The following is a 57,671-nucleotide window of genomic DNA, read 5'->3' as shown; positions in this document are numbered from 1 at the left end:
TTAAAGTTAGTGCTACTTTTTTAGAGTATCTATCTCAAAAAGAGCGGGTCGCACGGGAATGTAAAAAATCACCAGATTTAACGCATGTTAAGCAAGTAAAAGCTGGTGATCGGTTAGATTTTATGACACACCAAATCTATAAAGACCCGAAGTATATAACGCAAATAGCTAGGGCTAATGGTTTAACAACTTTCAGAAAAATAAAGCCAGGTGTATCCTTGGTTTTTCCTCCTCTTGTAAAAACAGTTGAATAGTATGAAAAATAGAGAAATACCTGTAGAAGCCTCATATAATGTAGCAACGTTTGATATCCTGATTAACGAACAATTAGTTGATCCAGGCTATCAGGTAATTTCAATTTCAATAGTAAAAGAGGTAAATAAAATCCCAACAGCTAAAATTGTTTTAAAAGATGGAGATTCTGCAGATGAGAGTTTTAAAATAAGTGAAGAAGAAGAATTTTTACCAGGTAAGTCAATAGTAATAAAAACAGGTCGAGATGGAGAAAATGACCTGCTATTTAAAGGAATAATAGTTAAACATGGTATTAAAGTTAAAGAAAATGGTGAAACTCAATTGATATTAGATTGTAGAGATGAGGTCGTAAAAATGACATTAGGAAGGCATAATTATTATTATGAAGAGCTGAGAGACAGTGAGATTATGGAGCAGATAATAGACAGATATTCGACTTTAAGTCATGATGTAGAAGTTACTACTATTAGTCATTTAGAAATGGTACAGCATCATTGTACAGATTGGGACTTTTTATTACTAAGAGCTGAAGCCAATGGTAAATTAGTAGTTGTTGATGATGGTGTTATTAATATCAAAGCTCCTGTTACAAATGAAGATCCTTCGCTTTCAGTATTATTTGGATCAACACTTATTGATTTTGAGGCCGAAATGGATTCTAGAAATCAGTGGACATCAGTTGAGGCTAAATCATGGGATTATTCTGGGCAAAATATGTTTGAACATGTAACCGACAGTGTACCAATTAACGAACTAGGAAACGTTAGCGGAGAAGATTTAGCCGAATTAATAAGTCCTGAAAAATTTGAGCTCAGACACACAGGTCAGGCGATTGAAGAAGAGTTGCAAGAATGGACAAAATCTTTGATGCAGATCAGTCGACTTTCAAAAATACAAGGACGGGCTAAATTTATTGGATTTGGAGCTATTAAGCCAAGTCAATTAATAGGTTTGCAAGGGGTTGGTGCAAGGTTTACAGGGAATGCTTTTGTTTCTGGTATTAGGCATGATGTTTATAATGGATCATGGTATACACAGGCGCAATTTGGTTTAAAGGAAGACTGCTTTTCTCATATTCATAAGAATATAACAGATGTGCCTGCAGCAGGATTAGTGCCAGCTATTAATGGTTTGCATATAGGAAAAGTAGTTCAGTTGCAGGATGATCCAGAAGGAGAAAATAGAATACTGGTAAGATTACCAATTATAGATAATTCAGCAAGAGGCGTATGGGCGAGAGTAGCCACATTAGATGCTGGTAAAGGTAATGTCAATGGAGGTAGAGGGTCATTTTTCTTGCCAGAAATAGAAGATGAGGTTATCGTAGGATTTTTAAATGATGATCCTAGAGAAGCTGTTGTTTTGGGAATGCTTAATAGTAGTGCAAAACCAGCACCAATTAATGCACAAGATGATAATCATGAAAAAGGGTTTGTAACCAGATCCAATTTGAGGGTTTATTTTAATGATGATACCAAAACGATAGTGATTGATACACCAGCAGGTAACAGTATCAAATTAGACGAAGATACAACCTCAATAACGATTGAAGATCAGAATGGGAATCTAACAAAAATGGATTCATCGGGTATAGAAATAAATAGCCCAGGAGATATAAAAATTGAAGCCTCGGGTAAAGTAGATATAAAAGCAGGAATGGAAATGAAATTAAGTGCGATGCAAATAGAGGCCAAGGCCAATGCAAATATAGAAATGAAGGGAGCAACTGCTAAGTTTTCATCAGATGGAATTACAGAGATCAAAGGGGCTTTAGTTAATATAAATTAAACAAATACTATGGGAGCAGCAGCAAGATTAGGAGATATGCATGTGTGTCCAATGTTTAATGGACCAGTGCCGCATGTAGGAGGGCCAATTGTTGGACCAGCAAAGCCTAATGTTTTAATTGGAGGGCAACCGGCTGCTGTAGTTGGAGATATGTGCGTTTGCGTAGGCCCTCCAGATACTATATTAAAAGGGTCGTCTACTGTTTTTATTGGAGGTAGTCCTGCAGTAAGAATGGGTGACATGACATCGCATGGAGGAAACATCGTTCAAGGGTTTCCAACAGTAATGATAGGAGGGTAATATGAATAATGACAAAGCATATTTAGGAACAGGTTGGTCATTTCCACCAACTTTTGATAGCGACAGTAAAACCGTGACTATGGTTAGTGCCGAAAAAGACATAGAACAAAGTCTTGAAATTTTACTTTCGACGAGCTTTGGCGAACGTGTTATGCAACCCGATTATGGGTGCAACTTAAGAGATTATCAATTTGAGAGTATCGATAATGCCTTTATCGGTTTTATAAAGGATTTAGTTGAAAGAGCGATACTCTTTTTTGAACCTAGAATTAGTTTAGAAAGAATAGACATAACCCAAGAAGATTCCTTTGATTTAATCGAAGGTTTCCTGAAGATTGATATTCACTATGAAATTGAGGGCACAAATACACGGTATAATTATGTGTATGACTTTTATTTAAGAGAAGCCAATCAAGGGATATAAAAAGATTATTTAAGTAAATGAAAAATCCGTCAAACATAGCACACCCATTAAAAAATAGAACTGGGACTAGCCAAAGAAATAGAGTGATTCAGGCTTTAGGGACAGATGCGGCTCCTATTGATGGAAAAACTCTGGCCGATCGATTGTATTTAATTAATGACTATGCAAGACAGATTAATTTCTATGAGTATAAAAAAACGGAAACAGATGGCGAATCTCAGGAATTAAATACGTGGTCATTATTTTTTGAAGACAGCCTTCCTTTCCAACTCGCAACTTTAAGTAAAACATCAATTGATAAATTAGAGACTCAATTTCTCCTCTTATATCAGGAGTTAGAGGCAAATCCTTCAAAGGAATCTCTAGAATCACTATTCAATTTTATATTTAATAAAATTATTACACCTATAACACTGCTATATAAATCGGTTGAATATAATGAGAATAGTTTTACCGAATCATTAGTAGGAATAATTAAAAGCTCATTCTTAGAACCTATAATATCCTATATATGCTTGTATAATTCTAGTGCTAATTTTTTGTGTATAACAAAAAAGAATTTCATTGATTTTATAAAAACGCCATGGCAGTTAAAAGTAGATGAGATATATGCATTGGACTTATGTATTAAGTATGTGAAAAAAGGGAAGAAAGAAGCTTTTTTAAAAGCTGGCGATGTATTGAATACCATATTTTATCAAGTGTTAACTGGTATGCAAAACATTGTGATTGCAGCTCCAGATTATATTGGAGAAAGTTTAATTCCTTTAAAAGAATCATTACAAAAAAAGCACGAACCACATATTGCATTACTATTTGCTTTTCTAGAGTTATTTAAATATTTTCAAGGTAACATCAATGAGTTAACTAAGAAGCATTTAGATTTCTTTTATGAGGAAGTGTTAAAAATGGTTCCTAAAGAGGCTGTTCCAGACATGGCTCATATTGTGTTTGAAGTTGCAAATCATCAAGACGCCTACTTACTAAAAAAAAACTTGTTATTAAAAGATGGGAAAGACCTTAATAAACAAGATATTCAATTTGGTTTGAATCAGGAAATTGTAATAGATAAGGCGCAAGTTAACGACTTAAGAACATTGTCTTTATGTCCTATTAAAAATAAAAAAGAAGATGAGTACATTGAAGGTGTATATATGGCACCAATAGCAAATAAAGCTGATGGAAAGAAAAAAGATTTTAAGGATAATCAGCCAAAAAACTGGCCTACTTTGGGTTCAAAATATAGTAAGTATATTTTAGAGGGAAAAGAAATACCAGAGCACTATCCCAAAGCGAGATTAGGATTTGCATTAGCATCGCCAGTGCTGTTATTGCAAGAAGGAAAACGAAGCATAAAAATTGTTTTGAATTGTGGTTTAGTATTTCAGAATGATGAAGAAAGGGAATCAATTACATCATGCTTGCCAGAGTTTATAACTGCTTCAAATAGCAATGTAGAACCACTATTTAAAGTTTGGTTTAGTGGTGAAAAGGAATGGGTACAGGCAACACCAACAATCATAGCTAAAAACCCACCTGGTAAGATAGAGTTTGAAATAAATGTGACTTTAAAACCGGAAATTGAACCAGTAACTTTTTTTGACGAATCAGTACTCAACGAAAAAATTAATCTAAAAGAATCACAGCCTGTAGTAAAGATAGAGTTAAATGAAGACGTAGAAATTGAATGTGATATACCTTCTTCAGATATAAATTGCTGTTTGAGAAAAAAAGATATTGAAAGCCCTCAAAACAAAGTTTCACCTTATAATTTTCTGAAATGTTTAAAATTAATTGATGCAGATATTGATGTCAAAGTTTGTGGTGTCAAGAATTTAATTGTTCAAAATGATGAAGGAACTTTAGATATTAAAAGTCAATTATTTCCATTTGGATTACGTCCTGAAGTTCCAGGTTTTGATCCTATGAATCAGTTAGAGCCTCCTGAAGGTACGCCGAAATGTGGAGAAAATCCAGATGATAATAACGCCTCTTGTTTTGGTTCTAGTTTTTATATAGGAAGTAAAGAAGTATTATTTAAAAAGTGGGATTCTATAAGAGTAAATTTAGAATGGAAGGATAAACCCGATAGCTTTAATGATTATTATAAAGCTTATCTCAAAAAAGAAAAAGATCTAGGTGTTCCTACAGATATCAATAAACTTGGCTTAGATGAAGATGATTTTCATTTAAGAATAGGAAAATTAAAAGATGGGACTTGGAATAATCTTTCTAAAATTAACTTATTCGAAAAAACAGTAGCTGCATTTGGAGGCTTAACCTGTGAAATGACTAAATATGGATGGGAGGTTGAAAACAAAGGTGTTAATAGTTTTGTAGACTATAATCAACCTATAGATGTGTTTAAAAATTCACTTAACGGGTTTTTAAGATTTACACTAGCTGATCAAGATTTTTTACATAAAGAATATCCTTTTGTTTTAGCAAGGCAAATGCTTGCCTATGCCAATATTGAAGCTAATGGCGGGAAAAAATTAACTGATGCCATCTATATAGAAGAATCTGGGAAAACAGTGGTGCATCCATTTCTTGATTTTTTAAGTTTAGGGATAGAAGAAGTTTTAACAGGATTAAGTGATGAATTGCAAAAGATTCATGATGCCGTTGAGGCAGCAATCGAATTTCTTCAAGATGATACTGCGCTTTTGGCTTCAGTTGAGAATGTAAAAACACAATTGACTACTATAAGCACTAGTATTGCTACTTTTTTAGGGAATCCATTTGATCTTCCAGCAATTATTACTTTTTTAGGAGACATAGGTACCAGTATTCAAGATCTAACTACAGGTACTGGCGCAGCAAATCAGGCTTTAAGTGATGTTGTAGGTTTTATTGCAAATGCATTACTGGAGCTTCGATTAGATGGATTAGCTCTCGACACATATATCGATAATCTTAAAGGCTCATTTGACGACTTTTACGATGTGCTCGATAATACAAATATTTTGAAATTTTTTAATTCAAATGCTTACCAGGCACTAATCCCAAATGAACCTTGGACACCTATTATTAAAAATTTATATATCGATTATTCGGCAAGTGCTGAAAAACAAAATATGGATATCATTCATCTCTATCCTTATGAAAACACGTCCAAATATGAAGCTATAGAACAAAACCCAACACTTTTTCCATATTTTGATGCTGAAGGCACACTATTTATTGGGATAGAGAATATAACGAAAGGTGGAAACCTATCAATACTTTTTCAGTTAGCAGAAGCAACAGCTAATTCTGAACTGGAAAGAGCTAAAATTGACTGGCATTATCTCAGTGAAAATGAATGGAAACCCTTAGCATATGATTTTGACATTATTTCTGATGAAACAGATGGGTTTACAGTATCAGGTATCGTTACTGTCGCAGTACCAGATGATATAAATAACGATGGAAATACAATAATGCCTGACCCTTTATATTGGATTAGAGCATCATCACCAAAAAATGTAAAAGCAACAGCCGAAATCATAGGAGTACATACACAAGCTGTAAAAACATCGGCTAGATTTAGTGAATTAAGCGACAAAAGCAGATTAGAAAATGAACTTGCCCCTGGCAGTATATCAAAATTAGTTGAAGGCGATTTCAATGTTAAAAAAGTTGCGCAAATATATCCTGCATTTGGAGGTAGAAAGCCAGAGGCAGAAGGGCATTTTTATACACGTGTAAGTGAACATCTAAAACATAAAGGTAGAGCATTAATGCTAAATGACTATGAAAAAATTGTTTTAGAAGGGTTTCCAGAAATTTATAAAGCTAAATGTATTACACATACTATGGGACTTTCGGCTATTAGTTATGAACGTGACCTAGAAATAGCTCCTGGCTATGTAGTGGTAACTGTAATTCCTGATTTAACAAAGCTTAAATCGGGAAATTTACAAGAACCAAAAATACCAATAAGTTTATTAGAAAAAATTGGAGATCATATTAGAAAACGCACGTCTCCTTTTGCCCGATTAAAAGTGATGAACCCAAGGTTTGAATATGTTGACGTGACCATTTCTGTTAGACTGCATCGTGGCAAGTCAGATGATTTCTATAAGCAAAAACTAAAAGATGACATCCACTTATTTTTAGCGCCTTGGTCACTAGGCGATTCTGAAAAATTAGCTTTTGGACAAGCAGTGCTTTTTTCAGATATCGTTGGTTTTGTTGAACAGCTTGAATATATAGACTTTATTTCAGAACTTGAATTAGTTGGCCCATGTGGGCAAACAGGATCTATCATAAAACCATTGACAGCAAGATCTGTTTTAACAGGCGGAACACTATGTGTTGATACCAATAAGGAGATATGTCCAGAAGATAATGAATGTAGAGATATAGAACCTTTAACACTGATTAATCCTATTAATTAATGTAAATATGTCAGAAGTGTCAGAAAATACAATATCTGCTATTAAGCAACTCGACCCAGATTTGCCTCAATATTTAGATTTTAAGAACCTTAGAAAGGAAGGGCTTGAACATATAGGGAATTTGTCAGGTAAAATATGGACCGACCATAACGTACATGATCCAGGAATAACAATTCTAGAGGTTTTAGTATATGCTTTAATAGATTTAGGATATAAAACAAACCTTCCTTTCAAAGATTTAATTGCTCGCGAGAACAATCAGGATAAAGACGATAATTTTTTAACTCCTTTGGAAATACTTACTGTAAACCCAGTAACTATAACCGATTATAGAAAATTACTTTTAGATATAAAAGGTGTTCGAAATGCTTGGTTAGAACCAGCTAATCAGGAAGTAAAGTTATTTATAGATCAAAATGCAAGAGCTTTAAGCTGTTCTTACCCACGAAATTCTAATAATGATAATGATGATTGTGTTTTAGATGCAAAATATGAAGAGCTCTTTTTAAATGGATTATATAAAGTTTATATAGAAAAAGGGAATGATGTTGTGGACGAAGACGAACTTAAAAAAGAGGTCAGAGAACGGCTTTTACAACATCGAAATTTATGTGAAGATTTTAGAGATATAAAGATTTTGGAGCCTATTAATTTTGGTGTCTGTGTCGATGTCGAAATACGTGCAGGATATGATCCCAAAATCACATATTCAGAAATTATTAAAGCGTTAAAAAATGTCATTCAACCCGATATTAGATATTATACGCTTAACCAACTTCTCAACAAAGGAAAACCCATCGATGCTATTTTTGCAGGAAGACCATATAGCGAAAAAAGTTTTGGATTTATTGATACCGATGAGTTAGAAGCTTATGAAAGGCGTAGAGAAATTCGCTTGTCCGATTTATATCATAGTGTGCTTAGCATAGAAGGGGTTCGGAAAATAAAAAAAATACATGTAAATAAAGAACATAAAAATGAAGGCGAAGATTCTCTGTCTTTAAATTGGACTCATGATATTGGACCTTGTGAAGTCCCTGTGTTTTCTCTTGAAAGTACTTGTGTAGATGTATACAGTGAACAAGGGGTGGTAAAAATAGATAAACTTAAAATTCACAAATCATTTTCATTTAGTAAAAAATTCGAACTACCTTCAACTAGTTTGAATAGTGAAATTCCTTTTGGAATGTATCATGAAGATATAAAAGACTACTATTCTATTCAAAATGATTTTCCTGTAGTATATGGTATAGGTGAAGATGGCTTACCGGAAAGTGCAACATTACTTCGCAAAACTCAAGCCTTACAGCTCAAGAGTTATCTTATGTTTTATGACCAAATATTAGCAAACTACACGTCACAATTAACAAACATTCGTTCGTTATTTTCATTGAAATCAGAACAAAATAAAACTCAGGACGAAAAAAAAACATATTTCACGCATATCCCAGAAAGTATCACTGGAATAGAAGACCTATTAAGGTTTTATGATTCAAATCCAACCCAACAACAAAGTTCTGTACTAGCATATCCAGTATTGGAAGATGAAGCATTGGAAAAAGCATTGAAACAACTTGAGAATAATCCTAGAACAGAATTTTCAATTGGAAATACTTGTGACACTAAAAACAGATTAGTTGATATGTTTACGTTTTCTTCGTCAAACACACGTTCTGTTTATATGAATCAGCTCATTGATTCTTTTTATGCTAAAAATTATACCATTCAAATTCTAGAAGATCGTTTCGGTTGCTTTTTTGTATTACGTCCTAGCTTGCCAAATGATGTCTTAATCGTTGGGACAAAAAGATATGAATCGGCTAGCAAAGCGAAGATTGAAGCAAAAAATGTTGCTTTTATTGCTTCTACTAATATGAGCTATAATTTAGTAACTCATAAATCAGAAAATAGTAATCCAGATCAACACTACTTTGGTATTATATACCACCCAATATCATACATAGATTTTATTCAAGGATTAACAGAAAACAAAGAAGAATACTTGTTAAGACGCAAACAATTTTTAGATCATTTATTGGCAAGATTTGGGGAAGAATTTACCGATTATACATTACTTCAATATAAAGGAAAATTAAGCGAATCTAAGCGCAATGAAGAGATGATTAAAGATCAGTCATCATATATAAGCGAATTTCCGGAGCTAAGTCGAAATCGAGGGAAAGCGTTTAACTATTTAGAGACATCTTGGAATTCCGACAATGTTTCTGGATTTGAAAAACGGGTGTCATTATTATCAGGAATAAACAATTACCAAAGAAGAAACCTGTGCAATTTTGAAGTAACAGAATGTTATAGACTATTACTTAACGATCCAAACGGAATTCCTCTTTTTAGAGCTAATAGAAGTTTTGAAACTAAAGAAGAATTACATCATGCAGCAAGTAAGGTTTTATTGCAGATTCGAGATTCTGATTCTTACAACACACTAGAAAAAAGCTTAAATGGTTTTAGTGCTAGTATTATAGGAAGAGTGTTTTCAGAGAAGCCAAAAGATGAGAATATTATAATTACCAAGTACCGCTTTAATCAGCAACTATTAAATAGCGAAGGAAAAGAAATTGGCCTAAGTAATAATATAACCTCAAAAAATAGTGCTGTTAAAAAGAAAGATGATTTTTTAAAAATAGGAATTCCGCAAATTTTACCTAATTCATCGTATTCTGATAAAAACAGAACGTATCGTTTGCTTTCAATAGACAAGGATAATCACTATTTAGACGTTACTCATCTAGATAAATCTTTAGCAATTAATCCTATTGAAACATGGAAGTGGGATATCAATACAAAACACCAAAAAAAAATAGTAAGTGAAATTTCTTTTAGCAGTGAAGAAAAAGCTTGGGAGGATGTAATTAATAATGGTACTATCGATAATTATTTAGTGAAGTATAAGGCAGGATATAAATGGGCACTTAATATCCCTAATCAGCAAATTTCTTTTCAAGGGTTAAATTGTTATCCCGATAAAAACAAAGCAATAGCTGCGTGGCGAAAAGCAAAAGTTTTGGGAAGTACTATTAAAAACTATACCCTGGATAAAGGAGATAAAACACATCGGTTAATATTAAAAAATGAAAAGAAAAAAGTCATAGCCGTATCAGGAAAGCTAGAGAAGAGTAAAACCGATATTATAGAGCAGTGTACAAAAATTTTTAGTAATAGAACAGTAAAACCAAAATATGTTAAGGAAACAGATAAATTAGGGTTTAGAATTCCTATTAATAGTGATTTAACATCACTTGTGAGTTATTGCGTCTACGATTCTAAAAAAGAAGCTTTGCTAGAAATGAACAATGTTTTCAAATTTGGTAAGACCAAAAAAAATTATTTAGAATCGGGTGACGAAGGGAATCCTGAATATAACTTTTTACTTAGAGATGCACATAACTCCTTTTTAGCTTTACCGCCCGAACACTTTGAAATAGCATCAAATAGAAACAATGCTTTAAAATCAATTCTACGCTTTTTTAAAAGCAACGAGGCTCCTGTTCTGATTAAGAAAGAGCCTAATACATATGTCTGGTCTTTGTTTGATAATGAAAATGTATTATTAAAGTCAGAAACTGAATTCTCATCAAAAGTAAGAGCACAATCAAATTTTGATAACGTCATAGCATCTGAATCCCTAAAAAGCTGCCATGAATTATGTAAGGAACACATTTATAAATTTGATATCATATCTACTCCTTCACAATTTAAATTTATTTATGGTAATACGAATATAAGCAATGAATTAAATCCCCTTTTCATAAGTGAAGCCTCTTATGATAATGAGGGAGAAGCCAAAAAAGCATATGCAGAATTTATAAAAAAATTACCTCAATTATCATTAAAAGAGACAAAACAGAATGAACACCCTTTTGAATATGGGTTATACAATAAAACGATTCCTTTAGCCATACAATATAAAAAGGGAGGAGTTAAAGGAGATTTAAGCACTGCAAAACAATTAAAGGACTATCTAAGTAAGATATATAAAGACAGTAATACTCCTAATGAAGAATTTATAAGTTTTCAAATGGCAGAGAGTCAAGAGAAATCTTATGAGTGGCGGTTTTACAAAAAAAATGCTCCGTTAGCTAGGAATCCATATTTATGCCTAAATAAAGAACAAACAGAAGCAATAAAGAGGGTTGTTTGTGAAATCATACCACCAATAAGTCTAGAGAAGTGCCCTTCAAAAGATATTATTATATGTCCAGATAAAGACAAAAAAAGGTATCACTACCAAGTTTGTTTTTATGATCAGGAAGGTCATGAATTTCTATTAACCAGTTATGTAGGTTACAAAACTATTGAAGAAGCTGAAGATGCGTGGCACAAAGAGTGGTTTGAAGTTATTAATCTAGCTAGAGACCCAAAGCAATACATGTCTGGTGGAAAAATAAATCCTGTTGAAGTATATAAGAAACCTGAGGATAAAACATGTGATGACATATCATTCATTGCAGTAATTCCAGACAAAAGGAAAACCGATAAAAAAGAGCAAGAATTAATAGATCACTATATACAACAGGCTAATTTATATCCCTTGTACAAAGTTGAAATTGATGAAGAAGATGAAGAACAAAATGGAGGGATTCAAAAGTGTAAAGACAAATATAAATATCGTGTCGTTGTATCAGATAAAGAATTAATTGATACCAGTTGCACATTAAAAGATGAAAATGAATATCAAGGAGCTTTAGTATGGGACAGTGTAGATTGTTTTGACAGCATAGTTGAGGTGATAGATGCCTATCGTCATTTTTACACGTTAGCAGGTACCTATAATAACTGCAGAATACTTTGTGAAAAAGGTAAGTTTTATGTTGGTTTGGTTGAAGTCCTTGCAGAAAGTTCATGTGATTTTACTTCAAAAGAAGAGGCTTGGGATGATGCATTTCCAGAAGATAAAAACTCATGCGGAGATTGTATCCCGAAAGGAGTTAGAGCATTTATTTATGCGGCAGAAGATGACAGAAATTATATTCCAGTCTGTGATCAAGAGTATTGGAAATTCAAAGTGGTATCACCAAACTATTTTGTAGTAGATCATAATTGCTGGTATAATTCTGAATGTGAGAGAGACCATCAAAAAAATGAATGGATGGACAACTTAAAAGCATTGAATTGGGATAACTATACAACAGGATTACTCTTTGAAAATGATGAGATTATTTTAGATGATCATCGATTGACTCACATCGATTCATCACCACCAAATAAAGGACCATTTAAAATATGTTGTGATATTGTTCATGACATTAGGAAGTGTTTGAAAATGTGCTCTAAAGGCATTGAAAAAGATAAACAGTTAGTTGAAATTAGGAAATGTCTAGTAGACCAATTTAAAGCATATAAATGTTCTGAAGAAGAAATCAAAAAGGAGGTTTGTGATGATGAAAAACTTATGAAACATCATAAAACGATTAAACTGCTTGAGTTGTTTGATTCAGATATTCATAAATTTTATAATTTAATAAATCATTTTCCAATACATAAAACAGATAAAGGTTACTGCTATAAAATCTATTGGGAAGAAAATGATAAGGTGATTACAGAAGATGGATTACAACCTTGTGGATGTGGTGGTGAAGAGGTAATTGAAAGTAAAGATGCATGTGACGAGATATATCCATTTATAAGTAGTAATTGTTATTCTTGTTGTTCTGAAGCATTTGATGCATTTAAAAGATTTCGAGAATTGATAGAGCTAAAGAAAACATTTGATTTTGAGTCTGTTTCAAAAACAAAATACGGTCCATATTCTTTTCAAATAATTGATACGAGCAAAGTACTAGCATACCATCCGCAACAATATAAATGTCTACAGGAAGTAGAGGACGCCATTCAAATAACTAAAGATTGTGTAGATAATGTTGGAATGCACCTTTTAGAGCATATTTTATTACGACCTAAAACTGCAAACGAATGTGGTCTCAGTATTTATAGAGGTGATGATGTTTCTGTAAGTAGTAACGTTGAGAATTGCCTCTTACCAATATGTCAAGATTATTGCTGTGATATAGAATGGCAACCAGATATGGATAAAGAGGATCCATGCTCAAATAACACAGAACAAAACAAAATTTATCATTTACCAGGCACAGATCCCTACTCATTTTGGGCAACTATAGCATTGCCAGGGTGGGTGAAACAATTTAGAACAAATGAATCTAGACAGGTTTTTGAAAAGTTACTTTACAAGGAAGTGCCTGCTCTAGTTGGACTAAATATTTTATGGTTAAGCCCATCTAACATGTGCAAATTTGAAGATGAATATAAAAGATGGTTAGAATGGATAGAGAGTTCTAAAAAACATCTATGCGGACCTCAAAAGTTGCCAATATGCACTTTGACAGATTGTATTAAAACACTAAAATCTGAAGATGCTTGCCCTACAATACCAGGCGAAAAAGGTGATTGTGATTGTGAAGAAAAGGACTGGGTGAATGATGATGAATGCTGTATGCCAAATGACACCAAAGGCACCATTTTTTGGTCATGTTGTGAAGCATCAGATCCTGTGATTTATAGTGAGATTTCAAATTTAGAGTCAGTAAGTGTAAAAGAGAAATCAGTTTCAAAACGTAAAACATCTAAAAAGATGCCCAAATCAAAGGCATCTATAGAAAAAGTTAAAAAATTTGTAAGCGAAGAAAAAGATGTATTGACTCTTGTGAGAAAGAGAAAACCTAAATATCTCTCCAAGATAAAATCATTAACAGAAAATGATATTCAAAAAACTAAAAGCTATGAGCGAACATTATTTTTTCTGCAAAATATACCTACTGTGAAAGCTTATGCTCAGCTAGTAAAATTCTATAAAAGATATAGTTTGCATAAAGACAATAATATAGAAGGCTTCTTTTACCTCTTAAAGATTGCAACATGGCATTTATTAGACAATATGGTACTAAATCAGAAAGGAGAAATTAAAAAAGAAGATTTCGATAGCCTAAAAACGAATCTTCAAATTTTAAAACGCAAAGGTCTTTCTCTTAAAATGCTAGTTAAAGAATGGAACATTGAAGAGGTGAAATCATTAGTAAATCGAAAATCTCTAAAACAATTAAAAAGAATATTGAAATAATAAAATGACCGATAAACATCTCATAGGGAAGCAGATATTAGAATTTCAAGTTAGTTCTTCTGATGAAATATATGCCATGCAACAGCGTATGAGTGATTTGTTATGGAACGATTTATTACCTGAACTAAATAATCTATTTGATAGAGTCGTAAGTGAAAATGAGGTTATATGTATAAATAAAATTGAGTTAGATATAGGTCGCATAGGCTTAAGTGCCGATACTAATATTAGTGAAATAGTAAGCAAAATAATTAGTCTTTTAGAAGAAAAAATAAAAGAGCAAATACATAATTATTCTCTAGAGAAAAAAGATTCGGAACTTAAAAGTAAAGATCATTTTAACGATGAATTGGAATTAAAAAAGTACAGCCACTATAATGAAAAAGAAAAAATTCTAAAAAAGTACCTAAAAGAAAAATCTAATACGAATCATAAAAACCATCACGAAGAACAAAAACTAAACAGAAAGAGTCATCAACTCCTTAGACGCTATTATTTTGAATTATGGCTCCACTGGTTAGAAAAAGGGATTTTACCTTCCTATTCTATTGAACCAGAAGAAAATTGGATGGAACTGGTATTAGAAACACTTGCTTTAGATATAGATGCAGTGGTGCTATTAGAGAATAAAATAAAACAATACCCAGTGGTGCTTCAAAGATTAATTCTTCAACATAGATTGAAAGATTTAAAATCAATAGTAGAATTATACACGGCGATATCTCAAACACAATTATTAGATTTTTTTAGCGAATTAAAACAATTGTTTAAAGAGAAGTCAATCCACTCAAAATTAATGCACTATAGAGCATTTGAAATTAATGCTTGGGAAATAATTTTAAAGAAAGTCATTCTCGAAAGGAAAAAGTTAGATAGTATAGCTTTAGGAATTCAGGTTGTTAAGCATCCATTTGTCAATACATTCAGGAATGAATTAATAAAAAAAAGCAATCAAATTAAAAGTACATATCCCTTTTTGCAGGACGTGTTCAGAATAGATGATTTGAATACTTCAAAAGACGAAACCATTGAACTCAAAGTGGTAAAAACTCATCTTACTTCAAAAGACAATATCAAAGATGTAAAAGAAATACAAGATGATTTGCAAATAGATTCGCCTCAATTTTTTAGAAATGCTGGAGTCGTATTAATACATCCTTTCTTAAGTAGTTTCTTTAAAAACCTTAACCTACTCGAAGAAAATAAGTTCAAAGATTTTAATAGTCAAAGTAAGGCAGTAATACTATTGCATTATCTGGCAACCGGCAAAAATAATCCACTAGAATACGAAATGGTATTGCCAAAGTTTCTTTGTGAAATGCCAGCTAATATACCTATAGATCATACGCTGTCAATAACAGATGAAGAGAAAGAAGAAGCTAATAACTTATTAGTAGCAGTTCTTGAGCATTGGGGAGCTTTGGGAAGTACGACACCAGACGGTTTACGAGAAGGATTTTTAAATAGAGAAGGTAAGCTGGACCATGAAGCAACAGGCTGGAAATTGTATGTAGAGCATAAAACATTAGATATACTCTTAGACCGCTTGCCATGGAATCTAAGCTTGATAAAATTGCCTTGGATGAAAGAGATTTTAAAGGTTGAATGGAGGTAAAAGGATGAGTATAAAATAATAGGTCAAATAAAACGGTTTTCATAATTATAATAGGTGAAAATAGTAGAAGCAAAAACAAGTTCAACTGCTTTAAATCAAATACAAAAGAAGCAGCAGCCCTTTTTTAATAAAGAAGGACAAGACGACTTTTTTTCTAAATCGAATGAAACAACACAACCTTTTTTCAATACATCAGCTATACAGGCAAAGCTAACTATAGGACAGCCCAACGATAAGTATGAAGTAGAGGCAGATGCCATGGCAGATAAAGTGGTGCAACGACTGTGTCAACCTGAAAACAATTCAATTTCTAATACATCTTCAGGAACAGTTCAAAGACAATGTTCAGAATGTGAAGAAGAAGAACTACAAAAAAAAGAAGAGCCTTTAGCAAAAGAGATTAATTCAGTACAATTAAAACCTATTTTTGAAAGTAATGCCGAACATCCTGATGCCGATATCCAAAATAAGCCATTAGCTTCATCAGTAATCCAGGCAAAATGTACGAGTTGTGAGCAAGAAGAGGGCTTACAAAAAAAGGAAGAGGAGGAATTGCCAGACAATGATCAACTACTTCAAAGAAAGGGAATAGATACACCTTCTGAAAATACATCAAACCTTGAAAGCAGGTTAAATTCAAGTAAAGGAGGAGGAAATTCTCTTCCTTCAGATTTGCAAACTTCTATGGGTTCAGAATTTGGAGCCAATTTCAGTACTATAAGAATACATACAGGTACTGAAGCTGTTCATATGAGTCAGGATATCGGTGCCCAAGCATTCACTCATGGGTCAGATATCTATTTTAATGAAGGTAAGTACGATACCAATTCAAATTCTGGAAAACACTTATTGGCACATGAGTTGACGCATACGGTACAACAAGGATCTGCAAAACCAACTATTCAGAAAGAAGATCTCGGTGAGCATAATTATGAAGAATCGGAACTTAGTATTCCTGAAAATTCCGAGTTAGGCGTAGATCCTGATAATCCTATATTGGAAAATGAAGTAGGATCGGACGAACTGACTGATATTATATCGGAATTTGAAAATGAGGATTTTGAGCTCAAGGTTAAGAAAAGCGAACCAAACTTATTTATTGTTCCAGGCGAAATAAGTCGAGAAGGGATATCAAAAAAACTTACTGGAGAATCTGATCATATTCGTGATTTTGATTATGAAGTAACCGATATATTGGAAACTGTAGATGGTGTAAGGCAAAAGGCAATTAAAATGCGCAATTATGCATTACTGGTAGATCAAGCTTATGGCATATTGCGCACTAAAATGGATCAAAAGTTAGAAGACGATCTTAATTGGAGTATAAACAAACTCAAAGAAGCTAGTATAGATGGGCAAGATGAATGGCTATTGGTAGACCGATGCCTACGCTGGTCACAATATTCTAATATTCTTGACACTAATGGAGTCCAGTATTTTGATAAATATCTAAATGGATTGGCCAGCCATAGCTTAACCGAATCAAATTTCTTAACTAGTGATACTACTAAAAATGGGTTGGACTGGTTGCTTACAGAAACTGAAGAAAAAGGAGAACAAGTGCGAAAAGCCATTGAGCTTCGCTCATCAAAATGGACAACCCACTACGACTACGAAGCCACAGATGGTACAGGTGTTCTTGAACGAGGCTCTGTGGTAGGTCGATATTATTGGAGCGATGCAAATTCTGGTATTCAGTTAAGAGTCGTCAATATGATTGCTTATAGCGAGACAATGGACAAAGTGGAAAGACTTGCTAGAAACAACCCTTATCAAGGTCGAAAAGTAGTGATTCCTGGTGGCGATGGGAAATTTTATGCCTATAGTCTATCCATACCACATCTGGATCCATTGGTAGATGAACCGCAAGAAGATCCTGGAGGGCATTTTTACTGGTACTATCCCGACACGATTTATGTTAGGGAGAGAGAGTTCAGAGCCGATGTGCTAGATGAAGATCCAGAGGCACAAGAACATAGAAGAGAAATTTTGTCTGAACTATTGAATAATGCAGATGAAAATCCTGCCATTTTGCTTGGTATAGACTATGCGGTTCTGGCAACCGCTACTTTTGAAGAACGGAAAAAAATATTTGACTACGTACTTAAGACCGAGATCAAGAGTATCCCTTTAGCACCGGATCTTTTGGCCAGGGTAATTTACACCACTCCAAACAATGAGTTTATGCAACTGGAGCGCCATTTAAGTGATCAAGGGTTATTAGCAGCGATGTTAACTACAGGAGATACAAGTCAAATGATACTAGGTCAAGCATTTACTCAAAAATCTATATCTGCAGTACCTATCGGGGCGCAAACACTTTTAAATATGCCTACGTTCACTATTGGTAAAGAGGATGATACGCATCATATGTATGATGTGCCTACTCAGCAAGAAAGCTCAAATATAATAAGTGAAGATGAATGGGTTCCTACGGAGAGACCCACCTTGGGTAGAGAGCCAGCAATGGCTGGAGAAGAATCAGCAGAGATTAATCGTAGTACCATTCGTTTCAGGCCAGTGACTATGGAGTTTCATGCGAGGTATTTTCCAACTACAGAAACAGGCGCTGAAACCCGATCCTTTTTGCCGACAGAATTGATTCAACTCGAAATTCTTGGATCGCAGCCAGAAACGCGCATTGTGAGCGCTATGGAATTAGCATTGATTGCAAGTGTTGATAATATGGATCTACTCTTTGAAGGGATCATGCGAATCGGTGAACTTTGGGCTTTAAGAGGAGCTGGAGTAGGTATTGGAAGAGCCTTGGGACCTGCATTTACTCGTGGATTAGCAGCAGGAGGTTTACGCGCTGCACTAACAGCTGCAGCTACTGAGGCTGGTACCGAAGCAGGTCGTCAAGCAGTAAAGCGATTTTTGATTGAAATATTGATTATTGGCAGCACAGCTGTCGTCAATTCAAATAGAGACGAACTCAAGAAAACACCTCAAGGCAGGGCCTTTGTGGCTGTATTCGACGTGGCCATGTTAGCATTAGCAGCTCGGGATATCTACCGTATTGCAAGATCTGGTGTCCTCACCGAGGTCGTAAATAAAGGTAGGCTTGCAATTGCATCTCTTACAGGTAGAGCAAAAACACGTTTAATTAATTCACTCGATGATCTTGCTGCTGCAGAAATAGCAGCTAAGCGTGCACTTGAAAGAGGATGGGTAGCCGAAACCGCAGGTGGACCTGGACTAAGCCTCATACCAGGAAAAGAAGAAGCCTTGAGCAATGTATTCTATTCGGTAAGAGCCGATTTGGCCAGTTCGCGAGTTTTGACAGGACTATCTGGTAGTGCAAAAACTACAGCACAATCTCTATTTACTCGACTTAAAAATTTGGCTAGTGGTAATTCCGAAATGACCAGGGCCTATAGTGCTATTGCTCGAAAAGCGGATGCCATGTCTGCTACAAATGCCCAGTCGTTTTTACGCGAAGTAGAGCAAGTATTGGCTGCAACTCCTAGAAATAAGGTGAATTTAGCAGGCTTTCTATGGGCTTCAACACGGTCGGCAAATCCAATTGCTTTCTTAGCAGATGTTAAATGGGTTCTTGGTCTGAGTGGTATATCGGATGATGCTATTAGAGTGCTTAGCAAAAAAGCAGCAGCACGAAGTGTAGACTTGACATGGCTAAGGACCACAACTTTGCATATAGACGACTTAAATGTTTTGGCCGCAGACCCTATGACTCCTTGGCGTTTATTTCAAAGAGCTTCCACAGGTAATAGGGGCTATTGGGTTACTCTTTGGGCTCGAGTAAAAATTAGAGGAGTCTCAGGAGAGCTTACAGGTCGTTCGGCTCTTTTAAGACAACTTCCTGGTCATCGTGTTACCAGTGCCCAAAAGAGAATGGGCAATAGCATCATCGATTATGAGGTAATGGCTGGACAAATTCAAAAAGGAATGGAGGTCAAAGGATGGACTGTAGGTGTTTGGGAACGTGCTTTGCTAGCATTTGAAAATAGAGCTAATGGTGTAGCATTGAGCTGGAGACAAACAAGGCAAATTGAAAAAATGGACCATCTAATAAAACAAATTAACGATATTAGAACCTTTACGAGTCAAACTCCTATTTTAGCTGTGTCTGATGTTGTAAGAGGCGGCATTAGATCTAGGTTGACAGCTATATTGAGAACAGAAACAGGAGGTTCGGTCAGGTTAGTCACAATGTCGGAAACAGATATAGTTAATGTTGGTCGTAGGTTGCGAGCAGCTATGGGAATAAGATAATTAAATATTTATACAAATTTATGAACTGGATATTATTAGTAGAAAATAAAAAACAGGACACTTCAGCAAAATTGTCTGAATTTTTCGGTCTAACTCAGGCAGAGTTGAAGGCTAATGACCTTCCTAATGTGGTTTATGGTGAAAAAAAATTCGATGCTATTGTGTGTGATAAAAAAGGAAATGAGGGTTTGGAAATGGAAATTGCTGATTTTTTTAGTCCCAACGATGTTTTTTTTATTCTGCACAATACCGATGATCAAATAGGAGTGTATACATATCAATCAGGTACTATTCGTCAAAGGTTAAAAGAAGAACCAATGTCATTTTTAAGAGAATCAGGTGTTTTTATTCAATACGATTCGTTTGCCCCTAAATATGAAAATCGAATCAATGAAGTAAAAACGGTTTGTATTATTGAAAACTCAACTACCCAAATCGTTAGAGATATATTAAGAGTTGAAAATAAACCTGGGTTGCATATAAAAAGTCTAGATAATGAGCATGTTATGTACTATAGTGAATATGGCAATATTGTGCTTTCCGTATATAATTTAATGGAAAAATTAGATGGACCAATCTATTTTGTGCACAGCGAACCTACAAATAAAAGATTCAGTTGTACTGTATTTGAAGATGGTAATGAGATTGGTATTTATGAATATCCGAATTATGAAACAGACCATATAAAAGAATTAAAATCTATACTGGGTAATGAAAGACCTTTAGAAATTGTCAAGGCGCTTAATATAACACCCGAATTATTAGGATTTTAATCAAACAGTATGATTAATGGTTATTAAACTTTATGGTAGATTGAATTTGAAGGATTGCAAAATTGATATATGAAAATAAAAGTAATTAAAAAACAAAAATCATGGCAACAAAAAAATACAAACCCAGCAAAGCCCATCAATGGAACCGTTTAACCTGTGATGCATTGCACTACGTTGGAGCACCTCCTACTGTAGCGGCAAGAGCCTTGGCTATGGTGCATACAGCAATGTATGATGCTTGGACCAATTATAATGATGGCGGATGCGAAGTAAGTACTATTACTGGAAGTCGTTTAAAACAACCCGATAGTAAATGCACTTCCGAAAACAGAGCAAAGGTATATAGTCATGCGGCTTTTACAGTATTGCAAGCGCTTTTTTGGTTAGACTTACCGCCAGAAAAGAAAAATATGTTTAGGGATTTCATGTGTGAATGTGGTTATGACCCTGATGATACTTGCTTAAAACCTTTCAATGCCGTTGGTATTGGAAATTTATCTGGAAAATTAGTCTTAGAATGTCGGATGGGAGACGGTTCTAATTCGCATGCTACATTACACAAAGGTAGTTTTTCTGATTTTACAGGCTATCGTCCTGTTAATCCACCAGTGCCGCAACCATTAAGGCATATAGACCGATGGCAACCACAATTAAGAGATTTTCAACCACAAAAGTTTTTGACACCACATTGGGGCGTAGTTAAGCCATTTGCTTTGCAATGGAGTGGGCAATTTAGACCACCTTCACCCGCTGCGTGTGACGAAAAAGAGTTTAAAAAACAAATAGAGATTCTTATTGATTATAGTGCGAATTTAACAGATGAGCAAAAGTTAATTGCAGAATTTTGGGCAGGCATGCACGAAGATAAATTTGTAGATACTGCAAATAGTGAAAAAGGACCTTGGGCTTCACCACCTGAACAATGTTGTAGGCAAGCACGCTATTTATCTAGAAAATACAAGTATAAAAATGCGAATGATGTAAAACTGTTTTTCGTGTTATCAAATGCTTTACTCGATGCTGGAATTGCGGCATGGGATAGTAAAGTGTTTTATGATTATGTGCGACCAAAATCGCTTATTAATTTATTTTATAAAGGGGAAACCATTGAAGCTTGGGGAGGTCCCTGTGAAGGTGCTAAAGAAGTAGAAGGTGAAAAATGGATGCCATACATACCAACACCACCATTTGCAGAATATGTATCGGGACATAGCACGTTTAGTGCTGCTGCCGACGAAGTGCTATATAGTTTTTGTAATAGTAGAGATTATGGAGAATCTGTTGTAATACCGAAAGGAGGCTCTAGAATTGAACCTAGCTGTACACCTTGTGAAGACATAATCTTGACTTGGACAACTTTAAAGGATGCTGCTAATCAGGCGGGTATTTCAAGGTTGTATGGCGGTATACATTTTATAGATGGAGACCTAGAAGGACGAAAACTTGGTAGTAAAGTGGGTTGTGAGGTGTGGTATAAAGCCAATGAATATTTTAATGGAGAACTGGGTTAAATTAGCATAAAATGAAAGTAATATCAATAGCAAATTTTAAGTGAGGTGTGGGTAAGACAACTACAGCTATTAACCTAGCCGCTGGATTAAAGAATCTTGGTAAAAAAGTTTTAATCATAGACATTGATCCACAAGCCAACCTAACACAATCTCTAGGTATAGCAGATGAGATCGAAACTTCTGTTTATACTATTTTGCGTAAGGAAGCATTTGGTGAAACAACAAAATTAACCGATGCATTAGTAAGTACTTCTGGTCTTAATGTGATCCCATCTTCTTTAGATCTTGCAAGCGTTGAATTAGAATTAGCGAGCGTCTATGGAAGAGAACAAATACTATCTCAATTAATAAAACAGTTAAAAACGTACGATTATGTATTTATTGATTGTCCGCCATCGATGGGGATGTTGACTATTAATGCTTTAGTGGCTAGTGACTTTGTCTTAATACCATTACTGGCAGAATTTTTACCCTTAAAAGGAGCATTAAGTTTTTTAAAACACTTTGAACTGGTTCATAAATTAAATAATCAATTAAAATTGCTAGGCTTTATTTTAATGAAGTATGATTATAGAAAAAAAATGAACCAAGAGGTTAAAAAAGAACTAGAATTTGAGTTTACAACCGATAAAGTTTTTAAAACTCATATCCGAACCAATATTGCCCTTGCAAATGCTCAAGAAAAAGGCATGGATATTTTTACATATGATAAGAAATCTAATGGAGCAATTGACTACAATGATTTAACCCGAGAGTTTTTGTTAAAAATGTAATTAAAAATTGAAATCATGAAAAATATATTCTCAAGTCGTCGAAATAGAAACAAAAGACCACATAGTAATGAAGAAGCAGAAAAATCTGAAACTCCATTTTTTTCAAAAGAGAGCAAAACCCCTTTTTTTAATAGGGGTGCAACAGTGCAAACAAAACTTACCATAGGGCAACCAAATGACAAATATGAAAAGGAGGCTGATACTATGGCCGATGCTGTTGTCAATAATTCATCTAAACCAGAGATTCAGAATAAAGAGATAAGTAGTATTCAGCGAGAATCGTTAGCTACACCTCAGGAAGATGAGAAGTTAGGGACTGCCGAACAGCGTATTGAGGAAGATAAACTAATACAGGAAAAATTAGAAGTTCAAAGACTGGAAGAACCTGAGGAAGACATGGTGAACAAGTTGGACGAAGAAGAAGAGGGTAAGATTAATAAAATGGAAGGCGAGGAGGAGGAAGGAAAGTTGCAAACCAAGAGTAATACGACTCATAGCCAAATTGCAAGTAATCAGGTGTCGAACAAAATTAAAAGGAAATCAGGACAAGGTAGACTAATGTCTGAAAATACAAAAACTGAAATGGAATCTTCTTTTGGAACAGACTTTAGTGATGTCAATATTCATACAGATGATGATGCCATACAAATGAATAAAGAATTAGGAGCTCAAGCTTTTACCCACGGAAAGGATGTATATTTTAATTCAGGAAAGTATAATCCAGATTCTTCAGAAGGAAAGCATTTATTAGCCCATGAGTTGACACATGTGGTACAACAAAATAGTAAAAAAAAAATTCAAAGAGAGGCCGAAACGGATGCTCTAGGGAATTATACGAATAATTATATTTTTAGAAACAATACTTTCTTTAGAAGAATAAAAAGAGTGGTTTCTGATGGAATACTTTCTGATGACGAAATAAGAGAATTGAAGACTTATGCCATTGGAGTAAATGGAACCGTTAAGCATTCTGAATTATTACTAATGGCGGCTATGAGACAATCTGCAAATGTAACCTTAATGAACTCTTATAGAAGTGGTAATTTAATAATTCCTATGACTGCAATTCCAGCATCAGATCGTGATTACGTTATGAATATTGATAGAGGTGCAATGCCAGCAGATATACAAGCATTAAGATTAAGAAGGTTTCTTGTGCAAATAGGGCTAAATACTGAAAGTATGTCTGATTTGAATAATGAAATAGATGTTTTAGTTTATGAGCAAATTATAGCAGCTGGAGGGAATACATTTAGAGATAAGGCAGAAAAAATTACATTTTTTCTTATGGATTCAAGTATTCCAGCAGATGAAGTATTGTCAGCAATGATAAATGCTGCTGCTGATAGTACATCAGGTGATAAAGTTATGGCAGGGATTACTTATATAATTGCAAAAGAATACAACCATCCTATGGCAACTAGATTATTAAACGGCACCTTAAAGATTGACGCACTTATTCCTAGAGTCTATCGCAGACTAATGGGAGGAGGAGAGGCATCATATCAATATTCTACAGATGGAGATTTAAGAAAGGCAGATACATTGTATTTGCCTACAAGTTTGGATTTGTTGTATATAAGGGATAGAGCACTTATTATGCATGAGCTCACTCATGCATCTGATGATTTTAGCTCTTCAACAGTTAGAAGAGAAAATAGTATTGACTTAGAAATGACAGCATATAGAGCACAAGGTAGATATATTATGGATGGTATAAGGTCAGAGCCTTCAGGAACTGTACCAGGATTAGTAACAGCTGCATCAGAAATGGCTAATGAAGATGATACACATTATTGGGCTTTTATTTCAGCAGCTAAAAGAGCAGTTTCAACTTGTAATATAGTGCTTAATGAAATTTTAACAGCCTCACCTACTTCTAAATCATCAGGAGTTGTGAGTACAGATCTAGGAAATAGTTTAACAACTATTGATGCTAATTTAAGAGCCGCTATAATTAATATGAAAGACAGTCGAGGTAGAAATTTGTACAACCCAAGTTCTAATACAATTCTCAATGGAGCATCAGGGCATTTCTTTCATTAAATAATTTGTACTTATAAAAATAATTACCAAGCTTTATAAAGAGTTGAAAAATGAAATCATTAGAATTAAAATATTTAAAAGAACTAATAGAGTATCGTTTAGATTCCTATTTTGGTAAGGAAAATCTAATGACTAAGCCTAATATGCCAGCATTAAGTCAATGGTCTTTGTCTATACCTAGTATAATTAAAGAGGCAAACCTAAATGATGACGAAAAGCTTGTACTACTATTAATTCTATGCCCACATATTGAAAGTAACTTATTAGATGAAGTCATTAAGAGTAAGCTAGAGTCTACTGGAGATTTCCCACAATTAGGAGGCGTAAGAGGCAAAAACTTCAGAGGGTTTCTACCTACGGGACAGACTGCATTGTTTTTATTAGCAGGAGATAATTCAAAAAAAAGAAAGGAAATCCAAGAAATATTTAATACAGGTCATTTTTTTGAAAAAAACCAAATCCTTTGGTTAGAGGATGTTCCTGAAGGAGAACCCAAAATGAGTGGGAAGATAATTATATCTCAAGAATATGCACACTTATTTATATTTGGTGAGCCAAGTAGACCTAAATTTAGTATGAAATTTCCAGCTCAGATTATAGAGACAGAAATGGAATGGGAAGATTTAGTCTTGGATGAAGATACCAGTAAACAAATACAAGAGATAAAAACTTGGATTACTCATGGAAATACATTGTTGAATGATTGGGGAATGCATAAAAAAATAAAGCCAGGATTTAGAGTATTATTTCATGGACCACCCGGAACAGGAAAAACACTAACAGCTGGTTTACTCGGTAAGCATACAGGTAAAGACGTATTCAAAATTGACCTTTCTATGGTTGTTTCTAAATTTATAGGTGAAACAGAAAAAAACCTTGCGAGTCTCTTATCCAAGGCAGAAAAAACAGATAATATTTTATTTTTTGACGAAGCAGATGCCTTGTTTGGTAAACGTACAAGTGTTAGAGATGCACATGATAAATATGCAAATCAAGAAGTGTCCTATTTACTTCAGAGAATAGAAGGCTATAGGGGTTTAGTTATTTTGGCTTCTAATTTAAAAAATAATATAGACGAGGCTTTTTTAAGGAGATTTCAATCTATTGTACATTTTCCGCTTCCTAAAAGTGCCGAACGTTTGCGATTATGGAAAAAAGCTTTTCCGAGTAAAGTCCGTCTGCATAATGATGTGAATCTATCAAAAAATGCTAGAAATTATGAATTATCTGGTGCCGAAATAATGAATGTAGTACAATATAGTTGTTTAAGAGCCTTGGCTGCTAATAAGAAAACGATCTATCAAGAATATATTCTGAGTGGTATACAGCGCGAATTTCAAAAAAGTGGTAAAATTATGCGTTAACAAACGCCTGTTTAAACTTCAAACTATCATACGAAACGTAACTTCATTAAGGCATATTTTATGATAGTAAGCACAAACCTTGCTACAAAAAAAAGAGGAGTATCAGTGTATTAATAATTTATTGTTAATTCTCTTTGTAAGATTTGTATAAGTTGCTGTAAATCAGTATATTTATAGCTGTATTAGGTTTTTAGCAACTTGTTTTGTGCTCTCGCTTTACAAGATTTTAAATTTCTCTCTCTTTTATTTCTCCTTATAAATCTACAAATTAGATTAGCTAATTTAATAGATGAAAAGTTAAGTTTGTTTTGCTTTATTTATGCAAAATAAAATGATTGATATTAAATTTAATTTTATCTGTTTAATGAGTTTTAAAAGTAGCCATACAAAACTTAATATTTTTGGAAATGAATCAAACCAACTAAGTATTGCAAGTTTAATCAAAACGTGCGATTGTCTTGATAATTTGAACATATCCATATATCTACTTGAAACAGAAAAATTTATTTATAATAATTCTGCACTAAATAGGGTTATCGGAGATTATTCTACTAAAATTTTGAACAAGAACTGGGATTCTTGGTTTGATTTTATTAGAAAAGATGAGTTGTTGTCTGTGAAAAAAAAAATCGAGAATTTTTCTTTAAAGCCTTATGTTAAAACGCCCTATGTATTAAGGTATCATATTATAAATGAAAATGGAGAAAATGTTTTGTTAAGGCATGAACTGTTACTTCATTATTTAGGGGAAAACAGACTGATAATTAGTTATTTTTATGATATTACAGAGAGAGAAAGAATTGAGAATTATTTTAAAGCTGTCAACAGTGATATGCAAGGTTATCATGAGAAATTGAATTTAATCTCACCTAGAGAAAAAGAAGTTTTAAAACTTATCGCCGACGGATTTTCTTCAAAACAAATAGCCGACATACTCTTTATTAGTAATCATACTGCAATAAGCCATCGAAAGAATCTTATAGAAAAATTTAAAGTAAAAAATACAGCCCAACTCATTAAAAGAGCATCAAGAAGTATAGAGTTATGGTGAATTACATGTTCTCTTCTCAATTCGATAAAAAATAAGAGTTTCCAGTTCGCGCAATAGAACTTTGATTTGAATGTGAAAATAGTACCTTAATCATTCTGATTTACTTATCACTTTTCCAGCATAAGCTATGAAATTTCATTCTCAACAGATTGCATAATCAGGCTCACTTCGACTACGCTCAGCGTAAACTCGCTCGCACTTTTTATAAATCTTTATGAGCTTCAAATTTCAGGATTTATCATTTGAAAAAGGTAACAGCGATGGCGCTATGGGAAGTAGATGAATTAGGAAAGCTATAAGCTATTTCTTAGGAGTTCTTTTCTTTAGAAAGATTCTACTAAATAAGAAAAAAGAAAAGGAAAACGCTCAAGATATAATAAGTAAATGGTTTTGTTGATAATGCAATCATAAGCTCAATTAAGTTAAAATAATTCAAGAATTACTTTTTTTGGTTCTTAAATTTTGGTCATCCTAACGATAAATTTGATTACTAAATTATCTTCAATGTAAGTATGGGTTTTTGAAGATGTATCGAAAAAAATGTATAGCAAGAGGGTAACACGCTGCGCGATGTCATTATTCTGCAACTTACTGATTATTAGTTTATTAAAACCCTTTAAGCTTAGTGAGAGAAATGATTTTTTCTGAAAAAAACCTTACAGCCCAATGAAATCAATAAATTTTTTCTGAAAAAATGGATAAAGGATATGAAAAAGAGGGATTTGAGAAGCTGGGAATTAAGATTTCTGTAGCAGTTAAATTTTGAAATTTTTGTAAGAAAACGTCAAAATCTAAATCGATGACTCTGCTTTTAATGATGGATTTTTTTGAGCGATATGAATTGTCTCCAGAAGATGATTTAAAGCCTGGAATATTTGAAACCGAAAATCGTATTAAAAAAAGAATCAATGCACTTGTTGCGATTATTAAAAATATAGAAAAGAATCAAACCAAACCGACAATGGCGATGTTGCAAGCGGTTTTCGAAAACGTGGAGACAAAGCAAAATTACTTGTTGAAAAAAGTTTTGAGCAGTTAGACAATGAAAGATTGAATAGGGAATTTTTAGCGCGACTTAAAGAAAAAAGTGAATCAGATTATAAAAATGACAATGATCATTTAAATAACGGAGAACAAACATCAAATTCAATCAAATAGTATCAAACGCTATGAAGTCCTAAAGTCATTACGAAAATATTGATTTTAAGACTTTTTAAATTGATTTTTAAGGCAAGGGCAAGGTAGATTCTCGGAAACTAGCAATAATTGATTAGAGCATTTGGAAAACACCTTAATTTTGATTCTAAGTTGCATTTCTAAGACCGATAAATAATTTGAATTTTTTAAAAACCAAAAGTAATTTTTGATTTTTTGTTAGCTTAGTTTATAAATGTTTTCTTTTGTTTATTAATGTTTATATATACGTATCAATGCTTGTTCACTACTTGTTCAGTGCTTGTTCACAGCTTGTATCGATTTTGAACATGTTCCAATCGTATCTCAAAATGAATCATTTGATGGCAAAATGAATTAGGGCAAAAAAGACTATAAATTTCAGCTTTAAAATTGAATATATTATTAGTTTTCTTTCTGATTTTTGCTTTGGGTTTTCAGTTTCTCTTCTAGAATTTTCATATCGTCACTAACTTTACGGTCAACTATTTTTGCATAATGTTGTGTTGTTCTCAACGATTTATGCCCCAACATTTTACTTACAGTTTCAATAGGTACACCATTGGTTAAAGTAACTGTGGTAGCAAAAGTATGTCGTGCTAAATGTGTGGTTAGTGGTTTTGTGATGCCGCAGAGCAATGCTATTTCTTTTAAATAGGCATTGGATTTCTGATTGCTAAACACAGGAATTAAACGCTCACTTTTTATAACTTGGGGATCATAAGCATAACGATTTAGAATCTCTTTTGCTATGGGTAACAAAGGAATACTGCTTCGTGTATTTGTTTTGGTACGTTTAATATTTATCCATTGCTTACCATCAATGCCAATGGTAATATCAGATTTTGAAAGTTTCTCAACATCAGAATAAGCAAGACCAGTATAACAAGAAAACACAAACATGTCTCGAACCACTTTCAATCTATCAAAATGTAATTCTTTAGTGTAAAGTATTTCTATTTCATCAGCAGTTAAGTATTCGCGTTCCACCGCTTCAAATTGCACTTTGTAATTATAAAATGGGTCACGATCCACCCATTGATTCGCTAAAGCAATACGAATTATCTTTTTGAAATTATTAATATACTTTAATGCAGAATTATGATTGCATTTTCTAGTTGTTTTTAAAAAGAACGCTAATTTGGTTATAAATCTATAATCGATGTCTCTCAATTTATAATCTTCTAATCGGTATTCCTCTTCAATAAATTGTTTTACATGATCATAACAAGTCCAATAACGTTTTGCTGTACTAACGGAAATATCTTTTCCAGCTAATAAATCAGTTCTTTCATTATGTTCTTTGAATATTTCAAGAATAAATCTGGTTTTTTTACCACCACCTTTCAGTAAGTTCATCATGGAGCTTACAGTAATTAATTCGTCATTATCAATTAGCTTTTGATGAATCTTGTTTAATTTATGTTTAATATTATCAATATGGGTATTAATTTCAACAGCCTCACGATTAGTACCTAAAGCACGCTGTGATTTTTGACTCCATCTTTTAGGTTCAACCCTTCTAGTTATGCTATACTCTAATCTTTTGAGATCAACGGTTAAGCGAAGGTATATTGGAGCTAAACCTTTGTTGTTTGTTTTTGATTTTAGAAGATGAAAATAGGTGTGAAAGTCGGTTTTCATAATTATATCTGTTTTAGGTCACTAGAAATTACCCTTAAGGTAGATATTTAAACCGAATAAACAAAATGATTAAATTATTCAAAATGCTGAAAATGAGTGAATTAATGGTGTTCTGGTGACCCCTTTTTTAAAATTAGAATAGGTCACCGATTTGGCACCTTTTATATGGTTTTAAATGATATTATTTGATATCATTTAAAACAAAAAACCCTGTAAATCAAATGATTACAGGGTTTTTGAAGAGTTTTGATACTCTAAAAGTGGAGTCGGAGAGAATCGAACTCTCGTCCAAACAAGTAACCAAAGGGCTTTCTACACGTTTATTCTTTTCTTGGGTTTTCGATTATAAGCTGGTTAAAGACAACCTATTTATAACTTATCTTCTTTAGTTTCGAAAGCAAATCGAAGCGCTTCACTTTCTATATTGACATTTACGATGCCTCTAATCCCGATAGTTATCGGGGGGAACGCCGTCAATCAAGGCTTTCCGGAGACATAAAGCTTGTACACCTTGTGTACCTAGGCCAATTCTACTATAATTCGAATTATGCAGCTAAAGCGTAGTTATTCTCGCCGTTTAAAAGTTGGTCTAGCCTTTTACGTGTTTCAATGCCATTACACGACGTGCTTACCGTTCAATTAATCTCGCTGTCAAAACCAGTCGACCCCATTATTATTGAAATAGTAATTTTTATTTTGGCGTTTCCCTTCCCGATAACTATCGGGAGGGTCAGGCTTTGCGCTATATCTTTTTAAAACGGTATTGTTAAAACAGCGTTTTCAGCTATAAATCAAAAATCTGTTTCAACGGTGATATGCGTTTTTTTAGTTTTAAAAAGGATGCCGCTGCAATCCTTAACGCGGGCGGCAAAGTTATTAAAAAACTTCTTACTGCCATTAAAAATCAGTACTAATTGTTCAAAAGCTATGCCAAGTCTCTTGTTGTCAGGTTGAAATACGGGGTCTTGTTGGTGTTTAGCTTAAAAAAATAGAGGAATGTCGTTAAATGCGTATAATATAAACCCATTATAGACCCTTCAGGTTTTAAAAACCTGAAGGGTCTGATGACGATAATAATTGCGCAGTCGAGAACAGGTTGGCAGCCATAGAAACCAATCTCGACTGCGCTAGATTTGACATGCGACTTTAAGTTTAAAATAAGATTGTAAAACGAACTAGTTATACCTTAAAAATGATAAAACCAGCTCAATATTTTAAAACGCAGCATTATATAAATGAGTAAATTAGTAGAAGTCTAGAATACGAGGTATTTAAACAAGATTTCTATGAATCAGTTAAAATTCGCCATCATTAAAGAACGCAAAACACCGCCAGACCGTCGTGTGGTCTTTTCACCTTCAAAATTATTAGAGGTGAAAGCACAATTCCCAAATGCTGAATTTAAAATCGAAGCTTCCAATATTCGAGTGTTTTCAGATGAAGAATACAAAAATGCAGGTTTTGAGGTTAGCCATAATATTGCCGATTGTGATATGATGATAGGCATTAAGGAAGTTCCCATTGAAGCTCTCATTCCGAATAAAACCTATCTGTTCTTTTCGCACACCATAAAAAAACAAGTTCATAACCGCCAATTATTAAAAGCTGTTTTGGAAAAAAACATCACACTCATCGATTTTGAAACCATGGTGAACAGTCAAAGAAAGCGTTTAATTGGTTTCGGAAAATACGCCGGCATCGTTGGCACGTATAACGGATTTAGAACTTGGGGCTTAAAGTACAATGCTTGGCAACTACCCAAGGCAGGGCAGTTAAGTGGTAAACAAGATTTATTAAATCATCTGAAAACCTTAAAACTTCCAAATCTAAAAATACTAGTCACAGGAAATGGGCGCGTGGCAAATGGTGTGCAGGACATGTTAGACGCCATGTCTATTGAAGCAGTTTCTGTTGATGCCTTTTTAAATAATATTTTTCACGAACCCGTGTATTGCAAAATTCACGTAAGCGATTATTATAAACATAAAGCCGGAACAGTGTTTAATAAGGAGCATTTTTATGAAAACCCGCAAGACTATGAATCTGATTTCATGAAGTTTGCTCGTGAAGCTGATTTACTATTTACGGGACATTTTTATAGTGAAGGGGCGCCGTATTTCTATACGCGTACCGATGTGCAATCGCTAGATTTTAATATTAAAGTGGTGGCCGATATCAGTTGTGATGTTAATGGGCCGATCGCGACAACACTTAGATCCTCTAATATTGAAGCGCCCATTTACGGTTATGATCCAGAAACCGGTACAGAAACCGATTTCAAAAATAAAAATGCTATAGCAGTGATGGCCGTGAGTAATTTGCCATGCGAACTGCCAAAAGATGCAAGTGAGGGTTTTGGAGAAGTTTTTTTGCAAGAAATCTTACCGGCCTTTTTTAATACCGATAAAGATGGTATTTTGCAACGGGCAAAAATTACCGAAAATGGTAAGCTCACACCAAACTTTAAATATCTACAAGACTTTGTAGACCACCAAAAACGATTTTAGGCGTAACTAAGACTTGAAAAAATGAAAACAGCTTTAGTAACCGGCGCGGCTTCCGGATTAGGATATGAATTGGCTATTTTATTAGCAAAAGACCAATATAAACTCATTTTAGTAGACGTGAATCCTGAAACTCTGGCTAAAGCGAAAACGGACCTTCTTAAAGATTTTGATGTAGAGATTATCACTGTAGTGAAAGATTTGGGTGTTGCCAATGCTGCCGTAGATATCATGAGCGATATAGGAAATCTGCCTATCGATGTACTTATAAATAACGCAGGTTTTGGTTTGTTTGGTGCCTTCGCAGAAACCGATTGGGAACGCGAATCGGCCATGTTGCACGTACATATTTTAACCGCGACGCATTTAACCAAACTGGTTTTAAAAGGTATGGTAGAACGTGGTTCGGGGAAAATTCTAAACATGTCTTCTTTAGCGGCTTTTCAGCCTGGACCTTTAATGTCTATATATTATGCTTCAAAAGGTTATATGTTATCTTTTTCTGAAGCTATTGCCAACGAGTTGAAGGGCACGGGTGTTACGGTAACAGCGGTTTGTCCAGGACCAACACAAACGTCTTTCCAGAAATCCGTATCTGAAAACACGAAAGACAATAAAATAAAATTCAATATGGGCACGGCCAGCGAAGTAGCAGCCTACGGCTACAAAGCCATGCTTCAAGGGAAACCTTGTGCTATTCCTGGAGGTTTTAATAAGTTTTTGGCGATGCTACCTCGATTTCTACCAAGAAGAACGGCCGCACATATTGTTAGAACGATTCAGCAGAAAAATCGCGAAGATTAATTTCCCCTTGAGGGGATTACAGAGGGTAACCCCAATACTGGTTTTATTAGTTATCGCACAGCGTTAAGCGGTGTTTGTTTTTGTCCATGCAGTTGCCCAAGGGATTGCAGCGGCATCCTTTTTTTGTTGCCCTAAGCGGCAAAAAAAGATATAGCGGAAAGCCCGGTTTTTAAGGTGCTGTGTATTTACTAACAGCTTGTAGCTGTTTTCTCTAAACTTTAAACCTTAAAATGTGCCCAAAAAATTAAATCCTAAATATCCCACCAAAAGCAACAACACGTTGTAAGTAAAAGAAATGCTGAGAAGCGCTGTCAGCAGGACTTAAGGTTGTTCTAATATCATTCATGTTGATGTAGCCGCCTTTTAAATCAAGCTGCATATAGAAATGCTTATAAAATGTGAAGTTAATACCCGCGTGGGCAGAAACTCCAAAACCTGATAAATGAAAATCATCATAGCGGTCTTTTTTGAGCAAGGTCGAATTGGTTTTTGGAAGTAATATGCCGCCTGCTAAACCTTCGGTTAAATTGATTTGAAATTTATCGGTATTCGGTAGTCGGAAGAGCTTTGAGATATCATCATACCTAGCAAATTCGGCATAGATATAGTTGAGGCCGTCGGTGTGTTCAAATTGCAAGAAGTTTTCTGAAACAAAAACAGGGTCGTTATTATAGGTTCCATTAAAAACGGAGCCTATCTCGGAGTCTGGTAAATCAATATAACCATCAATACGTTTGGTTTGATTATTATCCATAACATACTTCATATGATCTAAGCCAATAGAAATGGTATAGTTGTCTGAAACAAAATACCCGAATTTCGCATTGGTTTGAGGTATGGTCATCCGTGCTGGGTTGATATAATCGATATGCCACCCCTTAGGTTTGTCATGTGCGGTAGCATCTTTTATCGTGAAATGGTAGTTGTCACCTTTAAATGTGATATCGGATTTCGAGAATGATTCACGGTTTCCGCCCCAGCTAATAAAAAATTTCCCTCGGTTAGTTTCAGTATATTTAGAACCCGTTTCTTGGCTAAATAGATTGAGAGAACAGCATAGAAGGACTATGCCTAGTACAGGTTTTATACTCATGTGATTGAGAGGTAAATAGTATTTATAAGCTATTTACTGTTTTTCTTATGGCTACTAAATTCGTTAAAAGTGATTCTAAATTATCTAAATGAAGCATATTAGCACCATCACTTTTCGCATTTGCAGGGTCGAAATGTGTTTCAATAAATAAGCCATCTACATGGTTTACTATACCTGCTCGGGCAATGGTTTCAATCATATCTGGTCTACCACCGGTAACACCAGCTGATTGATTGGGTTGTTGTAACGAGTGTGTAACGTCTAAAACCGTAGGAGCATATTCACGCATGGTTGGGATGCCTCTAAAATCTACAATCATATCTTGGTAACCAAACATGGTCCCGCGATCGGTAATCCATGCTTTATCGCTACCTGAATCTTTTACTTTTTGAACCGCGTGTTTCATAGCCTCTGGACTCATGAATTGTCCTTTTTTCAAGTTGACTACTTTACCCGTTTCGGCTGCAGCCACAACCAAATCGGTTTGGCGTACAAGAAAAGCCGGGATTTGTAACACATCTACATATTGAGCCGCCAGTGCAGCGTCTGATATTTCATGAATATCGGTAACGGTTGGGATATCGAAGGTGTCTGATACTTTCTTAAGAATTTTTAAGGCTTTTTCATCACCAATACCTGTGAAACTATCAATGCGACTGCGGTTTGCTTTTTTGAAACTGCCTTTAAAAATATAAGGGATTTCTAATTTGTTGGTGATTTCTACTACTTTTTCAGCAATGCGCAATGCCATGTCTTCGCTTTCAATAGCGCAAGGGCCACAGAGTAAAAAGAAATTGTTAGACGCGGTGTGTTTTATTTTTGGAACATCCTTAAGATTCATAGCCTTAAAATTTAGGCTGCAAAGTTACGTATTAAATATGGTATGTAAACTATTTTATTGGGCGATGAAAAACGGCCTGAAAATACTAGAAAAAATTTGACTTATTTTCTTGAAATGCGCTGTTTAGATGTGCAAAATTACGACGTGAACCCTTCATATTATTATTTGTTATTTAAACAAATGATCGTCAGTTAAAAAGGGCTTTTTAAAATTAAAAACAAAAAATCAATTTTCGATGAAAAAAGAGTACCTTTGCCGCTCAAAATAAGGCACTATTTATGGCTAATATTAAAAACATTGCAATTATTGCACACGTAGATCATGGTAAAACTACGTTAGTTGACAAAATCATGTACCATTGTCAATTATTTCGTGAAAACGAAAACACAGGTGATTTAATCCTGGATAACAACGATTTAGAGCGTGAAAGAGGTATCACAATTACTTCTAAAAACGTTTCTGTTATTTATAAGGACACCAAAATTAATATCATTGACACACCTGGTCACGCCGATTTTGGAGGTGAAGTAGAGCGTGTTTTAAACATGGCCGATGGTGTATTATTATTGGTTGATGCCTTTGAAGGGCCAATGCCACAAACGCGTTTTGTACTTCAAAAAGCGATTGATTTAGGTTTAAAGCCATGTGTGGTTGTAAACAAAGTTGATAAAGAAAACTGTACCCCTGATGAGGTGCATGAAAAAGTTTTCGATTTAATGTTTGAATTAGGTGCTGAAGAATGGCAGTTAGATTTTCCTACCGTTTACGGTTCGGCTAAGAACAACTGGATGAGTGAAGACTGGCAAAATCAAACTGAAAACATCGAGCCATTATTAGATATGGTTATCGATCATATTCCTGCTCCAAAAATTCCAGAAGGAAATACACAAATGTTAATTACTTCTTTAGACTTTTCTTCTTTTACAGGACGAATTGCTATCGGGCGTTTAACTCGTGGAGAACTTAAAGTAGGACAAAATATTTCTTTAGTGAAACGCGACGGAAGTATTGTAAAAAATAGAATTAAAGAACTTCATGTTTTTGAAGGTTTAGGCCGTAAAAAAGTTGAAGAAGTTCAAACAGGAGATATTTGTGCGATTGTTGGATTAGAAGGTTTTGAAATTGGTGATACTGTTGCCGATTTTGAAAACCCTGAAGGGTTAAAAACCATTGCTATTGATGAGCCAACAATGAGTATGTTGTTTACTATTAACGATTCGCCTTTCTTTGGTAAAGATGGTAAATTTGTAACATCTCGTCATATTAAAGACCGTTTAAATAAAGAGTTAGAGAAAAACTTAGCGTTACGTGTAAACGAAACGGATAGTGCTGATAAATTCTTGGTTTTTGGTCGTGGAGTACTGCATTTATCTGTTTTAATTGAAACGATGCGTCGTGAAGGTTACGAGCTTCAAATTGGACAGCCACAAGTAATTATCAAAGAGATTGATGGTGTGAAGTGTGAGCCAGTTGAAGAAATGACTATCGATTTACCAGAAACGGTTTCTGGTAAAGCGGTTGAGATGGTAACCATGCGTAAAGGTGAAATGTTAAGTATGGAAGCTAAAGGTGACCGTATGGTTTGTGAATTTATTATTCCTTCAAGAGGAATTATTGGATTAAGAAACCAATTGCTTACCGCTACTGCTGGTGAAGCGATTATGGCACACCGTTTTAAAGAATACCAACCGTTAAAAGGAGGTATTCCTGAACGTCAAAACGGATCGTTAGTATCTATGGAAAAAGGTCAAGCGATTCCTTATTCTATTGATAAATTACAAGATCGTGGTAAGTTTTTTGTAGATCCAGGTGAAGATATTTACGAAGGTCAAGTGATTGGAGAAAATTCTCGTGGTGATGATATGACGGTTAACGTAACAAAAACTAAAAAATTAAGTAACGTACGATCTTCTGGAGCAGATGATAAAGCTAAAATTGTTCCGGCAATTAAGTTCTCATTAGAAGAAGCTTTAGAATACATTCAGAAAGATGAGTATGTAGAGGTAACACCAAACTTCTTACGTCTACGTAAAATCTATTTAACTGAAGTAGATCGTAAAAGAAATAAAACCATATAAGATGACATTTTTGGGAATCTCCTGGGTAGAATGGCTTGGTTATCTTGCTATGGCTGTCCTTTTAGTTTCCTTCTTAATGAAGTCTGTTGTCAAATTACGAATAGTAAACTCCCTTGGATGTTTACTATTCGTGTTTTATGGCATCGCGTTAAGTCCGTATTCACTACCTATAATCATCACTAATTCCGGTATTCTTTGTATTAACTTTTATTACCTCTACTATAAAAAAAGTTAAGAGAATTACCTTTAATCGTTATAATGCGTGCATTCTCTAAGAAATCATGTTAATTTAAATGATTTTGTATATTTGGCTACTTATATATTGATGTTGACAAAAACCATTGTCTTTAATAGAGAAATAAATACTTGAGGGGTGTTTATGTTGCATCAATTAATCGACCAAATCAAATATTAATTGAAGGAATTTATTGACTATATAAATAGCAAGGTTTTAGTAAAAATTGCTTCATTACAAATTTTCGCCGTACTTACAAGAATCATAGCTGGTCTATTAACATCTAAGGCAATTGCTGTATTTATTGGAGCCGAAGGCATGGCTTTAATTGGTAACTTGAGAAATTTTGTAAGTGCCTCTCAAATCACAGCTTCTGCTGGACTCTATAAAGGGATTGTTAAGTATATTGGTGAGTTTAAAGAAAGTACCTCCGACCTAAGTCGGGTAATTTCTACAGCGTTTTATACGGGGTTTATCACTACCGTTTTTGTTTGCTTTTTCTGCTACATTAAAGCCGATTGGATTAATGATTTCATTTTTCCTAATTATAATGATTATGCTTACGTGATTAAGATTTTTGCAGTTGCGCTGCCTTTTTATATCTTGAACATGTTCTCGTTTTCGATAATGAATGGGTTTTCTAAGTATAAAATCTTAATTGTTATCAATATCATTGGACAGGTTTTAAGTGTCTCAATTACTTTAATTTTAATTTATCAAAATAAAATAGACGGTGCTTTAATTTCTGCGGTAATTTCAGAGTCCTTAATATTTTTAATCACTTTAGTGGGTATTATCAACAGACGTAGCTTAGTGCCGCTTATTAAAGCGAGTATGTTTCGTTTTAGTACCTTGAAAAAAATGGGTTTTTATTCGTTAATGGCCTTTTTTTCTGCGGTGCTATTACCTATTGTGGCTATTGCAATACGGTCGTATATTATTGAAAATATTGGTTATAAGGATGCTGGTTTTTGGGAAGCGATGACTCGAATTTCCAAATACTATTTAATGTTTATAAGTTCCTTAATTGGGTTGTATCTTTTACCTCGATTTTCAGAAATTAAAAGTAATATTGAATTTAAACACGAAGTATTTAGCTTTTATAAGCGGATATTTCCTTTTCTAAGTGGCGGTTTTTTACTGATTTATTTTTTGAGGAAATATATTGTGCTTGCTGTTTTAACTCCCGAGTTTGAGCCCGTAGAGGATTTGTTTTTATGGCAATTGTTAGGAGATTTTGTTAAGGTACTTGCTATTGTAATTGCTTATCAGTTTCTAGCTAAAAAAATGTTTTGGCACTATGTGCTTACCGAAGCTTTTTTAATTATTACACTATATAGTACAAGTATTTACTTTATCGATTTATTTAAGGGCATAGAAGGCGCGGTAATCGCACATTTTGTGAGTTATATTATGTATTTTGGCATTATTTTACTCATCTTTGGAGGCTCTCTTTTTGGGGTTGATAGTGGTGAGAAAGATTAAATGCAGTTTTAAAAATAACATAAAAGTTATTCAGCTTTTAATAATGCTTATAAATGACACATGATTTGAGCAACTATGCTGTTGTGAAATATACAGATTCGTATTATGACCAATGGAATGAATTTGTTTCTGTAGCAAAAAATGCGACCTTTTTATTTCATCGAGATTTCATGACGTATCATAAAGATCGTTTTGAAGATTTTTCATTATTGGTTTTTAAGAAAAATAAATTACTTGCTGTTCTTCCAGCAAATAGAGTTGGTAAAACATTGCATTCCCATCAAGGGTTAACTTATGGGGGGGTGGTATTGCAGTCTTCTGTAAAATTTAGCGTTGTTTTAGAATTGTTTTTTCATATTTTAAAGTACTTAAATTCTTGTAAATTAGAAATGCTACAACTTAAGCAAATCCCTTCCATATATACTAATTATCCCACTGAAGAAATTGATTATTTGTTGTTTGTATTACAGGCGGAATTAGTCAAAAAAGATACATTGTCGGTTGTGGACTTAGCTCGCAAATTGAAAATTTCTGGTAATAGGATGGAAGGGGTGAAACGAGGAAGAAAAAATGATTTATTAGTCAAAGAGGAGCAGGAGTTTGATTTATTTTGGAACAAAATATTAATTCCCAATTTAAAAAATAAGCATAATGCGTCCCCTGTACATAGTTTAAGTGAAATAACTTTATTAAAATCACGTTTTCCAAATAGTATAAGACAATTTAATGTGTATCATGAAGGGAAAATAGTGGCGGGAACTACTGTTTTTGAAACAGAAAGAGTAGCCCATTCGCAATATATTTCAGGAGATGAAAATAAAAATGTATTAGGTAGTTTAGATTTTTTACACCAGTATTTAATAGATGTTATTTATAAAGATACTTGTTATTTTGATTTTGGAAATTCCAATGAAGGTAATGGCTTAAAAATTAATAAAGGCCTGCAATACTGGAAAGAGGGGTTTGGAGCAAGAACCGTCACACAGGATTTTTATAAAATTAATATCAAAAATTATCACTTCATAAATGCTGTTTTTATATGATTCCTTTTTTAGATTTAAAGAAAATAAATGCTCGATTTCAGGATGAATTTCAAGATGGTTTTAATAGCTTTTTAAGTTCAGGGCATTACGTGTTAGGAGAGCAAGTAACCCAATTTGAGTCTTCATTTGCGAAGTATTGTGGTACAAAGTATTGTGCTGGTGTTAGTAATGGTTTGGATGCATTGATTTTGATATTCCGAGCTTACATTAATTTAGGAGTCCTAGAGTTAGGAGATGAAGTTATTGTACCTGGAAACACCTTTGTGGCCAGTATTTTGGCTATAGAAACAGTGGGGCTAAAACCAGTTTTAGTAGATCCAGATCTGAAAACATTTAATGTCTCAGCGAATCAGATTGAAAAAAAGATAACGTCTAAAACTAAAGCCATTTTAGTTGTGCATTTGTATGGCATGTTAGTAAATATGGAAGCTATAAATGTGCTTGCGAAAAATTATAATTTAAAGGTTATTGAAGATGCTGCTCAGGCGCATGGAGCCTTGACAGAAAAAGATGTTAAGGCTGGTAACTTAGGCGATGCTGCAGGGTTTAGTTTCTATCCAAGTAAGAATTTAGGAGCCTTAGGTGATGCTGGTGCGGTAGTTTCTAATGACTTAAGTCTGATTAATATGGTCAATAAACTTCGTAATTATGGAGGCGATATAAAATATCAGTATGAGGTTAAAGGTGGAAACCATAGGTTGGATGAAATTCAAGCCTCTTTTTTAATTACAAAATTAAATTATCTTGATGCAGACAATGAAAAACGCCGTGAGATTGCAAAATTATACCTTTCAGGAATAAAAAATAAAAAAGTTAAACTTCCGTATTATAATGGTTCCAATGACCATGTCTTTTATGCGTTTGTAGTTTTAGTAGAAAATAGAGATGCTTTTATTGATTTTATGAAAGCAAATCACATCGAAACTCTAATTCATTATCCAATTCCTCCCCACAAACAAAAGGCTTATGGTGATTTGTCTGAAGAGAATTTACCTATCACAGAGAAAATTCATTCGCAAATCGTGAGTCTTCCAATAAGTCCAGTATTGCCGTTTGAAGAAGTTAATGAAGTTATTAATGTCGTAAATGAATATTAATGGCAATGCTCAATTCTTGTAATTTAATTTCAAAAAGGTGAATATTAAGAATCTCGTAAAAGGTAACTTATTATTAAAGATAACCTCTTTGAATGCTATTTCTATTGCTGTTAAATTAATGGTTTCCATTTTTGTTCAGCGTATTTTGGCGGTTACTTTTGGGGAGATAGGCATAGCAAAGGTAGGTCAAATTCGAAATCTGATAAACATTATTACCAGTACTTCTTCGCTAGGAACTCTTAATGGTGTGGTAAAATATGTAGCGGAATTTAAAGAGGATCAGTCACGTTTTTCAGGTTTATTTTCTACCGCTTTTATTTTTGTGTTTACGGGTTCCATTATAAGCTCAGGGGTGCTTTTATTTAGTGCATCACACATTACGATGGCACTATTTGATGATTTAGAGTTTCTTGAAATTATTAGGTTATTGGCGTTGTTCCCTTTTGCTATGGGGTTGAATATGATTTTTTTAGGCGTGATAAACGGACTCTCAGAATATAAAAAATATACACTCATAGATCTGCTTAGTTATTTATTGTCTACAGTCTTTATTTTAATTGGAATGTATGTTTATGGATTAAAAGGTGTGATATGTGCTTTGGTGGTTTCACCTCTTTTACAGCTGGTGATTATCCTTTGCGTTTCTGGAAAAGGTTTAAAAAAAATTATCGCCATTAAAGAATTGGTGCTCAAAGTGCCTTACGTTAAAGAAATGGCAGCATTTGCTTTAATGTCTTTTGTTTCTACAGTCGTGTTGAATTATATCGAATTAAACATAAGAACTTTAATAACAGAAAAGATAAGTATTGAAGAAGCTGGGTACTGGACAGCAATGAGTTTGATATCTCAAAATTATATGTCGTTTGCCTCAGGGTTGTTTACTTTATATGTTATTCCGAAATTTGCAAGAATCTATAACGGACAAGTTTTTAAAAAAGAAGTATTATTTATTTATACTACCATTCTTCCTATATTTGGTACGGGTATGTTATTGGTTTACGTTTTTAGAAATTTGATCATTTCCATAGTGTACCCGAATTTTACAGGTATAGAACCTATGTTTAAATGGCAATTATTAGGTGATTTTGTAAGGTTGGCATCATGGGTTGTTGCTCACCAATTTTTAGCTAAAAAGATGGTTAAAAGTTTTATTTTTACAGAGTTATTATCTCTCGGATTGTTTTATTTTTTATCCAAATACTTAGTCGTAATTTTTGGGTCGGTAGGCGTGGTTATGGCGCATTTGTATAGGTGTATTATTTACTTTGTTGTTGTTATAGGGGTGGTGTGGTATTATTATTCATATTTGAATGATGAAAAACCTAACCATGTACTTGATTAAAAAAGGATATGGGTGAAATTAAAGCAGTTTTTTAATATAATTTGTATCAGTTATTAAGTGTTGAAATTGAATTTTAAAAGCAAATGGTGTATGAATACAACCGTAAATGATTGTTGTGTAATTGAAATACCAAAAATTGAAGATAAAAGAGGAAATCTTTCTTTTGTAGAAAAGGATTTATTGCCATATAATTTTAAGCGTGTATATTATTTATATGATGTTCCTGGTGGTGCCTATCGTGGCGGTCATGCGCATAAAGAGCAACAGGCGTTCTTAATAGCGCTAAGCGGAAGTTTTAATGTGGTTTTGGTGGATCAAGATGGTGGTAAAAAAAAGGTTTTTTTAAATAAACCCAATCAAGGTTTACTTATTTCTAATATGATTTGGAGAGAGTTAGAAGATTTTTCTTCTGGGGCAGTTTGTTTGGTGTTGGCTTCAGATGTATATAATGAAAAAGATTACATAAGGAGTTTTGATAACTTTAAAACCCATATGCTATAAAATAGAAACTAGCTTTCTAAAAATAGTATTTTGACTGGCAAAATAATGGATATAATCTTTAATGCTTTTTGATTTAATCTTTTTGAAAACGGCCCTTCCTATAGCTTTCTTCTCATAATATCCTGCTAAAAATAACAGTTCCTTATAGTGATTCATGTAAAATGATTCGATGATGTTCGCATCGTAGGTGTATTTCATGTTGAAATAATCAACCAAGTTTTTCATTTGGTTTTTCATAAATAACTGACTGTCAAAACTTTTTTTATGCGAGTAAGAAGTGTCGTGCACACGATATAAATTTAAAGATTCATTTATTGTTTTAAAGTTAGTGTTCATTGCTAAATCCACTAGAATGGGATAGTCGTCAATAGTTAGTTTCATACCCAAGTACTTGTTAAAATCTACATGTTGATATAGTTTTTTTCTAGAAAAACAGATGCCTGTAGGTGTTATTTTTCCTAGTAATAATTCCTGTTTATAAAACTCTTTTGATGCTTGGATGACGGTTTTGTTGAAAAATTTTGTTGTCGTATTCGTGCTTTCATATAGAAAATCGACGCCACTATCTATAAAACCTAAAGTATCATCCCTTTCTAAAGTATCAACCATCTTTTGAAGGGCATAATCATGCTTTAGTAAATCATCACCAGCAATATCAAAAACATACTTTCCTTGACATCGATCTAGTGTGGCCTTAAAGTTTCCAAGTATGCCTAGTTGCTTTTCATTTTTTTTTACATTGAAAATTGTAGGATGATCTACCTCATAAGCCTTAATGATTTCTAGCGTTTTGTCTGAAGAGCAATCGTCGCCAACTACAATTTCATAATTAAAATTCATCTTTTGATTGAGGACAGATTTTAAGGTTTCTTCAATATGGTTTTCATTGTTAAATGTTATAAGGTGAACTGATAAAACGATCATAAGTTATTTAAGTTTCCTAAGCAATAGGATTTTTCAATGTAGAAAATTAATATAAATAGGGCTACAATAAAAAAAATAAACACTTATTTTTGAATATTACAGCGGGTATGAAAAGTAGAGGGAAAATAGCCTTAATAGGGTATAGATTAAATAAAGGCGGTTCAGAACGTGTCATGTCTGTGTTGTCTCATTTTTTTGAAAATCAAGGTTTAGAAGTTTATATCTTTATTGTTCTGGACGACGTGGCCTTTAGTTATTCAGGTAAGCTTATTAATTTGGGTAAGTTGAAAAATAAAACTAATGGTTTATTTAATAAAGTGAATCGTTTGAGGGCGTTGAAAAAAGAAATTGACGAACATCAGTTCGATTTTATTATAGATTTTAGATTTAGAATTAAATTTCTGCAAGAATTTATTTTATCTCGATGTATTTATAATGCAAAAACCATTTATACCGTACATAGTGCTGCACTGCAAAACTATATGCCTAAACAAAAGATCTTAACTCAATTAATTTATAAAAATAGTTATAAAGTTGTTGCAATAACTAGTAAAATGCAGGAGCTTATTAAAACGAATTATAAATTGGATAATTTAGCTCGAATTTATAACCCCGCAGATATGAATCGCATCAAGGCGCTTAAAAATGAGCCGATAACTATGGGTTTTGAATTTGTAATCTCGGCAGGGCAGCTAAATACCAATGAAAAGCAATTTGATAAATTAATTAAAGCCTATTCTCAGTCTATCTTGCCTAGTAAAGGTATCGCGTTGGTTATTTTAGGTGACGGGCTTAAAAGGAATGAATTAGTTCGTGAGGCCGAAGCATTGGGTGTGGGTGATCTGGTACATTTTTTAGGGTTTATAGATAATCCTTATAAGTATTTCAGTAGAGCGAAATGTTTCTTGCTAACTAGTTTATATGAAGGTATGCCTATGGTTTTGATAGAGTCCTTAGCCTGTGGCACGCCAGTGATTGCATTCGATTGCCCTACGGGCCCTAATGAAATTATTCAAGATAAAAAAAATGGATTGTTAATTGAAAATCAAAATATTGAGGCTTTTACCGAAGGCATGAATTTGATACTAAACAATACCGAACTTTACAATTTATGTAAAGAAAATTCAGTTGAAAGTGTCGAGCGTTTTTCATTACCAATAATCGGAAAACAATGGATGGACTTAATGAACTATAACTAAGGTGAAGCATATATTGTATATTACTACTAATATAATGGGGTCAGGCGGGGTGTCAAGAATACTTTCGGTGAAGTTAAATTATTTGGTAGAAACTTTTAATTACAAAATAACAATTCTTAATTCTAACACGATTGGCGATACGCCATTTTATTCTTTTAATCCTAAAATAAAATTTTATTTCTTAAGGTCGAAGAAGTTCTTTCAGTATAAAATAGAACTAAATCAAATTATTGATAAGATTTCCCCAGATATTATTGTAAACTGTGATAATGGTTTAAAGGGGGCGTTACTGCCGTACTTGATGGATTTAAAAACACCTTTGATTTATGAAAGGCACTGCAGTAAAGATATTCGTGCGGTTTCTTATTCTGATAAAATTAAGTTCAAAATAGCTGTTTTTTTACTTGAAAAAAGTATTAATAAGTACAAAGAATTTGTCGTTCTAAATGAGCATGAAAGTAAAGTCTGGAAAGGAAGAAATATTAAAATAATTCCAAACCCACTATGTGTAGAAGTAAATCAACAAAAACGAGTAGATAACTCAAAAATAGCCATTGCCGTTGGTAGGCATTCACATGAGAAAAGGTACGATAAGTTAATCGCTATTTGGACTAAGGTTGTTGAAAAGTATCCAGATTGGGTTTTGAAAATTTATGGAGAGCATAGCGATATTATTGATTTGCAATCTATTATTAATAGGTTTAATCTTCAAGAAAATATTCAGCTTTACGATCCAATCAATGAAATAGAAGAAATTTATTCGCAAGCTAACATGTTTTTGATCACTTCAGAATCTGAATCTTTTGGACTCGTAATTATTGAGGCGATGGCTTTCGGTATTCCGGTAATTGGCTACGGAAGTACTTCTGGAACCGAAACCCTTATTGAAGATGCAAAAACAGGGTTTCTTGTTAAAAAAGATGATGCCAAGGGTTATGTTGAAAAAATTATAGCGCTTATTGAAAGTCCTAAATTAGGCCGGGAAATAGGGGGGCATGCAAAAAAGAGCTTACAAAAATTCGATTTAAATAACATTATGAGTTTATGGAATAAACTTTTTAATTCCTATTTCTAACTCTATTTTTGACGGTTAATATAGCAAAAGAAGCTTAGCCTGTATAAATTATATATTTTAAGTGAAGGGGTGTTAGATGTCAAATTTAATCTCATTTGATCTTTAAAAACTAGATAGAAAAGCATTACTAAATAATTTAATTTAAAGTGCTTAAGTTTGTTGTGAATACTTAGCATTTTTACAAAATCGACACTTATTAAGTTTTGGTTACTTAAATATTTTAAATTTTTTAAAGAGGTATGTGTTTTTTCTAAAAAGGCTTTATTTTCATCAATATCGGCATGCATTATACTATTATCAATATGTCCAACTTTTAATTGGGCTAATCGCGCTCGATAAGCGAATAAAGTGTCGTCATGACCATATTTATTTGTAACTATATCGAATTGAATGCTATCAAAAACTTGTTTGTTAACTAGTGTATTGTTAAACATTAAAGACTTATACGGTTCTTTAAGACGTTTACTCGAAGGTTTGTCTTCTCTAAATTTCCCGTATTTCCAGCGTAATCGTTTATTGCTATTAGCAACCGATTTTGGATGAATTCGTCCGCCATAAACAATATCAAACCCTTTAGAAAGGTCATCCAGATAGGTTTTGAGGTATAAGTTAGTTGTAATTATAGAATCACCATCTATAAATAGTAAGTATTTAAAATGTGATATAGATACTAAAAAATTTCTATTACTACTGTATCCTAAATTTTCTTTATTAGAAAAAAAAGTAGCGTTTTTTAAAGTGTTTATTTTTTCGTTATCCTGATTTAATGGTGATTTAGATGCGTCGTCAACACAAATAATCTCATAGTCCGTTTTTAAGAAGGAAGCTTGTTTTACCAGTTCTGATACTAATGGAAACGCGTTATAATTATAAATGGGAATTAATATAGAAATCATAGATTACCCTTTTCTCTGCACCACCTCGAAAATAGCACTGTCTTCACATTTTAATGTTTTACTAGGATATTTAAGCAGTAAAGCATAATCGTGAGTTGCCATTAAAATCGTGTTACCGTTTTTGTTTATGTCCTGAAGTACTTCCATAACCTCAATGCTGGTTTGCGGATCTAAATTACCCGTAGGCTCATCGGCTAAAATAAGTTCGGGATTATTAAGTAAAGCTCGTGCAATTGCAACACGTTGTTGCTCACCACCAGATAGTGCATGTGGAAATTTAAAGCCTTTGGTTTTCATATCAACTTTCGTTAAAACTTCTTCAACTCGGGCAGCCATAGCTTTTTTGTCTTTCCAACCTGTGGCTTTTAAAACAAAAAGGAGATTGTCGTTAATCGTTCTGTCTGTTAACAGTTTAAAATCCTGAAAAACCACACCTAGCTTTCTTCTTAAAAAGGGGATTTCTTTTTCTCTAAGTGTTTTTAAGTCGAATTCAACAATATGGCCTTCACCTTTAGTAAGCGGTAAATCGCCATAAAGCGTTTTCATAAAACTACTTTTTCCTGTGCCAGTTTTTCCAATGAGGTAAACAAAATCGCCTTTATTAATCTCGATATTAACATCAGAAAGTATCAGGTTTTCCCCTTGATAAATGGAAGCGTCTTTTAATTCTAAAATAGGATTGGACATGAAATAGTGTGATAAATTTTCGTGTTGTAAATGTATTACTTATAAGTGAAATCTTAAAACGTTTAAAACGTAAGTTTATTTCTGCTTGAAAAAGCATTTAATAACTTGGTTTATAATTATACTCATAATGTTACGTTATGTTTTTTGTATTAAATATCTTTGAGTTTAAATTAAAACCAAACTGTTGATGACTAAAAAAAATATAGTGTCACTTATAGTGGCGATACCTTTTAGTTTACAAATAATAGCGCAGGAGTCTGCTACCTACACGAATCCTTTAGCGGATTACCAAAAAGCAGTGTCTTTGTATGATAATGGCGTTTTTGGCGCCGCTCAAGCTTTATTTCAGGGTGTTAAGAAATCTACCGATGAATTAAGTATAGCATCCGATTGTTCATATTATATGGCAAATTGTGCGATTCGATTGAATCAACAGAATGCCGAACAAATGGTTGAAGATTTCGTAGAAGATTATCCTACCAGTACCAAACGTAATAGCGCTTATGTCGATGTGGCCAATTATTATTACGATAATGCTAAATATGCCTATGCACGTAAATGGTATGATAAGGTGGATGAAAATAATTTAAGCTACGCCGAACAGGAACAATTTTATTTCAACCACGGATATACAGCATTCTTAACCAAGCAATATGGTGAAGCCAAAAATTATTTTAACAAAGTAGAAAGTTCTAAAGAATATGGAGCTCAAGCTAAATACTATATTGGTTATATGGCCTATCAAGGCGATGATTACGATGAAGCCACTGCGTATTTCGATCAGGTTAGTAATCAGGAACGCTACAAAGAAAAGATGTCTTATTATCAAGCCGATTTAAACTTTAAGCTTGGTAATTTCGATAAAGCCATTACGCTTGCTAAAGGGCGCATGGATTCAAGTACACCTGAAGAAGTCTCAGAACTTTCAAAAATTATAGGGGAAAGTTATTTTAATCAAGGCAAATACAGTGAGGCTATTCCTTATTTAAAGGAATATAAAGGTAAAAAAGGCAAATGGAATAATACCGATTATTATCAACTTGGTTATGCCTATTATAAAGAAAAGGATTATGAAAATGCAGTTTCAGAGTTTAACAGAATTGTAGAAGGAAATAATTCAATTACTCAAAATGCTTACTATCACCTAGGTGAAAGTTACATTAATTTAGATAAGAAACAAGAAGCTTTAAACGCGTTTAGAACGGCGTCTTACATGGATTTTGATTCTAAAATTCAAGAAGATTCATGGTTGAATTATGCTAAGGTTAGTTACGAAATAGGAAATCCTTACGAATCGGCACCTCAGGTTTTAACAGGTTACTTGAAAAAATATCCAAAATCGACACATAACGAGGAAATTCAATCACTTTTAATAGATTCTTATATTACATCCAAAAACTACAAAGAAGCATTAAAACTACTTAAGAGTAATAATAGTTTTGAAAGTAAGGTTGCCTACCAAAAAGTAACGTTTTATCGTGGTTTAGAACTTTATGATGAAGCAAAATTTACTGAAGCAAAAGAGATGTTTTCAAATTCATTATCCGAGCCAAGAGAGCCAATCTATACCGCGCGTGCTACTTTTTGGCATGCAGAAACAGATTATAATTTAACAAATTATGCCGAAGCGCTTATAAGTTTTAAGCAATTTGAACAACAAACCGAATCTTCTGAAACTCCAGAGTATAAGAACTTAAATTACAATATGGCTTATACCTATTTTAAGTTGAAGAATTATGAGCAGTCTGCTGATTATTTCAATCGTTATGTAGACAAAAATGCCACAGATAATGTGAGGTTAAACGATGCTTATTTGCGTTTGGGTGATGCTTATTTTGTGTCAAGTAATTACGATAAAGCCATATTGGCGTACGACAAGGCTATTAAATTGGATGAAATTACATCCGATTATCCTGCTTTTCAAAAAGCCATGAGTGTTGGTTATGCAGGTAGTGCTTCAAAGAAAATAAATGAATTGGTGCGGTTTATTGATGATTATCCAAAGTCAAAATTACGTGATGATGCCATGTACGAGTTAGGTAATTCATATGTGAAGGAAAACGATATCGCCAAGGCAACAGCAATATACAATGCTTTAAGTACAGAGTACCGCATGAGCTCGTTTGTGCCAAAAGCTTTATTGCGCCAAGGGTTGGTTTATTATAATGCAAGTGATAATAATAACGCGCTTACTAAATTTAAGAAAGTAGCTAGTGCGTACCCAGGAAGTCCAGAAGCTGTTCAAGCGGTTTCAACGGCACGATTAATTTATATTGATCTGGGACAAGTTGACGATTATGCCGCATGGGTTAGAACTTTAGATTATGTTGAAGTTACAGACGTTGATCTTGACAACGCGACCTATGAAGCAGCAGAAAAGCAGTATTTAGATAATAACACCGAAAAAGCAATAAAACAATTTAATGGGTATTTAGCACAATTTCCAAGAGGGTTAAATGCTTTGAATGCACATTTTTATGTGGCTCAATTATATAGTAAACAAGGCCTGCCAGATAACGCATCGTCACACTATAAATATGTAGTAGACGCACCTCAAAGTCAGTTTTCCGAAGAAGCCTTAACGAAATTAGCGCAATACCATTTAGACAAGAAAAGCTGGAATGGCGCAACGCCGTTGTTGTTAAGACTAGAGAGCGAAGCAAGTTTTCAGCACAATATTATTTTTGCGCAATCCAATTTGATGAAAGCAAACTACCAAATGGCGAATTATCAGCAAGCAGTCGCTTACGCGGAAAAAGTGTTGGCAAATTCAAAAGCAGATACTAAAATTCAAGGAGATGCACATATTATTATTGCGCGTTCGGCCATAAAAACTGGTGATGAAGCCAAAGCGAAAGCAGCTTATCAACGTGTCGAAAAGGTCGCTACAGGTGAAACCGCTGCTGAAGCTTTGTATTACAGCGCTTATTTTAAAAATAAGGAAGGTGAGTTTGAAGCTTCTAACGTCGCTGTTCAAAAATTGGCAAAAGATTTTTCTGGATATAAGTATTACAGTGCAAAAGGGTTGGTGCTTATGGCTAAGAATTTTTATGCTTTAAAAGACGCTTTTCAAGCCACTTATATTTTAGAAAGTGTCATTCAGAATTTTTCAGAATTTGACGATGTTGTTATTCAGGCTTCCGAAGAATTAGCGAAAGTTAAGGAGGAAGAAGCTAAAACGAACGCCTCTATTCATTCAGAAGATTAAATCAATCATTCATAAAAGTAAATCTATACCAATGCGCAAGCACATAAAAAATATAGTTTCAGTTGTTTTCTTATTAAGCATATCTATTGGTTTTTCTCAGCGAAAAGAAAACGACACCTTAGATACCGGAGTTATTGATGTGGTTAAACCTTATGTACCTACCATTTCTGATGCTTTTAAGGTTAAAGAATCTCCAACTTTAGATGACGAAACGACCGATACTAAAAAGGAAATTCAATATAACATTTTTTCGTTTCCTGTAGCATCCACCTTTACGCCGTCTAAAGGAAAGGCATCTCTAGTTAAAAGAAAAAAGCGTAAGCGTTTGTATAATAATTACGCCTCGTTAGGAGGTGGAAACTTTCGTACTGTTTTAGGGGAAGCTTACGTTAGTCATATGCTAAACAGAAGCGAAACGGTAGGTGGTTATCTTAGTCACCATTCTTCAAAAGGAGGTATTGAAGACGCTGTGGTTAGAAATAGTTTTTCCGATTCAAAAATTAAATTGAACTACAATAATCAATTAAGAGATTTGTCTTGGGGTATTGAAGGCGGGTTTCAACACCAGTTCTACAATTGGTATGGAATTCCAGAACCTATCGCAAGTGATAATATATTGGTTTATTATTTAGATGATGTTGGTCATTCATTTTATGATGCACACCTAGGAGGCGACGTGACTTTTGAAGACACCTATTTGAAGTCTGGTAACGTGAAATTACGACGTTTTTTTGATAATAATGGATCGACTGAAAATCGCGTTGTTATTGATGCTGGTATGGATATTCCCGTAAGCGATTCTGAAATTTCAACCACATTTAATTTTGATTATCTAAGTGGGGCTTTTGACAGGTTTTATGATCTCGATGAGTCTTACCAGTACAGTAACTTTCAAGCTACGATTGCTCCAACTTTCGAATTAAACGAAGGTGATTTTACTTTTAATTTAGGTGCTGCAGTAACTTATTTTAATGATATGGAGGCCGGTGAAGGTAAGTTTTACTTCTACCCGAAGGTGCTGGCATCTTATCGGTTTGTAGATGGGTTACTCATCGCGTATGGTGGTGTTAAGGGGGGATTACATCAGAATACATATCGTGATTTTGCGAATGAAAATTCATTTGTGTCACCAACTTTAATGGTCTCTCCAACCAATCAAGCTTATAACGCTTTTGTGGGGTTAAAAGGAAAGGTGACTAACAAAATAAGTTATGATGTAAGCGGACATTATATTTCAGATAAAAATAAAGCCCTTTTTAAAGCAAACATGATAAAAGATGTTTCTGCAGTATATGATTATGAATATGGAAACTCATTCGGAGTGGTGTATGATGATGTCACTACCTTTGGATTAACTGGTGCATTGAATGTCGATTTAAGTAGTAATTTAAAACTTGGATTGAAAGCCGAATATTTTATATATAACACCGATGCCGAGGATGAAGCATGGAATTTACCATCCCTTAACGGATCGGCGTTTTTCGACTATCAAATTGATGAACATTGGTTTGCAGGAGCGAATTTATACTTTATGGGACAGCGTAAAGATGAAAAAAGTATAGAGTCTACCAGCAGCAAAGAAATCGTTGATGTTGATGGGTATATTGATATTAATGTTCATGGCGGATATCGTGTAAACGAGCAGCTGTCCATTTTTATAAAAGCAAACAACCTGACAAATAACGCATACCAAAGATGGCAGAGTTACAATGTACAACCGTTTCAAATCTTAGCCGGTGCGACTTATAAATTTGGAATTTAAGAAGCTACAGTAAGTCGAGCCAAATAATCGAAATGTTCACCTTCTTCAACGAGTTCACATTTTAAACCAATGGTTTCGCAAGCTAAGTTTAAGGTGTCTAGGTCTAGATATAGCCATTTCATAGCCTCTTCTTTTTCATTTTTATAAGATAGGAAGTAATCGAGTTCTCCGTAATATCCAGCATTCATGTCCATCCAATAGCCACCGTCTTCATCTTCGTACATGTATTTGATGTCCGATGAATCGATTAAAATTTGTCCGTTAGACTTTAATAAGCTTTTTAAATGGGTTAAATATTTAGAAATTTGAGTAGTTTCTTGAAAAATCCCAGTCCCATTCATTAATAATAAAATAGTATCGAAGGTTTCTGTTTCCTCTAGAAGGCTATGTAATTCGGTGTGTTCCACGCCACGTTGTTTTGAAACTTCAACGGCCCCTTCCGAAACATCGATGGCTTTAACAGATAAACCTTTTTGTTGTAAATATAAACTGTGGTTTCCTGCGCCACAGCCTACGTCTAATACGAAACCTTTACAGTGCTTTAAAGCTTTTTGCTCTAGTTTTGGCATGTCTTTAAAACCACGAAATAAATAGGGAAGGGGTAAGCTATCTTCATCTGAGATATTGGTTGCTGTGATGAGGTCTTCGGTATAATTACCGTTTTGGTAGTCGCGTAAAGCTTTTCCGAAAAGGTCTTTCATAACTCTTGTTTTTCTTATCGTACAAAGATACGCAGAGTCGCAAAGGTGGGGTAATTAAAAGTGAAAAATGAAAAGTGAAAAATTTCATGTATGTTAATAATCTATATCAAATAGAAAATCCTCAGCGCCGCTCTGTGTAATAATCCCCCGTAAGAGTAAGCAACCAAAAACCAATAACGAATAACCGACAACTAACATAATCTGTGTCTAAAATAATGCTTTGTGAGCCTCTGTGAAATCCTCTGTGAAACTCTGCGTAATAACCTATAATAATTCTAAAAGCACTACTTTTGCAACATGCAAGACCTAATAAAAAATCTTCCAAAGCAGGCTAATGATAAGCATAACGAGAATAAAAAATTCTTTACTAAGTTAAAAAAGAAAGCGCCTAAAAACTTAGACTACATCATGCAAGAGCTCCATGATGATGAGTTTAAGAAAACGGATTGTTTGGAATGTGCCAATTGCTGTAAAACCACTGGGCCGCTTTTTACAGATAAGGATGTGGATCGAATAGCGAAGTTTTTCAGGTTAAAACCACAGCAGTTTATTAGTCAGTATTTACGAATAGACGAAGAGAACGATTATGTTTTGCAGTCTGTACCATGCACGTTTTTGGGAGCCGATAATTATTGCTCCATTTATGAGGTGCGGCCAAAGGCTTGTCGCGAATTTCCACATACCGATAGAAAAAAGTTTCAGCAGATTTCAAACTTAACATTGAAAAATGTGGCCATTTGCCCTGCAGCGTTTAATATTGTAGAGGAAATGAAGAATCGGATTAAGTAGATTCTAGTGTTTTTTGTGATACACGTGTGTAATTTGGCCAATATAAGCTAAGTATTATGAACACCAAATTGACGTTAACGAAAGAAAAAGAAATCATTAAAAGGTACTTTTAAAATGCCCAAGAATCTAGATGGTCAGGACGCACTTAAGAATCGATTATTTTAACAAGAAATTTAAAGGATTTCAAAAAGAGTGAACGCGCTGTTTTAACACCAGAAACATATTTAAAAGAAAGGATTGCAGATTTTAAATTAAGGATACAATAAATAATTACTACGCGTCTTTTCAAAACTATCCAGACCATCTTTCCAACTCGCTTTAATAGCTTCTGCAGATAAACCTAACTCAATCTGTTCTTGTAATTTTGAAGTTCCGGCAAGTTTGATAAAGAAATTATTAAAAAAATCTTTTTTACTTGATGTGTTTTGGTAGGCTTCGATAAGCCAAGAGAGATTTATATAATCAATAGTTTTAGCCTCAGTTAAATCTTTACCGTAACACAGTTTATTTTGATGTTTCGGATATTTAGAACCTGCGTTGGCAACGGGTGTATATTTAAACGTGAATTTCTCTTTGTTTAAAAACGGACTTCCAAAAACTTGAAATTGTTTCTCTGTACCGCGACCAGCATTCACGTTGGTGCCTTCAAAAAAGCATAAACTCGGGTAAAGATTTATAGATTGATCGTTTGGTAAATTCGGACTCGGTTTTATGGGTAAACTGTAGCTTAAATTACGGTTGTAGTTTTTATTAGAAATTACGGTAAGCCCGCATTGTAATCCGTTTTCTAGCCATTTTTCACCATTAATCATTTTAGCATATTCGCCAATCGACATACCATGAACGACCGGAATAGGATGCATGCCTACAAAACTTTTGTTCGCTTTTTCTAAGACAGGCCCATCTATATAAGAACCATTCGGGTTGGGACGATCTAAAATAACAACTGGAATGTTTTGTTCTGCGCAAGCTTCCATAACATAATGCAGCGATGAAATATAGGTGTAAAACCGCGTACCAACATCTTGAATATCAAAAATAATAAGGTCAATACCTTTTAGTTGGGTGGCAGAGGGTTTTTTGTTCTTTCCGTAAAGTGAGACTATAGGTAAGTTTGTTTTAGTGTCTACGCCATCCTTAACCACTTCACCAGCATCTGCTTGGCCTCTAAACCCATGCTCTGGAGCAAAAACGCGCTTAATGTTTACTTTCAAAGAAACTAAGGAGTCTACAAGATGGCTAAAGGTTTCATCCTTTTTAAAGATAACAGAAGTTTGATTCGCAACAATACCAATACTTTTCCCTTCAATTAATGGTAAATAATTTTCAGTTTGATTGGCACCTACAATAATCTTGTTAAGCGTAGTGGTGTTTTTTACAGAATCAGCCTGTTTGTTTAGCGTATCACTGGTAGAAATTTTAGGATTTTCAGCTTTCACTTTAGACGAACAAGAAATGATTACCAAAACAAATAATAAAACTGTATTTTTGAAAATATTAAACCCCATAAGATAATTTGAATTACGAATTTTTTTTAGCTAAACGCATTATTGGTAGTAAAGCGTATAAAAGTAGCATATCGGCACCAATAATAAAAATTGGTATTGCTGCAATTGCCATTGGAATCATTGTTATGATGATCGCTATAGCCACTGGTATTGGTTTGCAGCAAAAAATTCGTGATAAGGTGGTGGCGTTTAATGGTCATGTTACGATTTCTAATTTTGATAGTAATAACTCCCTAGAAAGTATTCGTCCGATTTCTACAGATGTCGATTTTTATCCTGAATTCACTTCTGTAGAAGGTATTGCCCATATTCAAGCAGTGGCATCGAAATTTGGAGTAATACGCACTGAAAACGATTTTGAAGCTGCCTATTTAAAGGGTGTAGGAGCCGATTATAATTGGCGTTATTTTAAAGACTTTTTAATGGAAGGGCAACTTCCTGATTATACAGGAAAGCGAAATGAGGATATTTTAATTTCATCATATTTAGCCAATAGATTGCATTATAAGGTAGGTGATAAGATGCAAATGGTTTTTCCAAAAGAAGACACCGAGAAACTTCCAAATATCATCAACTATAAAATTGTGGGTATTTATAACTCTGGGTTTCAAGAACTGGATGCCCGTTATATAATAGGTGATTTACGTCATTTACAACGTATTAACCGATGGAAAAAAGATGAAATAGGAAATTTTGAGGTATTTATAGAGCATTATAATAAGCTGGAAGAAAAGACTCGTGAAATTTATGAAAACACGCCTTCGACCTTAAATACCGAAAGTATTACCGCTCGTTACGCTTCGGTTTTTGAGTGGATAAAAATCTTCGATAAAAACATTTATGGTATCATTGGAATTATGGTTCTAATTGCAGGGATTAATATGATTACCGCCTTGTTGGTTCTTATATTAGAACGTACTCAAATGATTGGGCTTCTAAAAGCTTTGGGAAGTAACAATTGGAGTGTGCGTAAGTTGTTTTTATATAACGCGTCTTATCTCATCCTTTTGGGTTTGTTTTGGGGTAATATTATTGGTTTAGGGCTCCTTTTTGCCCAAAAATACTTAAAATTATTACCTCTAGATCCTAGTGTGTATTATGTGACTGAAGCACCCGTTTATATCAGTTTGGGTTACATCGTTGTTTTAAACGTTGGTACACTTATATTGTGTTTGTTAATGCTGTTATTACCTTCCTATATTATCACTAAAATATCTCCAGTGAAAGCCATGCGTTTTAGGTAGGCATAACTTAATTATTCTCTATGTCGCTAATATGGTGTTCTAATGCTTTTACAGATATTTGAATTTCCATAATTAACAAGCCTAAGGAAACAATTAATAAAACTAAGGCGAAACCAAATACCCAAACCGCTATTGTAAACTGCTCGATGTAAATTAGAAACATAGTAAGCACGCAAAGTAATAAACTTGAAATTCCCGCTATTTGCATATAGCGAGTCAGGTAA

Annotated in this window: 37 protein-coding genes, 1 other RNA gene and 1 pseudogene (2 of these 39 running past the window's edge); 29 read left to right on the top strand and 10 right to left on the bottom strand. The window is 33.9% G+C overall.

Features of this window, described 5'->3' with window-relative positions; translation table 11 throughout:
- The 15 genes and pseudogenes from KO493_RS05840 to KO493_RS05770 all read left to right on the top strand — a co-directional run.
- A protein-coding gene (locus tag KO493_RS05840; RefSeq protein WP_216067004.1) for a CIS tube protein crosses the window boundary here: on the top strand, positions 1–254 show its final stretch. It extends 451 nt beyond the left edge of the window; 254 of the gene's 705 nt are visible here — the last part of the coding sequence; the start codon falls outside the window, past its left edge; the stop codon is at positions 252–254.
- A 1-nt stretch (position 255) separates the two neighbouring features.
- Complete coding sequence (vgrG, locus tag KO493_RS05835) at positions 256–2,043, top strand: type VI secretion system tip protein VgrG (RefSeq protein ID WP_216067003.1); 1,788 nt, start codon at positions 256–258, stop codon at positions 2,041–2,043.
- Between the two features lie 9 nt (positions 2,044–2,052).
- Positions 2,053–2,343, top strand: a complete 291-nt coding sequence (locus KO493_RS05830; protein ID WP_216067002.1) for a PAAR domain-containing protein — start codon at positions 2,053–2,055, stop codon at positions 2,341–2,343.
- A gap of 1 nt (position 2,344) precedes the next feature.
- On the top strand, positions 2,345–2,767 hold the full coding sequence (locus KO493_RS05825; protein WP_216067001.1) for a GPW/gp25 family protein: 423 nt from the start codon (positions 2,345–2,347) through the stop codon (positions 2,765–2,767).
- A gap of 83 nt (positions 2,768–2,850) precedes the next feature.
- Positions 2,851–7,149, top strand: a complete 4,299-nt coding sequence (locus KO493_RS05820) for a hypothetical protein (RefSeq protein ID WP_216067000.1) — start codon at positions 2,851–2,853, stop codon at positions 7,147–7,149.
- 7 nt (positions 7,150–7,156) lie between these two features.
- A complete protein-coding gene (locus tag KO493_RS05815; protein ID WP_216066999.1) occupies positions 7,157–14,245 on the top strand; it encodes a hypothetical protein in 7,089 nt (2,362 codons plus the stop codon).
- Between the two features lie 4 nt (positions 14,246–14,249).
- Positions 14,250–15,860 carry a contractile injection system tape measure protein gene (locus tag KO493_RS05810; RefSeq protein ID WP_216066998.1) on the top strand — a complete coding sequence of 537 codons (1,611 nt, stop codon included), beginning with the start codon at positions 14,250–14,252 and terminating at the stop codon, positions 15,858–15,860.
- Positions 15,861–16,532: 672 nt separating this feature from the next.
- The gene (locus KO493_RS05805) at positions 16,533–20,096 is read left to right on the top strand and encodes an eCIS core domain-containing protein (protein WP_216066997.1); all 3,564 of its coding nucleotides are present in this window, start codon (positions 16,533–16,535) and stop codon (positions 20,094–20,096) included.
- 20 nt (positions 20,097–20,116) lie between these two features.
- Positions 20,117–20,869 carry a hypothetical protein gene (locus tag KO493_RS05800; protein ID WP_216066996.1) on the top strand — a complete coding sequence of 251 codons (753 nt, stop codon included), beginning with the start codon at positions 20,117–20,119 and terminating at the stop codon, positions 20,867–20,869.
- 101 nt (positions 20,870–20,970) lie between these two features.
- The gene (locus tag KO493_RS05795; RefSeq protein WP_216066995.1) at positions 20,971–22,380 is read left to right on the top strand and encodes a vanadium-dependent haloperoxidase; all 1,410 of its coding nucleotides are present in this window, start codon (positions 20,971–20,973) and stop codon (positions 22,378–22,380) included.
- 47 nt (positions 22,381–22,427) lie between these two features.
- Positions 22,428–23,153 (top strand): ParA family protein, encoded by a 726-nt coding sequence (locus KO493_RS05790; protein WP_354667421.1) that lies wholly within the window; start codon positions 22,428–22,430, stop codon positions 23,151–23,153.
- Positions 23,154–23,297: 144 nt separating this feature from the next.
- Complete coding sequence (locus KO493_RS05785; RefSeq protein ID WP_354667420.1) at positions 23,298–25,199, top strand: eCIS core domain-containing protein; 1,902 nt, start codon at positions 23,298–23,300, stop codon at positions 25,197–25,199.
- 50 nt (positions 25,200–25,249) lie between these two features.
- Positions 25,250–26,563, top strand: a complete 1,314-nt coding sequence (locus KO493_RS05780; RefSeq protein ID WP_216066993.1) for an ATP-binding protein — start codon at positions 25,250–25,252, stop codon at positions 26,561–26,563.
- Between the two features lie 331 nt (positions 26,564–26,894).
- The gene (locus KO493_RS05775; protein WP_216066992.1) at positions 26,895–27,614 is read left to right on the top strand and encodes a helix-turn-helix domain-containing protein; all 720 of its coding nucleotides are present in this window, start codon (positions 26,895–26,897) and stop codon (positions 27,612–27,614) included.
- A 778-nt stretch (positions 27,615–28,392) separates the two neighbouring features.
- A pseudogene (locus KO493_RS05770) lies at positions 28,393–28,653 on the top strand (BfmA/BtgA family mobilization protein); the annotation flags it as partial.
- Positions 28,654–29,192: 539 nt separating this feature from the next.
- Here the strand turns inward: KO493_RS05770 and KO493_RS05765 are convergent.
- Both KO493_RS05765 and ssrA read right to left on the bottom strand, forming a co-directional pair.
- Entirely contained in the window at positions 29,193–30,431 is a 1,239-nt protein-coding gene (locus tag KO493_RS05765) for a site-specific integrase (protein WP_216066990.1), read from the bottom strand.
- Positions 30,432–30,689: 258 nt separating this feature from the next.
- Positions 30,690–31,100, bottom strand: a transfer-messenger RNA (tmRNA) gene (gene ssrA / locus KO493_RS05760).
- 617 nt (positions 31,101–31,717) lie between these two features.
- Between ssrA and KO493_RS05755 the strand changes: the two genes are divergently transcribed.
- The gene (locus KO493_RS05755; RefSeq protein ID WP_216066989.1) at positions 31,718–32,938 is read left to right on the top strand and encodes an NAD(P)-dependent oxidoreductase; all 1,221 of its coding nucleotides are present in this window, start codon (positions 31,718–31,720) and stop codon (positions 32,936–32,938) included.
- Between the two features lie 21 nt (positions 32,939–32,959).
- On the top strand, positions 32,960–33,739 hold the full coding sequence (locus KO493_RS05750; protein WP_216066988.1) for an SDR family NAD(P)-dependent oxidoreductase: 780 nt from the start codon (positions 32,960–32,962) through the stop codon (positions 33,737–33,739).
- A gap of 244 nt (positions 33,740–33,983) precedes the next feature.
- Here KO493_RS05750 and KO493_RS05745 read toward each other — a convergent pair whose 3' ends face one another.
- Positions 33,984–34,832 (bottom strand): hypothetical protein, encoded by an 849-nt coding sequence (locus tag KO493_RS05745; RefSeq protein WP_216066987.1) that lies wholly within the window; start codon positions 34,830–34,832, stop codon positions 33,984–33,986.
- 22 nt (positions 34,833–34,854) lie between these two features.
- Positions 34,855–35,673: a 3-deoxy-8-phosphooctulonate synthase gene (kdsA, locus tag KO493_RS05740; protein WP_216066986.1), complete on the bottom strand. Its 819-nt coding sequence runs from the start codon at positions 35,671–35,673 to the stop codon at positions 34,855–34,857.
- A gap of 278 nt (positions 35,674–35,951) precedes the next feature.
- Between kdsA and typA the strand changes: the two genes are divergently transcribed.
- From typA to KO493_RS05710, 6 genes are all read left to right on the top strand, one after another.
- Entirely contained in the window at positions 35,952–37,751 is a 1,800-nt protein-coding gene (gene typA, locus KO493_RS05735) for a translational GTPase TypA (protein ID WP_216066985.1), read from the top strand.
- A 415-nt stretch (positions 37,752–38,166) separates the two neighbouring features.
- Positions 38,167–39,471, top strand: coding sequence for an O-antigen translocase (locus tag KO493_RS05730; protein WP_216066984.1), 1,305 nt, complete (start codon positions 38,167–38,169; stop codon positions 39,469–39,471).
- Between the two features lie 53 nt (positions 39,472–39,524).
- Positions 39,525–40,514 (top strand): GNAT family N-acetyltransferase, encoded by a 990-nt coding sequence (locus KO493_RS05725; protein WP_216066983.1) that lies wholly within the window; start codon positions 39,525–39,527, stop codon positions 40,512–40,514.
- On the top strand, positions 40,511–41,611 hold the full coding sequence (locus KO493_RS05720) for a DegT/DnrJ/EryC1/StrS family aminotransferase (RefSeq protein ID WP_216066982.1): 1,101 nt from the start codon (positions 40,511–40,513) through the stop codon (positions 41,609–41,611). The genes KO493_RS05725 and KO493_RS05720 overlap by 4 nt, the downstream gene beginning before the upstream one ends.
- Positions 41,612–41,648: 37 nt before the next feature.
- Entirely contained in the window at positions 41,649–42,953 is a 1,305-nt protein-coding gene (locus tag KO493_RS05715; RefSeq protein WP_216066981.1) for an O-antigen translocase, read from the top strand.
- Positions 42,954–43,043: 90 nt separating this feature from the next.
- Positions 43,044–43,454, top strand: a complete 411-nt coding sequence (locus KO493_RS05710) for a sugar 3,4-ketoisomerase (RefSeq protein ID WP_216066980.1) — start codon at positions 43,044–43,046, stop codon at positions 43,452–43,454.
- Here KO493_RS05710 and KO493_RS05705 read toward each other — a convergent pair.
- On the bottom strand, positions 43,449–44,378 hold the full coding sequence (locus KO493_RS05705; protein ID WP_216066979.1) for a glycosyltransferase family 2 protein: 930 nt from the start codon (positions 44,376–44,378) through the stop codon (positions 43,449–43,451). The two genes, KO493_RS05710 and KO493_RS05705, sit on opposite strands and share 6 nt — an antisense overlap.
- A gap of 89 nt (positions 44,379–44,467) precedes the next feature.
- Between KO493_RS05705 and KO493_RS05700 the strand changes: the two genes are divergently transcribed.
- Positions 44,468–45,577, top strand: a complete 1,110-nt coding sequence (locus tag KO493_RS05700) for a glycosyltransferase (RefSeq protein WP_216066978.1) — start codon at positions 44,468–44,470, stop codon at positions 45,575–45,577.
- A 1-nt stretch (position 45,578) separates the two neighbouring features.
- A complete protein-coding gene (locus KO493_RS05695; RefSeq protein WP_216066977.1) occupies positions 45,579–46,652 on the top strand; it encodes a glycosyltransferase in 1,074 nt (357 codons plus the stop codon).
- A gap of 2 nt (positions 46,653–46,654) precedes the next feature.
- Here the strand turns inward: KO493_RS05695 and KO493_RS05690 are convergent, their stop codons facing one another.
- Both KO493_RS05690 and KO493_RS05685 read right to left on the bottom strand, forming a co-directional pair.
- Complete coding sequence (locus KO493_RS05690; protein ID WP_216066976.1) at positions 46,655–47,548, bottom strand: glycosyltransferase family 2 protein; 894 nt, start codon at positions 47,546–47,548, stop codon at positions 46,655–46,657.
- A gap of 3 nt (positions 47,549–47,551) precedes the next feature.
- Positions 47,552–48,235: a cell division ATP-binding protein FtsE gene (locus tag KO493_RS05685; RefSeq protein ID WP_216066975.1), complete on the bottom strand. Its 684-nt coding sequence runs from the start codon at positions 48,233–48,235 to the stop codon at positions 47,552–47,554.
- Between the two features lie 187 nt (positions 48,236–48,422).
- Between KO493_RS05685 and KO493_RS05680 the strand changes: the two genes are divergently transcribed.
- Together KO493_RS05680 and KO493_RS05675 are read left to right on the top strand one after the other, a co-directional pair.
- Positions 48,423–51,443 carry a tetratricopeptide repeat protein gene (locus tag KO493_RS05680; protein WP_216066974.1) on the top strand — a complete coding sequence of 1,007 codons (3,021 nt, stop codon included), beginning with the start codon at positions 48,423–48,425 and terminating at the stop codon, positions 51,441–51,443.
- A 31-nt stretch (positions 51,444–51,474) separates the two neighbouring features.
- Positions 51,475–53,205 (top strand): TonB-dependent receptor, encoded by a 1,731-nt coding sequence (locus tag KO493_RS05675; protein WP_216066973.1) that lies wholly within the window; start codon positions 51,475–51,477, stop codon positions 53,203–53,205.
- Here KO493_RS05675 and KO493_RS05670 read toward each other — a convergent pair.
- Positions 53,202–53,906 (bottom strand): class I SAM-dependent methyltransferase, encoded by a 705-nt coding sequence (locus KO493_RS05670; protein ID WP_216066972.1) that lies wholly within the window; start codon positions 53,904–53,906, stop codon positions 53,202–53,204. The genes KO493_RS05675 and KO493_RS05670 overlap by 4 nt on opposite strands.
- A gap of 297 nt (positions 53,907–54,203) precedes the next feature.
- Between KO493_RS05670 and KO493_RS05665 the strand changes: the two genes are divergently transcribed.
- Entirely contained in the window at positions 54,204–54,695 is a 492-nt protein-coding gene (locus KO493_RS05665) for a YkgJ family cysteine cluster protein (RefSeq protein ID WP_216066971.1), read from the top strand.
- A gap of 251 nt (positions 54,696–54,946) precedes the next feature.
- Here the strand turns inward: KO493_RS05665 and KO493_RS05660 are convergent, their stop codons facing one another.
- Positions 54,947–56,203 (bottom strand): exo-beta-N-acetylmuramidase NamZ family protein, encoded by a 1,257-nt coding sequence (locus tag KO493_RS05660; protein WP_216066970.1) that lies wholly within the window; start codon positions 56,201–56,203, stop codon positions 54,947–54,949.
- A gap of 8 nt (positions 56,204–56,211) precedes the next feature.
- On the opposite strand from KO493_RS05660, the gene KO493_RS05655 reads away from it, so the two are divergent.
- Positions 56,212–57,447 carry an ABC transporter permease gene (locus KO493_RS05655; RefSeq protein ID WP_216066969.1) on the top strand — a complete coding sequence of 412 codons (1,236 nt, stop codon included), beginning with the start codon at positions 56,212–56,214 and terminating at the stop codon, positions 57,445–57,447.
- 7 nt (positions 57,448–57,454) lie between these two features.
- Here the strand turns inward: KO493_RS05655 and KO493_RS05650 are convergent, their stop codons facing one another.
- A protein-coding gene (locus tag KO493_RS05650) for a DUF2721 domain-containing protein (RefSeq protein WP_216066968.1) crosses the window boundary here: on the bottom strand, positions 57,455–57,671 show its 3' portion. The gene runs 179 nt beyond the window's last position; the window shows 217 of its 396 coding nt (coding positions 180–396); the start codon falls outside the window, past its right edge; the stop codon is at positions 57,455–57,457.

Origin of the sequence: Pseudotamlana agarivorans (genome assembly GCF_018860245.1) — a bacterium.
In the GTDB taxonomy this organism is placed as follows: domain Bacteria; phylum Bacteroidota; class Bacteroidia; order Flavobacteriales; family Flavobacteriaceae; genus Pseudotamlana; species Pseudotamlana agarivorans_A.
This window is presented reverse-complemented; position numbering and strand designations above follow the sequence as displayed.

Coding starts and splice junctions, on each gene's coding strand:
- KO493_RS05745 (WP_216066987.1), bottom strand. CDS start 34,832: ATGAGTATAAAACCTGTACTAGGCATAGTCCTTCTATGCTGTTCTCTC.
- KO493_RS05810 (WP_216066998.1), top strand. CDS start 14,250: ATGACCGATAAACATCTCATAGGGAAGCAGATATTAGAATTTCAAGTT.
- KO493_RS05725 (WP_216066983.1), top strand. CDS start 39,525: ATGACACATGATTTGAGCAACTATGCTGTTGTGAAATATACAGATTCG.
- KO493_RS05720 (WP_216066982.1), top strand. CDS start 40,511: ATGATTCCTTTTTTAGATTTAAAGAAAATAAATGCTCGATTTCAGGAT.
- KO493_RS05780 (WP_216066993.1), top strand. CDS start 25,250: ATGAAATCATTAGAATTAAAATATTTAAAAGAACTAATAGAGTATCGT.
- KO493_RS05660 (WP_216066970.1), bottom strand. CDS start 56,203: ATGGGGTTTAATATTTTCAAAAATACAGTTTTATTATTTGTTTTGGTA.
- KO493_RS05825 (WP_216067001.1), top strand. CDS start 2,345: ATGAATAATGACAAAGCATATTTAGGAACAGGTTGGTCATTTCCACCA.
- KO493_RS05765 (WP_216066990.1), bottom strand. CDS start 30,431: ATGAAAACCGACTTTCACACCTATTTTCATCTTCTAAAATCAAAAACA.
- KO493_RS05680 (WP_216066974.1), top strand. CDS start 48,423: ATGACTAAAAAAAATATAGTGTCACTTATAGTGGCGATACCTTTTAGT.
- kdsA (WP_216066986.1), bottom strand. CDS start 35,673: ATGAATCTTAAGGATGTTCCAAAAATAAAACACACCGCGTCTAACAAT.
- KO493_RS05800 (WP_216066996.1), top strand. CDS start 20,117: ATGAACTGGATATTATTAGTAGAAAATAAAAAACAGGACACTTCAGCA.
- KO493_RS05755 (WP_216066989.1), top strand. CDS start 31,718: ATGAATCAGTTAAAATTCGCCATCATTAAAGAACGCAAAACACCGCCA.
- typA (WP_216066985.1), top strand. CDS start 35,952: ATGGCTAATATTAAAAACATTGCAATTATTGCACACGTAGATCATGGT.
- KO493_RS05775 (WP_216066992.1), top strand. CDS start 26,895: ATGATTGATATTAAATTTAATTTTATCTGTTTAATGAGTTTTAAAAGT.
- KO493_RS05670 (WP_216066972.1), bottom strand. CDS start 53,906: ATGAAAGACCTTTTCGGAAAAGCTTTACGCGACTACCAAAACGGTAAT.
- KO493_RS05685 (WP_216066975.1), bottom strand. CDS start 48,235: ATGTCCAATCCTATTTTAGAATTAAAAGACGCTTCCATTTATCAAGGG.
- KO493_RS05750 (WP_216066988.1), top strand. CDS start 32,960: ATGAAAACAGCTTTAGTAACCGGCGCGGCTTCCGGATTAGGATATGAA.
- KO493_RS05690 (WP_216066976.1), bottom strand. CDS start 47,548: ATGATTTCTATATTAATTCCCATTTATAATTATAACGCGTTTCCATTA.
- KO493_RS05795 (WP_216066995.1), top strand. CDS start 20,971: ATGGCAACAAAAAAATACAAACCCAGCAAAGCCCATCAATGGAACCGT.
- KO493_RS05830 (WP_216067002.1), top strand. CDS start 2,053: ATGGGAGCAGCAGCAAGATTAGGAGATATGCATGTGTGTCCAATGTTT.
- KO493_RS05710 (WP_216066980.1), top strand. CDS start 43,044: ATGAATACAACCGTAAATGATTGTTGTGTAATTGAAATACCAAAAATT.
- KO493_RS05675 (WP_216066973.1), top strand. CDS start 51,475: ATGCGCAAGCACATAAAAAATATAGTTTCAGTTGTTTTCTTATTAAGC.
- KO493_RS05815 (WP_216066999.1), top strand. CDS start 7,157: ATGTCAGAAGTGTCAGAAAATACAATATCTGCTATTAAGCAACTCGAC.
- KO493_RS05665 (WP_216066971.1), top strand. CDS start 54,204: ATGCAAGACCTAATAAAAAATCTTCCAAAGCAGGCTAATGATAAGCAT.
- vgrG (WP_216067003.1), top strand. CDS start 256: ATGAAAAATAGAGAAATACCTGTAGAAGCCTCATATAATGTAGCAACG.
- KO493_RS05705 (WP_216066979.1), bottom strand. CDS start 44,378: ATGATCGTTTTATCAGTTCACCTTATAACATTTAACAATGAAAACCAT.